This is a genomic window from Parvibaculum sp., assembly GCF_039973015.1.
In the GTDB taxonomy this organism is placed as follows: Bacteria; Pseudomonadota; Alphaproteobacteria; order Parvibaculales; family Parvibaculaceae; genus Parvibaculum.
The window spans coordinates 393,401-444,309 of the sequence record NZ_JBDWLT010000012.1 but is presented as its reverse complement, the minus strand read 5'-3'; the positions used below and the strand labels follow the sequence as shown (position 1 = coordinate 444,309).

48 protein-coding genes and 3 tRNA genes (1 of these 51 cut by a window edge) are annotated in these 50,909 nt (G+C 63.0%); 21 read left to right on the top strand and 30 right to left on the bottom strand.

Translation table 11 applies throughout. The annotated features are described in order from the left end of the window. From ABJO61_RS16625 to ABJO61_RS16615, 3 genes are all read right to left on the bottom strand, one after another. Positions 1-134 (bottom strand): GTP-binding protein (locus ABJO61_RS16625; protein WP_348329176.1); only part of this gene is annotated, 134 nt, incomplete at its 3' end. A gap of 132 nt (positions 135-266) precedes the next feature. Then, positions 267-340 (bottom strand) — tRNA-Gly (locus ABJO61_RS16620). A gap of 50 nt (positions 341-390) precedes the next feature. Further along, positions 391-475 (bottom strand) — tRNA-Tyr (locus tag ABJO61_RS16615). 230 nt (positions 476-705) lie between these two features. On the opposite strand from ABJO61_RS16615, the gene rlmB reads away from it, so the two are divergent. Next, positions 706-1,542: a 23S rRNA (guanosine(2251)-2'-O)-methyltransferase RlmB gene (rlmB, locus tag ABJO61_RS16610; RefSeq protein WP_348329164.1), complete on the top strand. Its 837-nt coding sequence runs from the start codon at positions 706-708 to the stop codon at positions 1,540-1,542. Here the strand turns inward: rlmB and ABJO61_RS16605 are convergent. Continuing rightward, positions 1,539-2,612 carry a hypothetical protein gene (locus ABJO61_RS16605; protein WP_348329161.1) on the bottom strand — a complete coding sequence of 358 codons (1,074 nt, stop codon included), beginning with the start codon at positions 2,610-2,612 and terminating at the stop codon, positions 1,539-1,541. The two genes, rlmB and ABJO61_RS16605, sit on opposite strands and share 4 nt — an antisense overlap. A gap of 258 nt (positions 2,613-2,870) precedes the next feature. Between ABJO61_RS16605 and ABJO61_RS16600 the strand changes: the two genes are divergently transcribed. The 4 genes from ABJO61_RS16600 (at position 2,871) to ABJO61_RS16585 (ending at position 5,853) form a co-directional block, all read left to right on the top strand. Next, positions 2,871-4,016 carry a PepSY domain-containing protein gene (locus tag ABJO61_RS16600; RefSeq protein ID WP_348329158.1) on the top strand — a complete coding sequence of 382 codons (1,146 nt, stop codon included), beginning with the start codon at positions 2,871-2,873 and terminating at the stop codon, positions 4,014-4,016. After that, positions 4,016-4,222 carry a hypothetical protein gene (locus ABJO61_RS16595; RefSeq protein WP_348329155.1) on the top strand — a complete coding sequence of 69 codons (207 nt, stop codon included), beginning with the start codon at positions 4,016-4,018 and terminating at the stop codon, positions 4,220-4,222. Before ABJO61_RS16600 ends, ABJO61_RS16595 begins: the two co-directional genes overlap by 1 nt. A 106-nt stretch (positions 4,223-4,328) precedes the next feature. Then, positions 4,329-4,401, top strand: a tRNA-Thr gene (locus ABJO61_RS16590). An 84-nt stretch (positions 4,402-4,485) separates the two neighbouring features. Beyond that, a complete protein-coding gene (locus tag ABJO61_RS16585; RefSeq protein WP_348329152.1) occupies positions 4,486-5,853 on the top strand; it encodes a glutamine synthetase family protein in 1,368 nt (455 codons plus the stop codon). Between the two features lie 3 nt (positions 5,854-5,856). Here ABJO61_RS16585 and ABJO61_RS16580 read toward each other — a convergent pair whose 3' ends face one another. From ABJO61_RS16580 to glpK, 7 genes are all read right to left on the bottom strand, one after another. Continuing rightward, positions 5,857-6,312, bottom strand: coding sequence for a Rap1a/Tai family immunity protein (locus ABJO61_RS16580; protein ID WP_348329149.1), 456 nt, complete (start codon positions 6,310-6,312; stop codon positions 5,857-5,859). Between the two features lie 67 nt (positions 6,313-6,379). Beyond that, positions 6,380-7,414, bottom strand: a complete 1,035-nt coding sequence (locus ABJO61_RS16575; RefSeq protein WP_348329146.1) for a hypothetical protein — start codon at positions 7,412-7,414, stop codon at positions 6,380-6,382. Between the two features lie 53 nt (positions 7,415-7,467). Further along, the gene (locus tag ABJO61_RS16570; protein ID WP_348329143.1) at positions 7,468-8,166 is read right to left on the bottom strand and encodes a TetR/AcrR family transcriptional regulator; all 699 of its coding nucleotides are present in this window, start codon (positions 8,164-8,166) and stop codon (positions 7,468-7,470) included. Positions 8,167-8,261: 95 nt separating this feature from the next. Beyond that, positions 8,262-10,601 carry a xanthine dehydrogenase family protein molybdopterin-binding subunit gene (locus tag ABJO61_RS16565; RefSeq protein ID WP_348329140.1) on the bottom strand — a complete coding sequence of 780 codons (2,340 nt, stop codon included), beginning with the start codon at positions 10,599-10,601 and terminating at the stop codon, positions 8,262-8,264. Positions 10,602-10,700: 99 nt separating this feature from the next. Continuing rightward, positions 10,701-11,477 (bottom strand): class II aldolase/adducin family protein, encoded by a 777-nt coding sequence (locus tag ABJO61_RS16560; protein WP_348329137.1) that lies wholly within the window; start codon positions 11,475-11,477, stop codon positions 10,701-10,703. A 244-nt stretch (positions 11,478-11,721) separates the two neighbouring features. Continuing rightward, positions 11,722-13,131, bottom strand: a complete 1,410-nt coding sequence (locus ABJO61_RS16555) for an FAD-binding oxidoreductase (protein WP_348329134.1) — start codon at positions 13,129-13,131, stop codon at positions 11,722-11,724. Positions 13,132-13,188: 57 nt separating this feature from the next. Further along, positions 13,189-14,679: a glycerol kinase GlpK gene (glpK, locus tag ABJO61_RS16550; RefSeq protein ID WP_348329131.1), complete on the bottom strand. Its 1,491-nt coding sequence runs from the start codon at positions 14,677-14,679 to the stop codon at positions 13,189-13,191. A 122-nt stretch (positions 14,680-14,801) separates the two neighbouring features. Between glpK and moaA the strand changes: the two genes are divergently transcribed. Continuing rightward, positions 14,802-15,827: a GTP 3',8-cyclase MoaA gene (gene moaA / locus ABJO61_RS16545; RefSeq protein WP_348329128.1), complete on the top strand. Its 1,026-nt coding sequence runs from the start codon at positions 14,802-14,804 to the stop codon at positions 15,825-15,827. Here the strand turns inward: moaA and cutA are convergent. Then, positions 15,824-16,171, bottom strand: a complete 348-nt coding sequence (gene cutA / locus ABJO61_RS16540; RefSeq protein WP_348329125.1) for a divalent-cation tolerance protein CutA — start codon at positions 16,169-16,171, stop codon at positions 15,824-15,826. The two genes, moaA and cutA, sit on opposite strands and share 4 nt — an antisense overlap. Before the next feature lie 62 nt (positions 16,172-16,233). Between cutA and ABJO61_RS16535 the strand changes: the two genes are divergently transcribed. After that, the gene (locus tag ABJO61_RS16535; RefSeq protein WP_348329122.1) at positions 16,234-17,001 is read left to right on the top strand and encodes an NAD kinase; all 768 of its coding nucleotides are present in this window, start codon (positions 16,234-16,236) and stop codon (positions 16,999-17,001) included. A 146-nt stretch (positions 17,002-17,147) separates the two neighbouring features. Here ABJO61_RS16535 and ABJO61_RS16530 read toward each other — a convergent pair whose 3' ends face one another. Beyond that, on the bottom strand, positions 17,148-17,768 hold the full coding sequence (locus ABJO61_RS16530) for a hypothetical protein (protein ID WP_348329119.1): 621 nt from the start codon (positions 17,766-17,768) through the stop codon (positions 17,148-17,150). A 4-nt stretch (positions 17,769-17,772) separates the two neighbouring features. After that, the gene (locus ABJO61_RS16525; protein ID WP_348329116.1) at positions 17,773-18,603 is read right to left on the bottom strand and encodes an NUDIX hydrolase; all 831 of its coding nucleotides are present in this window, start codon (positions 18,601-18,603) and stop codon (positions 17,773-17,775) included. 155 nt (positions 18,604-18,758) lie between these two features. Between ABJO61_RS16525 and ABJO61_RS16520 the strand changes: the two genes are divergently transcribed. Further along, positions 18,759-19,976, top strand: a complete 1,218-nt coding sequence (locus tag ABJO61_RS16520; RefSeq protein WP_348329113.1) for an EAL domain-containing protein — start codon at positions 18,759-18,761, stop codon at positions 19,974-19,976. A 3-nt stretch (positions 19,977-19,979) separates the two neighbouring features. Here the strand turns inward: ABJO61_RS16520 and pcaF are convergent, their stop codons facing one another. Both pcaF and ABJO61_RS16510 read right to left on the bottom strand, forming a co-directional pair. Then, complete coding sequence (pcaF, locus tag ABJO61_RS16515) at positions 19,980-21,194, bottom strand: 3-oxoadipyl-CoA thiolase (RefSeq protein ID WP_348329110.1); 1,215 nt, start codon at positions 21,192-21,194, stop codon at positions 19,980-19,982. Positions 21,195-21,273: 79 nt separating this feature from the next. Then, positions 21,274-22,410 (bottom strand): DUF2336 domain-containing protein, encoded by a 1,137-nt coding sequence (locus ABJO61_RS16510; protein ID WP_348329107.1) that lies wholly within the window; start codon positions 22,408-22,410, stop codon positions 21,274-21,276. A 303-nt stretch (positions 22,411-22,713) separates the two neighbouring features. On the opposite strand from ABJO61_RS16510, the gene ABJO61_RS16505 reads away from it, so the two are divergent. Further along, positions 22,714-23,910: a CaiB/BaiF CoA-transferase family protein gene (locus tag ABJO61_RS16505; protein ID WP_348329104.1), complete on the top strand. Its 1,197-nt coding sequence runs from the start codon at positions 22,714-22,716 to the stop codon at positions 23,908-23,910. Between the two features lie 4 nt (positions 23,911-23,914). Here ABJO61_RS16505 and ABJO61_RS16500 read toward each other — a convergent pair whose 3' ends face one another. The 3 genes from ABJO61_RS16500 to ABJO61_RS16490 form a co-directional block, all read right to left on the bottom strand. Then, positions 23,915-26,623, bottom strand: coding sequence for an HAD-IC family P-type ATPase (locus ABJO61_RS16500; RefSeq protein ID WP_348329102.1), 2,709 nt, complete (start codon positions 26,621-26,623; stop codon positions 23,915-23,917). A 75-nt stretch (positions 26,624-26,698) separates the two neighbouring features. Further along, positions 26,699-27,163: a group III truncated hemoglobin gene (locus tag ABJO61_RS16495; RefSeq protein WP_348329099.1), complete on the bottom strand. Its 465-nt coding sequence runs from the start codon at positions 27,161-27,163 to the stop codon at positions 26,699-26,701. Positions 27,164-27,268: 105 nt separating this feature from the next. Continuing rightward, the gene (locus ABJO61_RS16490) at positions 27,269-28,273 is read right to left on the bottom strand and encodes a lytic transglycosylase domain-containing protein (RefSeq protein ID WP_348329096.1); all 1,005 of its coding nucleotides are present in this window, start codon (positions 28,271-28,273) and stop codon (positions 27,269-27,271) included. A 163-nt stretch (positions 28,274-28,436) separates the two neighbouring features. On the opposite strand from ABJO61_RS16490, the gene ABJO61_RS16485 reads away from it, so the two are divergent. Continuing rightward, complete coding sequence (locus ABJO61_RS16485) at positions 28,437-29,855, top strand: MFS transporter (protein ID WP_348329093.1); 1,419 nt, start codon at positions 28,437-28,439, stop codon at positions 29,853-29,855. Positions 29,856-30,065: 210 nt separating this feature from the next. On the opposite strand, the gene ABJO61_RS16480 is transcribed toward ABJO61_RS16485, so the two are convergent. The 3 genes from ABJO61_RS16480 to ABJO61_RS16470 form a co-directional block, all read right to left on the bottom strand. Beyond that, the gene (locus ABJO61_RS16480) at positions 30,066-30,530 is read right to left on the bottom strand and encodes a response regulator (protein ID WP_348329090.1); all 465 of its coding nucleotides are present in this window, start codon (positions 30,528-30,530) and stop codon (positions 30,066-30,068) included. Positions 30,531-30,618: 88 nt separating this feature from the next. Then, positions 30,619-31,026 carry an HIT domain-containing protein gene (locus tag ABJO61_RS16475; RefSeq protein ID WP_348329087.1) on the bottom strand — a complete coding sequence of 136 codons (408 nt, stop codon included), beginning with the start codon at positions 31,024-31,026 and terminating at the stop codon, positions 30,619-30,621. Between the two features lie 9 nt (positions 31,027-31,035). After that, positions 31,036-32,205 carry an acyl-CoA dehydrogenase family protein gene (locus ABJO61_RS16470; RefSeq protein ID WP_348329084.1) on the bottom strand — a complete coding sequence of 390 codons (1,170 nt, stop codon included), beginning with the start codon at positions 32,203-32,205 and terminating at the stop codon, positions 31,036-31,038. 82 nt (positions 32,206-32,287) lie between these two features. On the opposite strand from ABJO61_RS16470, the gene ABJO61_RS16465 reads away from it, so the two are divergent. From ABJO61_RS16465 to ABJO61_RS16450, 4 genes are all read left to right on the top strand, one after another. Then, the gene (locus ABJO61_RS16465) at positions 32,288-32,773 is read left to right on the top strand and encodes a MaoC family dehydratase (RefSeq protein ID WP_348329173.1); all 486 of its coding nucleotides are present in this window, start codon (positions 32,288-32,290) and stop codon (positions 32,771-32,773) included. A gap of 2 nt (positions 32,774-32,775) precedes the next feature. Continuing rightward, positions 32,776-33,624: a CoA ester lyase gene (locus ABJO61_RS16460; protein ID WP_348329081.1), complete on the top strand. Its 849-nt coding sequence runs from the start codon at positions 32,776-32,778 to the stop codon at positions 33,622-33,624. 7 nt (positions 33,625-33,631) lie between these two features. After that, positions 33,632-34,549 carry a 2-hydroxyacid dehydrogenase gene (locus tag ABJO61_RS16455; RefSeq protein ID WP_348329078.1) on the top strand — a complete coding sequence of 306 codons (918 nt, stop codon included), beginning with the start codon at positions 33,632-33,634 and terminating at the stop codon, positions 34,547-34,549. 82 nt (positions 34,550-34,631) lie between these two features. Continuing rightward, positions 34,632-36,371, top strand: a complete 1,740-nt coding sequence (locus tag ABJO61_RS16450) for an amidohydrolase family protein (protein WP_348329075.1) — start codon at positions 34,632-34,634, stop codon at positions 36,369-36,371. A gap of 1 nt (position 36,372) precedes the next feature. On the opposite strand, the gene chrA is transcribed toward ABJO61_RS16450, so the two are convergent. Beyond that, on the bottom strand, positions 36,373-37,698 hold the full coding sequence (gene chrA, locus ABJO61_RS16445) for a chromate efflux transporter (RefSeq protein ID WP_348329170.1): 1,326 nt from the start codon (positions 37,696-37,698) through the stop codon (positions 36,373-36,375). A 173-nt stretch (positions 37,699-37,871) separates the two neighbouring features. On the opposite strand from chrA, the gene ABJO61_RS16440 reads away from it, so the two are divergent. Continuing rightward, positions 37,872-39,302 carry a tetratricopeptide repeat protein gene (locus tag ABJO61_RS16440; RefSeq protein WP_348329072.1) on the top strand — a complete coding sequence of 477 codons (1,431 nt, stop codon included), beginning with the start codon at positions 37,872-37,874 and terminating at the stop codon, positions 39,300-39,302. Here ABJO61_RS16440 and ABJO61_RS16435 read toward each other — a convergent pair. Beyond that, a complete protein-coding gene (locus ABJO61_RS16435) occupies positions 39,299-40,045 on the bottom strand; it encodes an HAD family hydrolase (protein ID WP_348329069.1) in 747 nt (248 codons plus the stop codon). The two genes, ABJO61_RS16440 and ABJO61_RS16435, sit on opposite strands and share 4 nt — an antisense overlap. A 73-nt stretch (positions 40,046-40,118) precedes the next feature. Here ABJO61_RS16435 and ABJO61_RS16430 point away from each other — a divergent pair, with 73 nt between their 5' ends. Next, on the top strand, positions 40,119-40,409 hold the full coding sequence (locus ABJO61_RS16430; RefSeq protein WP_348329066.1) for a hypothetical protein: 291 nt from the start codon (positions 40,119-40,121) through the stop codon (positions 40,407-40,409). Between the two features lie 12 nt (positions 40,410-40,421). Here the strand turns inward: ABJO61_RS16430 and ABJO61_RS16425 are convergent, their stop codons facing one another. Continuing rightward, a complete protein-coding gene (locus ABJO61_RS16425) occupies positions 40,422-41,006 on the bottom strand; it encodes a nitroreductase (RefSeq protein ID WP_348329063.1) in 585 nt (194 codons plus the stop codon). Positions 41,007-41,127: 121 nt separating this feature from the next. Here ABJO61_RS16425 and ABJO61_RS16420 point away from each other — a divergent pair, with 121 nt between their 5' ends. Continuing rightward, positions 41,128-41,961 carry a hypothetical protein gene (locus ABJO61_RS16420; protein WP_348329060.1) on the top strand — a complete coding sequence of 278 codons (834 nt, stop codon included), beginning with the start codon at positions 41,128-41,130 and terminating at the stop codon, positions 41,959-41,961. Between the two features lies 1 nt (position 41,962). Here ABJO61_RS16420 and ABJO61_RS16415 read toward each other — a convergent pair whose 3' ends face one another. Continuing rightward, positions 41,963-43,717 (bottom strand): hypothetical protein, encoded by a 1,755-nt coding sequence (locus ABJO61_RS16415; RefSeq protein WP_348329057.1) that lies wholly within the window; start codon positions 43,715-43,717, stop codon positions 41,963-41,965. 142 nt (positions 43,718-43,859) lie between these two features. On the opposite strand from ABJO61_RS16415, the gene ABJO61_RS16410 reads away from it, so the two are divergent. From ABJO61_RS16410 to ABJO61_RS16400, 3 genes are read left to right on the top strand one after another with little or no spacing between them, the layout of a single operon-like run. Next, on the top strand, positions 43,860-44,189 hold the full coding sequence (locus tag ABJO61_RS16410) for a metalloregulator ArsR/SmtB family transcription factor (protein WP_348329054.1): 330 nt from the start codon (positions 43,860-43,862) through the stop codon (positions 44,187-44,189). Continuing rightward, the gene (locus tag ABJO61_RS16405; protein ID WP_348329051.1) at positions 44,176-44,730 is read left to right on the top strand and encodes an SRPBCC family protein; all 555 of its coding nucleotides are present in this window, start codon (positions 44,176-44,178) and stop codon (positions 44,728-44,730) included. Before ABJO61_RS16410 ends, ABJO61_RS16405 begins: the two co-directional genes overlap by 14 nt. 22 nt (positions 44,731-44,752) lie before the next feature. Continuing rightward, positions 44,753-45,151: a VOC family protein gene (locus ABJO61_RS16400; protein ID WP_348329048.1), complete on the top strand. Its 399-nt coding sequence runs from the start codon at positions 44,753-44,755 to the stop codon at positions 45,149-45,151. A 248-nt stretch (positions 45,152-45,399) separates the two neighbouring features. Here the strand turns inward: ABJO61_RS16400 and thrS are convergent, their stop codons facing one another. The 4 genes from thrS to cysS form a co-directional block, all read right to left on the bottom strand. Then, on the bottom strand, positions 45,400-47,358 hold the full coding sequence (gene thrS, locus ABJO61_RS16395) for a threonine--tRNA ligase (RefSeq protein WP_348329045.1): 1,959 nt from the start codon (positions 47,356-47,358) through the stop codon (positions 45,400-45,402). 10 nt (positions 47,359-47,368) lie between these two features. Continuing rightward, positions 47,369-47,683 (bottom strand): membrane protein insertion efficiency factor YidD, encoded by a 315-nt coding sequence (gene yidD / locus ABJO61_RS16390; RefSeq protein ID WP_348329042.1) that lies wholly within the window; start codon positions 47,681-47,683, stop codon positions 47,369-47,371. A 154-nt stretch (positions 47,684-47,837) separates the two neighbouring features. Then, positions 47,838-48,344: an iron-sulfur cluster assembly scaffold protein gene (locus ABJO61_RS16385; RefSeq protein ID WP_348329039.1), complete on the bottom strand. Its 507-nt coding sequence runs from the start codon at positions 48,342-48,344 to the stop codon at positions 47,838-47,840. A gap of 12 nt (positions 48,345-48,356) precedes the next feature. Further along, positions 48,357-49,763: a cysteine--tRNA ligase gene (gene cysS, locus ABJO61_RS16380; RefSeq protein WP_348329036.1), complete on the bottom strand. Its 1,407-nt coding sequence runs from the start codon at positions 49,761-49,763 to the stop codon at positions 48,357-48,359. A gap of 584 nt (positions 49,764-50,347) precedes the next feature. Between cysS and folE the strand changes: the two genes are divergently transcribed. Continuing rightward, on the top strand, positions 50,348-50,909 hold the 5' portion of the coding sequence (gene folE, locus ABJO61_RS16375; RefSeq protein WP_348329167.1) for a GTP cyclohydrolase I FolE. The gene runs 68 nt beyond the window's last position; 562 of the gene's 630 nt are visible here — the first part of the coding sequence; its start codon is at positions 50,348-50,350; its stop codon lies beyond the right edge, outside the window.

Sequence of the window (50,909 nt, the reverse complement as noted above, 5' to 3'; positions counted from 1 at the left end):
GAAAACGTCGCGCCGCCCGTCTCGGCAAGCACCTTCGTGATCGCAGCCGTCAGAGACGTCTTGCCGTGGTCAACGTGACCAATCGTTCCGATGTTGCAGTGCGGCTTGTTCCGCTCAAACTTTTCTTTGGCCATGGGCGCTAGCTACCTTCAGTTGTCTCGTCTCGTTCACTTGGACCTGTCTGCCTGTGCCTTTCGGGCGGCGGCGACATTTGCCCTTCTTTCTTAGTCTCGGGCTTTCGCCCTGGTCGGCGGAGCGGCGAAGGCTGGAGCGGGTGAAGGGAATCGAACCCTCGTCATCAGCTTGGAAGGCTGTTGCTCTACCATTGAGCTACACCCGCCTGGGATCCGTTCCGGTCCTGCCTGCTCTCTTCGCGCTGCCTGCGCTGGATGGTGGAGGGGGTTGGATTCGAACCAACGTAGGCATAGCCAACGGATTTACAGTCCGTCCCCTTTAGCCACTCGGGCACCCCTCCGTGTCCGATGTCAAATCTTGTGAAATCCCAATAAGTTCGAGGATATTATCTCGTGCTGGCCTCTGACGGACACGCGCGGCTTTATTCAGGTTTGCCGCCCTTGTGTCAACTAAAATCCCGGCCCCATAAAGCGTGAACACCCCCGCAGCGTGCCTCCAGCCATTTTTGCGGCAAGGCATACTGTTCGGGGGCGTTTGCAAGAGCCCGGATGTCGCAATATAAGCGCGCGCATGAGCCGGCGCAAGCAACCGAAACAATTCCAGAATCGTGGCCCCCGTGAAGGCGAGCCGCGAGAGGCCAATTCCCGCCATAAGCAGGGAAAACGTGGGGGCCGAGGTAGCGGTCCGGCGGAAAATGACGCCTATCTATATGGGTTTCATGCGGTTTTGGCCGCTTTGGCCAATCCGCACCGGCTGGCCGAGCGCCTCATCCTGACCCGCAATGCGGAGGCCGATCTGGCGCGCCAAAGGGCTGACCTTGGCGGTCTTCGGCCCGAGATTCGGGAAGCAGACGAGATCGCCGCCCTGCTTCCCCCCGGCGCCGTGCACCAGGGAATCGCCCTGCGCACCTCCCCCCTTCCCGATCTCGACGTGACGGAGGCTTGCGAGGGCACGAACCGGGTGGTCGTGCTCGATCAGGTCACCGACCCGCACAATTTTGGAGCGATTCTCCGTTCCGCAGCCGTTTTCGGCGCTGGTGCTCTCGTCACCACCGACCGCAACAGCCCGCCCCTGGGCGGCGTCCTCGCCAAGGCGGCCTCCGGCGGGCTGGAGCAAGTCCGGATAGCAAAAGTCACGAATCTCGTCCGGGCCATCGAGGAACTGAAGGAGCTTGGCTTCGAGATCATCGGTCTGGACGGTGAAGGAGAGATATCCCTCCCCGAGATGAAGCTCTCGCCTCGCGTGGCGCTTGTGCTGGGTGCCGAGGGCGCGGGCCTCCGTCGCCTCACCCGCGAGCATTGCGACCTGCTGGCCCGGCTTCCCGCCGCAGGCGCAATGAAAAGCCTCAATGTCTCGAACGCGGCCGCCGTCGCCCTCTACGAGCTTTTCCGCCGCAACGGCAGCTAGACACCAAGGAAGTTAAGGTCGGCGTTGCAGACCGTGGCAACCTCGCTGGTCGACATGAAGCGGCTCAGCTCGTCGAAAAGCGCGGCGACCGTGCGCGCCTTGCCCGCCCGGTCGTAGAAGAGCCAGCGGTTGGCCGCCGCCGCCGAAGGCAGGATCGAGGCCGCCGACGTCGCCGACGCCGTCTCCCTTGTCTTGACCAGCTTCACCGCGCCCGCGGGGCCGAACACATGTGCGGCATAAAGTTCGCCGTGTGCGGGGGAGCGGTCAAGCAACCGCGCCAGCGTCGCCGAATTCTCCATCGTCAATTCGCCCGCCATCAATGCGGCAACATAAGGATCGCTCCTGAGTGCCAGCACCTCGGTGCGCGCTGCCGTCGAGACTGGCGTGTAACTGCTACCCCGCTTTTGCAGCAGGGCCGCCTCGGCTTTGAGTCCGTACTTCGCGCCGTACTTCCCAAGCATTTGATACCACGTGCTCTGGATGAACTGGAAAGGCCCCGTCGCCGACGAAGTCGGCGCCCGGGCACCGAGAACGAGGCCGCTCTCGCGAAGCGCGATATGAAGCAGATAGCCCGAATTGGCCCCGGTTTTCTTTGAAGCATCCACAATCGCGCCAAGGAGGTCGGGGCCAAGAGAAGCGACGGACTTCTCCACGGTTTCCTGCTTCGGTGCCGCGACAGGCTCCGGCGGCGCTGTCTTCGCCTCTGGCGGCAGCGGCTCCTCCGCTTCCTTGCGGTAGAGTTCGGTCACCGCTTCCGCGATCTTCTCGACATCTTCTGGCGCAAGGCGAAGTTCCGCGCGCCGCTTTTCCCGTTCCTCGCGCCGAACCTCGCGTTCCCTTTCGGCAAGACTTCGTGCAGCCATCACGCTCGCGGCATCGCTTGATACAGCCGCCGTCAACGACTTCACATCGTCCACGAGATCGTCTTCGGCATAGTTCACGATATCGCGCACGGGCTCGAAACTCATAAGCATCCGGCCACTTCTCTCGAGCGCCGAATACCCGTCTTCCGATGTCGCCATATCCCAGATCAGCAGGGCGGCGAGCACCAGTGAAATCCGCATCCACATTGTTCTGCTCCTTTCCGGCACCGGTGGCGCGCCATAGGAAGCAGGTGCGCTCACCAACGCCCCCAACGAGCAGAAGGCTAGATTATGATGCTTGAACCCATAATGAGACAGCCATTCATCTACGGTTCATCGTTAAATCCAGATTTGCCGCCGCAGCGCCTGCAGGTTCACAAAATTCAGGGCTTGCCATCTCCCTCACTATTTGCGACTTCTTCTCATTCTCACTCATATCTGTGCATCCGGGCGAGCGGGGAAGCAATGACCACCAAGACGATCAAGAACTGGTACCTGGTTCACAAATGGACGAGCCTCGTCTGCACGGTATTCATGCTCCTGCTCTGCCTCACGGGCCTGCCGCTGATCTTTCACGAAGAGATCGAGCATCTGACCGGCAGCCACCCGGAAGCCGCCGAGATGGCGGAAGGCGCCGCCCCCGCAACCCTCGACGAAATCTTTGCGACGGGAATGGCGCGCGTGCCGGGCGACGTACCCCAGTTCCTCGTCTTCGATGACCATGAGCCGGTCGTCTATCTGACAACGAGCGAGTCCGCGACCAACCGGGAAGATTCCCGCTTCAACGCCTATGACGCAGGCACCGGCGAGCATATTCCCACCCCGCCTTTCGACGAAGGCTTCATGTATGTGATGTTCAAGCTGCATGTCGATCTGTTCGCCGGTCTGCCGGGCACGCTCTTCCTCGGCGTGATGGGATTGCTTCTTGTCGTTGCCATCGTGTCGGGCGTGGCGGTCTATGGCCCCTTCATGCGCAAGCTCGATTTCGGAACCGTCCGCAAGGACAAGAACACCCGCGTCAAATGGCTCGACATGCACAACATGCTCGGCATCGTCACGCTTGCCTGGCTGTTCGTCGTCGGCTTCACCGGCGTCATCAACACACTTGCAACCCCTGTGTTCCAGTATTGGCAATTCGATCAGCTTGCGGAGATGGTGGCGCCCTACAAGGACGCCCCGCCCCTCGAATCCCTATCCTCGATCGATGAAGCCGTCGCAACGGCGCGACAAGCCGCTCCCGGCATGGAGCCCTCTTTCATCGCCTTCCCCGAAACCGATTTTTCGAGCAAGCATCACTACGCAGTATTCATGCGCGGAACGACGCCGCTCAGCTCGCGCACCCTGAAGCCCGTCCTTGTCGATGCACAGACCGGCGAATTCACCGCCAGCCGTGACCTGCCGTGGTACGCAACGGCCCTCCTCCTCTCGCAGCCGCTCCACTTCGGTGATTATGGCGGCCTGCCGCTCAAGATCATCTGGGCGCTGCTCGACATCGCCAGCATCGTGGTCCTCGGCAGCGGGCTCTATCTCTGGCTTGGCCGGCGGCGCTCATCGCTCGAAACCAGACTACGCGAGCTTGAACGCGGTGCCGATACGGCGGTGCCGGTCTGATGCAAATGAAGGATCGCAACATCCGCAAGGGTCCGCGCGGTGGCGTGTTCGGCATCCCCGCCCTCATCGCCGCCATCTCGCTGGTCGGCCTTGTCTCCGCGCTGGTCGGCGACGAAATGCTGGATGTCCTCTCCTGGATCACGCTCGGCATTCCGGTCGCCGTCATGCTATGGGCTTACGGGCGGGACTGGTCGAAGGTCCGATAGAAGGCCTAAGCCCGCAAGCCCGGCCTTGACGCATAAAAGACGCTATCAATCTCCCAAGCTTTGCTTGCCCGTCACGCCCGGCACAACTATCTTGCGCCGCACGGTCGCCCTTGTAGCTCAGTTGGTAGAGCACCTGATTTGTAATCAGGGGGTCACGGGTTCGAATCCTGTCGGGGGCACCGTTTGCAATCCATGATCGTCACGGCTACAGCCAGCCTCGCAGCGCGGCCCTCCGGGCGGTGCGGCGAAGACGGGATATGACGATGGCGCGGGCAACGGAAACGGAAGCGGCGGATTTTCTCGCCGCAAACCCCGAGACGATCCAGATACAGGCCTTCCTGACCGACCCCTCGGGCGTCGCCCGCGGCAAGGTGCTGCGTCCCGAGGAAGTCGCCACCGCATTCCGCGATGGCCGCCCGCTCCCCTGCTCCATTCAGTCTCTCGACATCCTCGGTGCGGATGTACTCGAAACCGGCCTCGTCGGAGAAGAAGGCGATAGCGACCGCCCCTGCTTCCCCGTCGCGGGCACACTCACCCATGCCCCCTGGCATGATGTGCCGACCGCACAAGTGATCCTCGAATCTTGTGAACATGATGGCTCGCCGACACCCGCCGACCCGCGTCATGCGCTGGCCCGCACCGTCGCCTCGCTGGATGCCATGGGGCTGACACCCGTCGTCGCCATCGAACTCGAATTCTATCTGGTCTCCCGCGACGCCGCCGCAAAAGCCCGCATCGCGCCGCCCGCCGCGCCCAACGGCTTCGCACCCGCGCATCTTCAGGCCTACCTCATGCAGGATCTGGAAGACTTCGCACCCTTCCTGAACGATGTCTTTGCCGGCGCGAAGAAGATGGGCCTCCCCGCCCGTACGCTCATTTCCGAATATGCCCCCGGTCAGTTCGAGATCGTGCTCGAACATCGCGCCGATGCGATGCGCGCCGCCGACGACGCGATCCTCTACAAGCGTCTCGTGAAGGGTGTCGCCGACCGGCACGGATATGTCGCGACCTTCATGGCCAAGCCCTATGCGGATGTCTCGGGAAGCGGCATGCACATGCATGTCTCGCTCGCGGGCGAGGAGAGCAGCAATCTTTTTGCCGGCGAAGGCGGCGAACTGACCCCCCATCTCGCCTGTGCCATCGGTGGGCTTCAACGGACAATGGCCGAGAGCATGGCGCTCTTCGCGCCCAATGCGAACTCTTATCGCCGCTTCCGCCTCAACACCTATGCGCCGCTGACGCCCGCCTGGGCGGTGGACAACCGTTCCGTGCCGCTGCGCGTAACGTCGGGCAAGCCCTCGACGCGCCACCTCGAACACCGCGTCTGCGGCGCCGATGCGAACCCCTATGTTGCGCTGGCGGCCGTATTGGCGGGAATAGCTGAAGGTATCGAGAAGAAGATCGAGCCAGGCGCGCCCGTCACCGGCGACGGATATCGTGACGCACAGAAATCGGCACTTCCGCTCAACTGGTGGAAGGCGCTCGAAACCGCGCGCGCCTCAACCTTTCTCAAGGATCGTCTGGGCGAAGGCTTCACAAACATCTTCCTCACCATCAAGGAAGTGGAGTGCGACCGCTTCTTCGCCTCGGTGAGCGATGTCGACGTGGAATGGTATCTGCGAAATGCCTGAGATTTACTCGGCAGGCAGATCCCGGCCTTCCATGTCTTTCAGATCGGCCGGATCGCAAGGATACTGCTTCTCGAGCGCGCGCACCGCGAGTTCATAGGCAGGCCGATCCGCAGCTTCGGGATTGCCACCCGCATAGCTCACGACATGCTGCGCAAAGTCGCGATAGCTGAGCTTGTCCGGCATCTCGAAGCAAGCCTTCTCATCCTGGTTTGGCCCAAGACGAAACGCACGAAAGGGCTCGCCCATGGTGAGCGTGTCCTGCTGGGCGAGAACCATGCTGGTCACGAAATTCTTGCACGCCTCGCCCTTGCTCCCCTCGGCGGAGCCGTTATCGAGCAGCGACTGACAGGCGGTAACAAGCGCCGCCCCTTCTTCGATATCCGTGGCGGCATGGGCGTTTGCCGCCATTCCCGCCGCGCCCAGCATGGCGCCGAAGGCCAGCGTCGCAAGCTTCCGCATTTTCATTCTCCTGGCTTGTTACCCGTCTCTATTTACATAAGCCGGAACGCTGTCCCTTCAAGCATCATCATGCTGCCTTCGCCATGTCGTCCATCGCGTCGAACTCGGCAAAGAGCTTCGCGCCATTGGGCATCGTTTCAAGCTGCGCGCGGATCGTCTCGCGCGTCTGTTCCTTCGAGAAATCGGCCTGCGTCACTGCATGCCAGTGCACCATGCCCTCCCAGATCGGGTCGATGAGATCTTTTCCCTTCACCGTGCCGCCATCGGCGGTCTTGAAGGTGAAGCTGCGCATCTCTGAAACAGCCGTCTGCAGATAGCCGACATGGATTGCCTCGTCGATGCGGATGCGTTCCACCATCGACGCCGCCTCCTCCGCCCGATCGCGCCGGTCGCCGAAAGAGTCCTTGTCGCGCATGATCTCGCAGCAGAACGCGAAGAAGCTTTCCGCCCGCACCTCGATCATCAGCACATTCATCAGCATCAGGATGAGCTGCTCGAAGCCCGCCGGGAGCTGCGGCATGAGCCTTCCCTGATCCGGGCGGCCGATGCTTTCCGGCAATTCCGGTATCGGATAGGCGTTCGCTCCGAAGAGAAGATCGCGCGCTGCGAACCACATCGCGTCATGCGCGCCATATTCGGGCAACTCGGGATCGCCGCCCTCATCCGCGCCATGCGCATAGAGAAGCCCCTTGTGGAGATGCCCGGTACAGGTCTGCGAAATATCATCCTCGATAATCTGCTGAAAATCCGGCGCCTCGATATCGCAAAGCACACGGCCGCGCGCTTCAATCACGCCTGTGATGGTCAGCGAGTTCCACAGCGTCTGCCCGATGCCGTGGCTCAGCAGAAACCGTTCCTGCGAAATGTTCGGATAATTGCCGCGCTTCAGAAGCTGCACCGTCGCATCGATCAGCGGCCAGCCTTTCGCTGTCAGTTCGCCCTGCCATGCCTTCACTGCGGGCCAGCGATGCAGCACACGCGGCGATTCATAGGTGCCGTCCGCTAGAAAGCCGCCATGCAGCTTGTATCCCGCACGTTCATGAGGGCGCGCATAGTCGTGGCTCGCCATGAGCTCGTCTCGCGTATAGGAGAGTTTCGCCATTTTCCCGTTCCTCCCTGGAGCCTGTTCCCGGCGTGTTTCGCCTGTTTCCGGCTTTATTTTTTTAGCGCACGCACAAAGAGTTGCGTCATGCCGTCGATCATCTTTGTCCGGTCGAGCTTGCGGCGATGGCCATAGGCCCCGCCCTGTTTGATCGCACCGACGATGAGATACCCGGCCATTCTCGCATCGAGGTCGGCGGCGGCCTCTCCGGCTTCCTTCCACTTTTCGAGAAGCTCCGTCCAGACCTGCGCCCATCGGTCGACCGGCATCCGGCGTCCTGTGTCGCCCGTCGAAAGCACACTGATGTCGGTCAGCGCCGCGGCGAGAACCCCGGGGTTCTGGTCGGAATATTCGAAGACCGCTATCAGAAGTTCGTGGATGCCCTCTTCAAGCGATCCCGCCACCGCATGGTGCGTTTCGACGAAAACATGCAGCTCGTCCGCCGCCTCTTCGGTAAAGGCGAGGAAACAATCGAGCTTGTCCTCGAAATGCAGATAGAAGGTGCCGTGACCGACGCCCGCTTCCTTGGAAATGTCCTGCGGGCGCGTCTCGTGATAACCGCGCTCGACGAAGAGCTTGCGCGCGGCAGCCATCAGCTTCCGCCTGCTCTCGCGCTTGCGCTTCGTCGCGCCGCTCATGGGGCTTGCCGCCGCCGCGCTCGCAGGCGCTGCAGCCTCATCCCTCTCCTTCTCGTCCAGAACGGCCGCTTCTGCGGTCCTTCGGGTTCTGGCGCCCGTTTCCTCCGTAGTCATGGAGTAAAGCGTCGGACCAAAATGACAAAATGTCAATGAACCTGGGTAAAATGTGAGGGTATTTTCTCGCCCCTCCACCTATCCCGAAGAACTCTTTATTCCGCCGCCTGACGGCCTTTCTGAAGGATATTCCAGAGTTTGAGCGGCGTCACCGGCATATCGATTTCCTCGACGCCGTAGGGCGCCAGCGCATCGATCATCGCATTGATAAAGGCTGCGGGCGCACCGACGGTTCCCGCCTCACCTGCCCCTTTGACGCCCAGCGCATTCGAGCGCGCGGGAATTTCATTGTAGCTCACATTGAAATCCGGGAAGTCGGCCGCGCGCGGCATCCAGTAGTCCATGAAGGAACCGGTCACGAGCTGCCCGTTCGCATCATAGACCGCATGTTCGCCCATTGCCTGCCCGAGCCCCTGCACGATGCCGCCATGCACCTGGCCTGCGACCAGCAGCGGATTCAGGATCTGTCCGAAATCATCCACCGCTGTGAAACGCGTGATGCGATAGACGCCTGTATCCGCTTCGATCTCGACCTCGCAGATATGTGCGCCATTCGGAAAGGTATTGCCCTTCTGCGTATATTCGCCGTCTCCCGCGAACTCGCCGAGATCGGCCTGTCCTTCCGCAATCTTCGCTACGGCAAAGAGGTCGATCACCTTGTCCGTACCGGCGACCGCGAAAACGGGTTCGCCGTCCGCGCCGCGATATTCGATATCGGCCTTCGCCGCTTCGAGTTCGTTGGCGGCGATTTCGCGCCCCTTCTCGATCAGCTTGTCGGAGGCATCCGAGATCGCGCCGCCAGCCATGTAAAGCGCCTTCGAGCCGCCCGTGCCCGCACCGCCCGGCAGCACTTCCGAGTCGCCGAGATGCACCTTGATCTTCTCCGCGTCGATGCCGAGCCGAGAGGAAACGAGCTGCGTCCAGGCCGTCTCGTGGCCCTGCCCGTTCGTCTGCTGGCCGGTCCAGACGTGAACCATGCCGTCCGCCCCGTCGACCGCGATGCGCGCATAATCGGCCATGCCCGCCGCCGTCCGCTCAACGTAATAGCTGTAGCCGAGACCGAGGATCTTGCCTTCCTTCTCTGCCGCGCTCTTGCGCACCGCGAAGCCTTCCACATCCGCCTTCTTCATGGCGTCGTTCAGGTTGCGCTCGAAATCGCCGGAGTCGAACGGCAGAGACGGCGCCGCGTTGAGCGGCATCGCGCTCGACGGCACAAAGTTCCGGCGGCGGATTTCGTCCGGGGTGAGGTTCATCTCCCGCGCCGCTTTCTCCATCAGCCGCTCGATCACATAGGACGCTTCCGGCCTGCCCGCGCCGCGATAGGCGTCCACCGGCACCGTATTCGTGTAGACCGCGCGTACCCGGTTGAACAGCGCAGGCACCATGTAAACGCCGACATGCATGCCGCGCGGCGCAAGCGAGGGAATGAACGGCCCGAACTGGCTCTGATAGGCGCCCAGATTGGCGATGGTGTCGACCTGCACACCGAGGATCTTGCCGTCCTTGTCGAGCGCCAGCGCCGCTTCCGTCACATGGTCGCGGCCCTGCGTGTCGCTGAGGAAACTTTCGGAGCGGTCCGCCGTCCATTTGACCGGACGCCCCAGCATCTTCGAGGCGAAAAGCACCAGCGGATATTCCTGATAGACGAAGGTCTTCATACCGAAGCCGCCGCCCACATCTTCCGTGATCACACGCAGCTTCTCGACGGGGATTTTCAGCGAGTGCTGCGCAATATTGTTGCGCAGGCCATGCACGCCCTGGCTGCCCGTATAGAGCGTGTAGTGGTCGCGCTCCGCTTCGTAATTGCCGAGCGCCGCGCGCGGCTCCATTGCGTTCACGACAATGCGGTTATTGACGAGCTTCACGCGCGTAACGTGATGCGCGTCCTTCAGCGCCGCATCGGTCTTCTCCGCATCGCCGATCGACCAGTCATAGGCGAGGTTCGAGCCGTTCTCCTCCCAGATGACCGGCGCATCCGGCAAAAGCGTGCCTGCCGTGTCCGATACGGCGGGCAGGTCGTCATAGTCGACCATCACGAGGTCGGCGGCGTCACGCGCCTGCGCGGGCGTCTCGGCAACCACCATCGCCACAAGGTCGCCCACATGGCGCACACGGTCTTTCGCAATCAGGTGCCGCACCGTCTTGTAGATCGGCGTACCGTCCTTGTTCTTCAGCATGTCGGCAGCGGGCGAATAAACCGTGCCGAGCCCCGCCTCCTCCGCATCCTTGCCCGTATAGATCGCGAGCACGCCCGGCGCCATCTTCGCGTCTTCCGCGTCGATGCCCGTAATCTTCGCGTGCGAATGCGGGCTCCGCACCATCACCGCATAGGCCTGCCCCGGCAGCGAGATGTCGTCCGTGTAGCGTCCCGTGCCCGTAACGAGCCGCATATCCTCGACGCGACGCGCCGGTTGTCCCACACCGAACTTCACCATGGACGAACCTCTTTCAATGCGTGAGGAATGCGAAGACAGGAACAGTCCCGCATCCATATTTGAATGTCGTTGGAGCGCAAGCTGCTCCGAAAGGCTTGATCAGTCCCGGTAGGACGGATCGATCCGGTCGAGCGTGCGCAGAAGCGCTGGCCAGGCAAGTTTGCCGATGCCGTGCTTCTTGTGGAACATGCCCTGATCCGCGGTCTTTTCCGGCACGCCCTGGTTCGGCATAGTCAGCTTCACGCCGCCCGAAAGCGCGCGCACCTGCATGGTGCAGGCCCGCTCCAGGAAATAGAGCCGGAGGAAAGCATCGGGGCAGCTCGCGCCCGCCGTCAGCAGCCCGTGATTGCGCAGGATCATGCAATGCTTGTTGCCGAGATCGCGCACCAGCCGCTCGCGCTCGTCATGTTCGAGCGCAATGCCCTCATAGTCGTGATAGGCGAGGTCTTCGAGAACGATCATCGCCGTCTGCGAAAGCGGCAGCAGGCCATCCGCCTGTGCCGACACAGCCACGCCATCATCCGAATGCGTGTGGATGACGCAATTCGCATCGTCGACGGACATATGAACCGCGCTGTGGATCGTGAAGCCCGCCGGGTTCACCGCATAGTCGGACGGCATGACGATATTGCCGTCGAGATCGATCTTCACAAGGCTCGACGCCGTGATCTCGTCGAAGCTCATGCCATAGGGATTGATGAGGAAGTGATGCTCCGGCCCCGGCACACGCGCCGAGATATGCGTGTAGATGAGGTCGCTCCAACCGTAATGCGCGACGAGCCGGTAGGTCGCGGCGAGGTCCACGCGCACCTGCCATTCGGCTTCCGAAACCTGGTCGCGCATCGAAGCGCCGCTGAAATCCTCCGCTACCGACATGGGAGCCGCCTTCCGTCCTGATTATGAAAACTGGATTCTCTGTTCCGGTCAGTCTGCCACGTCCCACCCCTCGGCTGCAAACGGCGCGGGCAGAGCCTCATCTTCAAAATTCAACAACTTCGTCATGACCCGGCTTGTCCGGGTCATCCACGTCTTCCTTTTGCTGACACCCAGCCAAGGCGTGGATGGCCCGCATAAAGCGGGCCATGACGATTTATGAGGAGCGGGCGCCCGTGTGGCCGATCTATTCCGCCGCCTTTGCCTGTGAAACCGGCTCCAGCACCTTGCCGGGATTGAGAATATTCTTCGGGTCGAGCGTCCGCTTCAGCAACTGCATCAGCGCCACTTCCTCGCCCGAGCGCGACCAGCCGAGATAGGGCCGCTTCTCAAGGCCGATCCCGTGCTCCGCCGAAACGGAACCCTGCCGCTCGCGAAGTTCGCCATAGACGATAGCTTCAACGCCGCGCCGCGTTGCCTGTTCCGCATCTGGAAAACGCCCGGGGATCACATGCAGGTTCCCGTCGCCCAGATGCCCGAACACCATCAGCGAACTGTCGGGCCATTTCGCAGCGAGCCCCTGTTTCACCTCCGCGATATAGCTTTCCATGTCGGCGATCTTGAGGCTCACATCGAAAGTGAACATCGGATAGGTATGCACCACCTGCCCCACATCGTCGCGCAGCGCCCACATCGCGTCGCGCTCCGCCTGGCTCTTCGCGATCACGGCGTCGGAAATCTCGCCCGCTTCCAGCGCCTCCATCATCGCCGCCTCGAAGCGCGCCGAGTCGGCCTCCTGGTCGCCGCCCATGGACTCGACCAGCACATAATAGGGGTGCCCATGCGCGATCACGGGCCTGCCCGTCGCGGGCTCCATCGTCACGAGCTTGTAGAAATCCTCCCACATCACCTCGAAGGCCGAGAGCGTGCCGCCCAGCGCGCGCTCCATGTGGCGCAGGAATGTCGGCAACTGCTCGAAACTCTCCACCGCCACAAATCCCGTATCCTGCGACTTCGGCTTCGGCCAGACGCGCAAGACCGCCCGCGTCACGACGCCAAGCGTGCCCTCCGAGCCGATGAACATCTGCTTCAGGTCGTAGCCCGCATTGTTCTTGATGAGCTTGTTCATGGAGGTCATCACCGTGCCGTCCGCCAGCACCGCCTCAAGCCCGAGCACCATGTCGCGCGTCATCCCATAGCGGATCACGCGATTGCCGCCCGCATTGGTCGAGATGTTGCCGCCGATGGTCGCCGATCCCCGCGCGCCGAGATCGAGCGGGAAGATGAGCCCCTTCTCCTCCGCCGCCTCGCAAACCGTCTGCAAAACGGCCCCGGCCTCGACGGTCATCGTGCCGCCCAGCGCGTCGATCTCCTCGATCCTGTTCATGCGTTCGAGCGACAGCGCGATATGCCCGTCCGCCTCGCCGCCTTCGACAAGCCCGGTCTTCCCGCCCCACGGCACCACCGCCTCGCCCGCAGCGTGGCAGAGCTTCAGCGCGGCGGACACCTCTTCCGTGCTCGCAGGTCGCAGCACCGCAGCGGGAATGCCGAGCTTGCTCCAGCCGCCAACCGCCTTCTCCTCGGCGTCCTTGCCGGTCAGCACACCGGCATCGCCGAGCGCCGCCTTCAGCTTCTTGATGAGATCGTCCGACGCCATGTCATCCTCCCGGGGATCGTTCTTTCAAAGACTATAGCGCGCCCGGCGGCAAATTCCCTACCCGATCACCCGCTTCACATATCCCTGCCAGCGACCGTAGCGCCCCGCCCGCTCGCTCTCCGCCATTTCCGGCTCGAACGCGCGCTCGCACCGCCAATGCGACGCGACATCGCTCATGTCGCCGTAAAAGCCCACATGCATCCCCGCAAGATAGGCCGCGCCCAGCGCCGTCGTCTCGGTGATTTCCGGCCGTTCCACCGGCCGCGCCAGAATGTCGGCGAGGTTCTGCGCGAACCAGTTATTCGCCACCATGCCGCCATCGACGCGGAGCGCCTGCGGGCTGACGAGCCTCGCCGCCTTCATGTCCGCCCCCATCGCGTCCATCAGGTCGCGCGTCTGGTAGGACACGCTTTCAAGCGCCGCCCGCACCACTTCCTTTGCGCCCGTATCCCGCGTCATGCCGAACAGCGCCGCCCGCGCATCCGGCTCCCAGTAAGGCGCGCCGAGCCCGGTAAAGGCCGGCACCAGCACGGCATGCGAATGCGGGTTTGCATCCCGCGCCATCGCCTCGCTCTCGGCGGAACTGTCGATCAGCTTCATCTCGTCGCGCAGCCACTGCACGATGGCCCCCGCCATGAAGATCGAGCCTTCAAGCGCGTAGGTCGTCTCGCCGCCGATCCGGTAGGCGATGGTGCCCAGCAGCCGGTTGCGGCTTTCCACGCGCTGCTTGCCCGTATTCACCACCGCGAAGCAGCCCGTACCATAGGTCGATTTCATCAGCCCCGGCTCGAAACACGCCTGCCCCACCGTGGCCGCCTGCTGGTCGCCCGCAACGCCCGCCACGGGGATCGCCGCACCGAGCAATTCCCTCTCCGCCGTGCCGAAATCCGCGCAGCAATCGAGCACCTCCGGCAGAACGCTGCGCGGCACATCGAGCAGCTTCAGCAGCTCGTCGTCCCACTCGTTCGTCTCGATGTTGAAGAGCAGCGTCCGCGAGGCATTGGTCGCATCGGTCACATGCCGCTTGCCGCCAGTCAGCTTGAAGATGAGCCACGAGTCGATCGTGCCGAAGCAAAGTTCGCCTTTCTCGGCTTTCGCCCGCGCACCCTCCACATTGTCGAGCAGCCAGCGGAGCTTCGTGCCCGAAAAATAAGGATCGAGCAGCAGCCCCGTCTTCGCCTGGAAGGTGGCTTCCTTGCCCTCCTCCTTCAGCTTCGCGCAGAACCCGGCCGTCCGCCGGTCCTGCCAGACGATGGCGTTATGCACCGGCTTCCCCGTGGCCCGGTCCCAGAGCACGGTCGTCTCGCGCTGGTTGGTGATGCCGATGGCGGCGATGTTCTGAGCCGTCGTGCCCGCCGTCAGCACGCCCCGGCAGACCTCCAGCGTCGCCGCCCAGATCTCCTCCGCGTCATGCTCGACCCAGCCGTCGCGCGGGAAAATCTGGTGGAGTTCCTTCTGCCGCACCCGCATCGGCGAGCCCGACCGGTCGAACAGCAGCGCCCTCGTGCTCGTCGTGCCCTGATCGATGGAAAGAATATAGTCCGCCATTGGCCTCCCCCGCTTTTTGTTGAGGCAGAGGCTACCCGGCCTGCGACACCCGCAAAAGCCCTCACGAAAACCTTATCGCCGGAAGGGGCGAAATTTCACTGACCAGTTGCTATATTCCGGTCATGGACATGGAAACGCCCCTTTCCCCGGCACCGCAGATGATCGACCCGCATGGCCGGGCCGTGACCTATCTGCGCGTCTCGGTGACGGACCGCTGCGACTTCCGCTGTGTCTATTGCATGTCCGAACACATGAATTTCCTGCCGAAACAGGAACTGCTCACGCTGGAAGAGCTGGACCGCGTCTGCTCCGCTTTCGTGGCGAAGGGCGTCCGCAAGCTCCGTCTCACCGGCGGCGAGCCGCTGGTGCGCCGCGATGTCATGACGCTGATCCGCTCGCTCGGCCGCCACCTCGAAACCGGTGCACTCGACGAGTTGACGCTCACCACCAATGGCAGCCAGCTCGCGCGCCACGCGGATGACCTCTTCGCCGCCGGTGTCCGCCGCGTGAACGTCTCCATCGACACGCTCGATGAAACTCTCTTCCAGCAGATCACGCGCTGGGGCCGCCTGCCGCAAGTGCTGGACGGCATCGCCGCCGCGAAGCGCGCCGGGCTCAAGGTCAAGATCAACACCGTCGCCCTCAAGGGCGTCAACGAGGATGAAATCCCCTCGCTCGTCGAATGGGCGCATGGCGAGGGTCACGACATCACGCTGATTGAAACCATGCCGCTCGGCGACATCGACGGCGACCGCACCGACCAGTATCTGCCGCTGTCCCAGGTCCGTCGCTCGCTCTCGGAGCACTGGACGCTGGACGAACTCGACGAACGCACCGGCGGCCCCGCCCGCTATGTGAAGGTGCAGGAAACAGGCGGCAAGCTCGGCTTCATCACGCCTCTCACACACAATTTCTGCGAAAGCTGCAACCGTGTCCGCCTCACCTGCACCGGCACGCTCTATATGTGCCTCGGTCAGGACGACGCGGCGGACCTCCGCGCGCCCGTCCGCGCCAGCGAAGCGGACGATCTGCTGAACGATGCCATCGACGAAGCCATTGGCCGCAAGCCCAAGGGCCACGACTTCATCATCGACCGCGAACACAACCGCCCCGCCGTCTCGCGCCACATGTCGCTTACCGGCGGCTAATCCTCCACCTGCCCCCTTGCCCACTCCAGATAATCCGCGTTCCCGCCCATGATCGGCAGCACCAGCATGGCCGGCACTTCGTAAGGATGCAGATCGCGAAGCCGCGCCATGACGTTCTCTTTCAGCGCCGCCCTCGTCTTGATGAAGGCAGCCGCTTCATCTTCTTTCTCCACCGCCCCCTTCCATTCGTAGACGGAGCGCATGCCCCCGTGAATGTTGACGCAAGCGGCAAGTTTCTCGCCTACAAGCGCCTCTGCGGCCCTCTCGGCATCCGCCACCGAGCCGAAGGTCGAATAGATGAAGATGAACTCGCCTTCATCCTTGGCTTGCGTATCTCCGCCCATATGCTTACCTCCTTGTCTTGCCGCATTTGCCGGCCATCGAGGAATCGCCCCGGGAAGAGACGATGAAATTCGAGAAGATCGCCTTCGTGGCGACGGATATGCCCGAGGCCCGGGCCGCGCGCGAAGCGCTCAGCCAGCGTTACGGCGACACCCCGCCCGAGGAGGCGGATGTCATCGTCGCGCTTGGCGGCGACGGTCTCATGCTCCAGACGCTCCATCAATACATGAAGCGCCGCATCCCTATCTACGGCATGAACCGGGGTTCCGTCGGCTTCCTGATGAACGAGTATCGCGACGATCATCTGGCCGAGCGTCTCGCCGCCGCCGAATGCGCGACCATCCACCCCTTGCGCATGCGCGCCTCCCTCGCGGACGGCACCCGCCACGAAGCGCTCGCGATCAACGAGGTAGCCCTCTTCCGCGAGACCTATCAGGCCGCGAAGATCCGCATCTCTATCGACGGCAAGACGCGCATGGAGGAACTCGTCTGCGATGGCGTCCTCGTCGCAACGCCCGCGGGCTCCACCGCCTACAACCTCTCGGCGCAAGGGCCCATCGTGCCAATCGATGCCGCGCTCCTCGCGCTCACACCGATCAGCGCCTTTCGTCCTCGCCGCTGGCGCGGCGCGCTGCTTTCGCATCGTGCGAAACTGCGCTTCGAGATTCTGGAAGCCGGGAAGCGTCCCGTCAGCGCCGTGGCCGACCACACCGAATTTCGTCAGGTGCGCGAAGTGGAAGTCGAGGAAGACGGCTCCATCGACATGCTCATGCTCTTCGATCCCGATCACGGCCTCGAAGAACGCATCATCACCGAGCAGTTCCTGTATTGAATTTCATCTTTCCAAGGCGTCTGCCGTCGGGATCACCCTCCCCCTGTGGGAGGGTCGAAAAACGCGAGCGAAGCGAAGTGTTTTTCGGGGAGGGGTGAGAGACGGCGCGCGTAAGCGAATAAGAAGGCCGGGTAGACCTCTTCAAGTCACACTCGATGAGGACGCGCCGCTCCCGGCAATCCCCAGGCAAAGGCCCCCGCCCATATCGCAATGCCGATATGGAAACTGTTGAGTGCCGCCGTATCCGTCGCTCCGAAGACGCCGAGCATCGCCAGCGCCGCGAATGCATAACCCGCCGCCGAAATCGCCAGCGCCGCGCCCGGCCATGTCCGGCCCTTGATCGCGGCCAGCACACCGGCGCCCACCAGCACACAAAGCATGGCAAGTCCTGCAATCTGCGCATAGGTCTCACCGAGCAGCGCCGTCTGCGGCAGGAAGGCGAGCGCCGTAATTGCTATCGGCACAATCCAGAGCACGCCGGTTCGCGCCTTGTCCTGCCCGCCCCGGAAAATGAAGATCGCCGCCGCAATGGCCCATGTCGGCGCAACGATGGCCGAGATCAGCGACAGCCCGTCATTGATCCCGGCAACGGCATCGAGCCCCGCATAGCGCAGCGTCCCGAAAGCGGCCGCGAGAAACACGCTGAAAAGCGCCGCCGCACCAAACAACATGCCGGGCCGCGCCCGCTCACCATAGAACCGCATTGCGCCCCACAGCGCGGCAAGCGCGAGAACCCCGTCGAAAAAAGGAGCGCTCCAGTTCTCCATCGCCTCAGCCTGCCTTCGGCTTCGCCACATTGGCGACGGCGGAAAGCGGTTCTTCCGTCACGCTGTATCCGGCTTCCTTGGGAATGCGCAGCACCGGCTCGCCCGCCTCGTTCTTCGTCACCTGCGGCTCCACCGTCACGACCGGCCTGTTGCGCGCCGCCTCGATGGCATGCGTGACATTCGGGCTCTCGCCGACCTTCTCCACATTCATCCGTGTCGGGAAAATGATCGTGCGCGTGCCCGCTTCCGCTTCTTTCAGCGCCTGCAACGGGCTGATCCACACGCTGTCGACCGATTCAGAACCGTCATGCACGGCGACATGGTCTTCCGGTGCATTCGCGAGATAGAACCGCGTGTCGAAACGCTTCGGCATCATGTTCGGCGTGATCCAGTGCGCGAAAGGCGTCAGCATGTCGCCCGCAAGCCGCAAGCCCTCTTTCGAGAGGAAATCGGCAATGCCGACCTCGCCCCTGTTCAGGGGATCACGGTAATGTTCGAGCGATTTCAGCCGCCCCGCATCGACAACGCCACCCGTCTGCTCGTTGCGCGCCAGCAGCACGCCTGATTCCTCGAAGGCCTCGCGGATTGCTGCGACACGCATCGAAAATTCCCAGTCGTCGAGACCTTCCATGCCGTCTGCGCGCTCGCGCACGCCCGGCGCCATGTCGAGCTTGTCCACCTTGCCGCCCGGAAAAACCAGCGCCCCGCTTGCAAAATCGATCTGGTGATGCCGCACCACCATGAAGATTTCCAGTCCCGCTGTGCCATCTCGCAACAGCAGGATCGTCGCCGCCGGTATCAGCTTGTCCGCGCTTTTTGTGCCCGCTTCGCTCATCTCACCCTCCCTTGCATCGAACTTGCTTCGAATTCGATGCATCTCGTTCACGCAATGGCGACGCTGTCCGCCGCTCTTCTCGTCCGGTTAAGCACTCGGAAAGAGACTCACGCCACGCTGGTCCCTCTCGGCGCAAATGCCGTTTGGAAAAAGAGATGTACAGCAGTTCCTTTCGCCTGACCAACCGCGACATTGACCTTGCCTTCGAGGCGGGGCACCTCTTCATCGTCTGTCAGCCGAAGCTTTCCCTAGCGGAAGACGGGGTTCTTGGCGCGGAAGCTTATGTCCGCTGGAACCACCCGGACTATGGTCTGCTGCCGCCCGGTCTTTTCCTGTCCTTCTTTGAACAGCGCGAGCGCGCCGGTGAACTGACGCGCTTCGTCGCACGCGCCGCCGCAGATCTGCTCGTGGACTGGGCAAGCGCAGATCGTCACTGGCCGCTCTCGATCAATCTCGGCGCGTCGGACCTCGCCGACATGGGTCTTCCCGGCGCGCTCGATGAAATCATGGGCGAGCGCGGCCTGGACCCGGCCCTGCTGATGCTCGAAGTGCCTGAAGGTGCTTTCGCCCGCCACGGTGAAGAAGCCGCCCGCGTACTCGCAACCTTGCGCCGCCTCGGCTTCCGCACGGCGCTCGATGGCGGCGGCGCCGTCATCGTGCCCGACGATCTGCTGACGCCCGATCATTTCGACGAGGTGAAGATCGGCGGCGCTTCGATCATTCAGTTCGCCCGCCGCCTGAAAGGGTCCGGCCTCGGTTTCGTCGGCAAGCGTGTGTCGCTCGCCGTCTCGCGCGGCCTCGGCGCAACCGCCGTCGGCGTCGAGGACGAAATCACACTGAATGCGCTCCCCGCCCTCGGCTTCACAGCCGCGCAGGGCGCGCTTCTCTGCCGTCCGCTCATGCCGGACGAATTCGCGCAATGGTCGCCGCTGCCGCTCAATCTCCCCCCCGAGGAAGAACTGGAGGAAGAACCGGAAGAGGAAGTTCTCCTTCTCCTCGATCCCTTGCCCGAAGACGACACCTCTGAGCAGGAAGAAACGTGCACGGAGGAAATCTCCGCCAGCGCCGCGCCCGCCCCCGAGTATCCAGTCGTCGAGTATTCATGGGAGGATATCGACCCGATGATCCCGGCGGAGGAAGTGCGCGGCGTCGCCTGGCGTCTCGACCGCACCTGCCTCTTCCCGGATCGTCACCTGCTTGCGCTGGTTCGCCGCCCCCGTGTCCTGCCTCACATGAGGAAGCCGAAGCCCGCGAGGAAGAAAGCGGCCGGGAAGGTTGCGACCGCTCCCCGCAGGCGCCCTCACAAACCGAAACATGCGCCCGCGGGCCTCGTCACCCGCCCGAGCCTCGTCCAGATCACACTTGGCTTTTGAGCCTCACACCCGCTCGATCACCATGGCAATGCCCTGCCCCACGCCGATGCACATGGTGCAGAGCGCGTAGCGGCCCTGCCGCCGTTCGAGTTCATACATCGCGGTCGTCACAAGCCGCGCACCGCTCATGCCGAGCGGATGGCCGAGCGCGATGGCGCCGCCATTCGGGTTCACATGTTCCGCGTCGTCCGGCAGGCCGAGATCGCGCATCACGGCAAGGCCCTGCGAAGCAAATGCCTCGTTCAGTTCGATCACGTCGATATCGCCGATATTGAGCCCGGTCTTCTCCAGCACCTTGCGCGTCGCGGGCGCAGGCCCGATCCCCATGATGCGCGGCGGCACGCCCGCCGTCGCCATCGCCACGATCCGCGCGCGGGGGCGAAGCCCGTTCGCCTCAGCCGCTTCCGCCGACGCGATGATGAGCCCGCAGGCGCCGTCATTCACGCCCGATGCATTGCCCGCCGTCACCGAGCCGCCCTCGCGGAACGGTGCCTTGAGTTTCGCCAGCGCTTCGAGCGTCGTCTCGGGCCGCGGATGTTCGTCCGCACTGACCACCGTCTCGCCCTTCCGGCTCGCAATCGTCACCGGCACGATCTCTTCGGCCAGGCGGCCCTCTGCCATCGCCGCGCCCGCCTTCTGCTGGCTCCGCCATGCGAAGGCGTCCTGATCCTCGCGCGAAATCTGGAAATCTTCCGCCACGTTCTCCGCCGTCTCCGGCATGGAGTCGACGCCATATTGCCGCTTCATCAAGGGGTTCACGAAACGCCATCCGATGGTCGTGTCGTAGATCTCGGCATCTCGCGAAAAGGCCGCCGTCGCCTTCCCCATCACGAAGGGCGCGCGCGACATGCTCTCGACGCCGCCCGCGATCATGAGCGAGGCCTCGCCCGCCTTGATCGCCCTCGCCGCCGTGCCGACAGCGTCCATGCCCGATCCGCAAAGCCGGTTCATCGTCGATCCGGGCACCGTCTCCGGCAGCCCCGCCAGCAGCGCCGACATCCGCGCCACGTTCCGGTTGTCCTCGCCCGCCTGATTGGCACAGCCGAAGATCACATCGTCCACACGGCTCCAGTTCACATCGGGGTTCCGCTCCATCAGCGCCATCAGCGGCACCGCGCCAAGGTCATCGGCGCGCATACTCGCCAGCGATCCGCCATAGCGCCCGATAGGGGTGCGCACGGCATCGCAGATAAAGGCTTCCTGATGGGTGTGGTTCATGGTCGGGGCCCTCTTCGCTTTTTGAGAGGGCGCAACCTAGATCATTTCTTCACGCAGGGGAAACCGGCTTCGTCACCGCTCAGGCTACGTTTTGCTTCCGGGGTCCGGGCCCCGCGGAAGCAAGCCGCGCCAGCTTGTCGATCATCGTTTCGAGGTCCGGCGCGTCGATTTCCTCAAAGGTCTCGCGCAACCCCTCAAGCACGTGGAAACGATAGAGTTCGAGATCGAGCGAGCCGTCCGAATTCCGCACCGCCTGATGAATATCGAGCACGCGGCGGAAGGCCGGATAAAGAGCCTCCGGCATCCCCGCCCGCGCATAGACCGCGCGAAAGCCGAGCGCACCGACATCGTGGATCAGCCGCCAGATGCGTTCATCGGGCACGGAGGTGAGTTCCGCGAAGGCCGCCTCCACGAAACGGACCTCCCCCGCACAGGCCGCCCGCAGGATAAGCGTCGCCGTCAGGCGCCCGTTCTCCGCCAGCTGCGCCACCAGTGCGCGCAGGTCGTCATTGCCCATCCGCGTAAGCGCGTCGGTGGTCGCGCGTTCGCGCGTCTGCTCTTCCAGCGTCGCCGCTACGCGATGATCCACTTCGTGATGCTCGACGAGATATTCGCGCAGCTCTTCGGACACCATCGCGATCAGCCGTTCGACGAGCAGCGCCGGCAGTTCGCGCTGCTGCATCAGCGGTGCCGCCACATCGGCGTCGTCGGCATAGCGTTTGACGAGGATCGTCGCCGCCGCTTCATTGATGACCGCGCCCGCATTGTGAACCAGCGTCAGCACCGCGCTGCGGTCGCCGCGATGGGCAATCGCTTCGGAAACGGGCTCGGGCACGGCGGCGCGCGCCGCAATGGCGCATTGCTTCGCCGGCGAGCCGTAGAAGACAAGCCCCACAAGATCTTCATCGGTGAGAACCGGCGAGCGCTCAAGCACAGGCATCGCCACCTGGTCGATATCCCGCGCAAGCCGCAGTACGACGTCGCGCGGCGCCGTCGGATTGTCGTCGAGGCAGCGCGCCAGCGCCTCGCGAACGGATATCGCAACGTCATGAACGAGAAAGCCGAGAATTTCATGCGCGAGTTCGCGCTCGCGTGGCGCCAGTTCCACATCGGTGAACTTACGGGCAACCTTTTCGGCAACCGCCGCACGCGCGTCTTCGGACGGATTCGAAAGAAGCCGTTCTACATCCGCAATCGTCAGTTGCTCCGCGTCCATTGCAGCCCCCCGGCTGGCCTTCACCGCGCCTCTTCAAACCCGGCGCATACGGGTAAAGCCTAGGCGAAAATCGCTTAAGGAAGCTTTACCCCCGCCCCTGAAAATAGGGCGGAATTTCGGGCTTTTTCATACCTGCGCACAAACACTGCAAGAAGGATCGGCAGCCCCCTCCGTCATCCCCGGGAAATAGCGGACGGGAAATAGCGGAGGAGAATGGCGCCAGCGGTGCAAGGCTTTGACTCCCCCGCCTTTTCATGGATGATCCCGCCCAACCAGAAAATCGGATAACGGGGAACGGACACCATGCTTGAGGGCATCAAGGTCATCGAAATGGCCACCTATATTGCCGCGCCGGGCGCGGGCGGCATTCTTGCGGACTGGGGCGCGGACGTGCTCAAGGTCGAGCCGCTTTCCGGCTGCCCCATGCGCTACACCATGAAGAATGTCGGCGCCGACCATCTCAAGGGTTCGCCCATCTTCGATCTCGACAATCGCGGCAAGAAGGGCCTCGCCATCGACACCTCGAAGCCCGAAGGCGTCGAGGCCGTGAAGCGCCTCGTGAAGGATGCCGACGTCTTCATCACCAATGTCCGTCCCGGCGGGCTGGAGCGTGCGGGCCTCGACTATGAAAGCCTGAAGGCGGTGAACCCCCGCCTCGTCTATGCAAGCGTCACCGGCTACGGCCTCGAAGGGCCGGACCGCGACCGTCCCGGCTTCGACATCGCCGCCTTCTATGCGCGCTCCGGCGTGGGCTGGCTGCAAACCGTCAAGGGCAAGGAGCCCGTCACGCTGCGCACCGGCATCGGCGATCACACCACCAGCATGGCGACCGTCGGCGGCATCCTCGCCGCCCTCGTCGAGCGCCAGACGACGGGCAAGGGCCGCCTTGTCGAGGCGTCGCTTCTTCGCGCGGGCATTTATGCGGCAGGTTCCGACACAGCGGTCCAGCTTCGCTATGGCAAGCTCGGCTCCACCAAGTCGCGCCACGAAGCCCTCATGCCGATCAGCAATTTCTTCCAGACAAAAGACACATGGATCGTCATCGTGCCCCGCCAGGGCTCGGTCGACTGGACGGCCGTCTGCCGCGCCATCGGCAAACCGGAACTCGAAACCGACGAGCGTTTCGACGACCCGAAAAAGCGCCGCAGGAATGCCGCCGAACTCGTGGATATTCTGGATGCCGCCTTCGCCGAGCAGGATGTCGAATACTGGCGCGAGAAGCTCGACGCTGAAGACATCATCTGGGCGCCCCTGATGCGTCCCGCGGATGTCTTCGCCGATCCGCAGGCCAGGGCCGCCGGTGCCTATGTCGAAGTGCCCGAAGAAGATGGCAGCGGAACCTATCTCGCGCCCGCCTCCCCCATCCGCTTTCCCGGCTATGACGATACGCCGAAATCCGCATCCCCCGCGCTCGGCCAGCACACACTGGAAACGCTGAAATCGGCGGGCTTTTCGGATGCGGAGATCGACGGGCTGCGCTCTTCCGGCGCGATAAAATAGCGCTTCAGAGAGCAAAGCCGAGCATACGCGCCACCCGCTTCTCGATCTCGACGACGAGAAGCAGCACGACGCCGGTCGCCACCACGGCAAGCCCCTCTTCAAGCGAAAGCGCGCGCGTCTCGAACACGGTCTGCATGAAAGGCAGATAGGTGAAGGCGAATTGCGCCGCCGTCACTATGGCAACCCCGATCAGCACCGCCCGCGTGCCAAGCACACCCTGCAGGGTAAGCGACGTTCCGTGCACATAGCGCACACTGAAAAGATAGAAGATCTCCATCACCACGATCGCGTTCACCACCATCGTGCGTGCCGCCTCCAGGGGAAGCCCGCGCATCGTTGCGAATGTGTAGATCCCGAGTGTGCCCGTCACCATGACGAACGACACGAAAACGATGCGCCAGAGCAGCCGTCCTGAAAGCAGCGGCGCCCCAGCCTGCCGCGGAGGACGCTTCATCACGCCCGGCTCTGCCGGCTCAAAGGCGAGCGTGAGTCCGAGAGCCACAGCGGTCACCAGATTGATCCAGAGAATCTGCACCGGCGTCACCGGTAATGTCAGCCCAAGGATGATTGCCAGAATGATGGTGAGCGCCTCGCCGCCATTCGTCGGCAGCGTCCACGCGATCACCTTGGTCAGATTGTCGTAGACCGTCCGCCCCTCGCGCACCGCCGCCACGATGGAGGCGAAATTATCGTCGGCAAGCACCATCTCGCTCGCCTCCTTCGCCGCCTCCGTCCCCTTGTTGCCCATCGCGACGCCCACATCGGCGCGCTTCAGGGCCGGTGCGTCGTTGACGCCGTCGCCCGTCATCGCGATCACGGAGCCGTCCGCCTGCAGCGCCTCTACAAGGCGAAGCTTGTGCTCCGGGCTGGTCCGCGCGAAGACGCTCGCCTCACGCGCCCGCCTCGCGAAGCGCCCGTCGTCCAGTGCATCCAGCTCCGCGCCCGTTGCGGTCGCCGCATCGGCGGAGAATCCGAGTTGCCGCGCAATCGCCTTTGCCGTTTCGGCATGATCGCCCGTGATCATCTTGACCGAGATCCCCGCCGCCCGGCATTCCTCGATGGCGGCGATGGCCTCCGGCCGTGGCGGGTCGATCAGCGCCACGAGGCCGAGCAGCGTCAGCCCCCCTTCCGCGTCCTCTTGCGTGATCGTCTCGCAGCCTTCCGGCATGACGCGCCTCGCCAGGCCGATCACGCGCTGTCCCGCCGCAGCCAGTTCGTCGATGTGCCGCTGCCAGAAGACAGGGTCGATTTCCGTCTCGCCATCGGGCGCCGCCACCCTTTCGCACATCTCGACGATGCGTTCCGGCGCCCCCTTCACATAGGCGACGGGCGGCCTGTCCTCTCGCGCGTGAAGCGTCGCCATATAGCGGTGCCGCGCATCGAAGGGCACTTCGTCGAACCGCGCGAACCGCGCCCGCGCCGCGCCGATGTCATGTCCGGCCTTCACCGCAAAGGAAAGCAGCGCCCCCTCCATGGGATCGCCATCGGCATGCCATTCGCCGTCCCGCTGCGTAAGCTGTGCGTCGTTGCACAGAAGCCCCGCCAAGGACAATTCCTCGATCACGGGATAGGCGGCGATGTCGATGGCCTCTCCGTCCGCCAGAAAGCGCCCCTCCGGCGCATAGCCCGCGCCTTCGACCTCGATCCGCGCCGACGCCGTCACGGCCGCGCTCACCGTCATCTCGTTCTTCGTCAGCGTTCCCGTCTTGTCGGTACAGATGATGGAAACCGCGCCGAGCGTTTCGACGGCGGGAAGCCGCCGGATGATCGCATTGCGCCGCGCCATGCGCTGCACGCCGGCGGCCAGCGTGATCGTCATCACCGCGGGCAGGCCTTCGGGGATAGCAGCAACCGCCAGTCCGATCACGATCATGAAGGCATAGGCCGCATCGTAATGAGCGGCATAGGTCGCATAGAGAAAGACCAGAACCGAGCCGGTCAGCACCGCGATTGTCACCTGCCGCGCGAAACCGTCCATCTGCCGCACCAGCGGCGTGGTGAGCTTCTCCACCGCGCCGATCATGCCGCTGATCCGGCCGAGTTCCGTCCGCCCGCCCGTTGCCACGGCGACGCCGATGCCCTGTCCCGCTGCAACGAAAGTGCCGGAGAAAGACATGGAGAAGCGGTCGCCAACAGGCGCCTCCTTCGCCACGGGCGCGAGCGCCTTGTCGGCGGGAACGGACTCGCCCGTCAGCGCCGCTTCGTCGATCCTCAGATTGTTTGCCTTGACGAGGCGAAGATCGGCGGGCACGCGGTCGCCCGCCTCCAGCAGCACGAGATCCCCCGGCACCACATCTCCGGCCGCTATCGTCGCGCGCCGTCCGTCGCGCAGCACGGAGGCATGAGGATCGATCATGGCGCGGACCGCACCGAGCGCCTCCTCCGCGCGGCCTTCCTGGATGAAGCCGACAATGGCGTTCACGACGACGACCAGCGCGATTACCGCTGCATCCGTCAGATGCCCGATCGCGGCGGCAAGCGCGCCCGCTCCGATCAGCACATAGATGAGAAGATTGTGGAACTGCAGCAGGAAGCGGATAAACGCGCTCCGCTCTTTCGCCTCCGGCAGGCGGTTCGGACCGTATTGCGCGAGGCGGCGTGCTGCCTCCTCCTCGCTCAGCCCGCCATGCGGGGTGCCCAGCGCAGCCAGCACCGCGTCCGTGTCGAGCGCATGCCAGTCACGCTCGCTCTCCGTCGCTTCCACCGATGTCACAGCAATACCCTCCGCCACATGATCGCCCACTGTAGCGGATTTTCAGCCTCTCTCGCGTGAGGTCTTGTCGCAGCCTCAACAGCAGGCGTGTTTTTTCTCTGGATCGTGAAGCTGCGGCTTGAAGAACATGCCGAGTTGCAGGCTCTCCGCGATCCGCGCCGCCTTCTCGATGAAGCGTTCCGCCGTTTCGGGTGCGCAAACCTCCTCGGCTGTCTCGCGAAAGAGGACCAGCCAGCGGTCGAAATGCTTGGGCGTCACGGTCTTGAGCTTCAGATGCGCGCGCATCGGCTGGCCCTTGTAGCGGCCCGTCGTCAGCATCACGCTCGACCAGAAGTTGAACATCTTCTGCAGATGCGGTTCCCAGTTGTCGCCGATCACCCGGTCGAAGATCGGCCCCAGTTCCGCGTCCGCCCGCACCTTCGTGTAGAAGGCGCGCACCAGCGTCTCGATCTCGGCTTCCGTCGTGATGCCATCTGCCGCATTCACGCTCCGGCGGACTTCATCGCCCCGCCCCGTTGCGTCGTCTTTATGGTCCATCATGACGCCCTCCAATAAGATACATTATATGTATATCTTATTGGGGATTCGGGTTTCCGCCATGCGGCATTTCGCCAACCTTCAAATCCTCGAAGCTGAAACCCCGTCCTACCCGAACGAGAAACCGGAATGGGGGCGTAGCCCCGCGCGCTCACGCTGCGCCTCGCGGCGTTCTTCCGCCGCCTCGCGTTGAGCCGCACTGCGGTCCGTCTTGTTCCCGCCCTTCAGCGTCTCGCGTCCTTCGGGAATGGGATCGAGCGAGGAGAGGATTTCCACAACCCCGGGACTGAGCGTCAGCGGCATACGGCCGAAACTTGTCCCCGAAACGCCGCCCGTGCTGCCGCCGCCTGAAACGGGGGACAACATCGCCGCCCCCCGTGTCGCATAGCCCCGGCGGTTATCTCCGCCCCCGGGGATTTCGGCGCGATTTATGACGTTATCGTGACGTTTCGATGACGTTCGGGTCTGCGAGGCCATTTCCGCGATGCGGCTTGCATCCGTTCCCTCATGCTTTGCGACGAGATTCGCATGAACCTCCGCCGCGCTCCTCGGGCTCCCGTTCTTGTCGTAGAAGATCGAGCGGTTCGCCGCCGCCGCGGCCGGGAAAAGCGTGTCGGCACGGGCGTTTGGCGTGTCTTCCGCGGCACCGATCAGTTTCGAGGCGCCCCCCGCCCCGAGGAAATGCGCGATATAGAGTTCGCCCTCGCTGGCCTCCCGGCCGATCCGGCCTTCAAGGATGTCCGCGCTTTCCTGCGTATAGGCCCCCGCCATCAGCGCAGACACATGCGGATCTTCACGCAGGGCAAGAATTTCCGTGCGTTCGGCAGCATTTGCCACTGTGTAGCGGCCATTGGCGGTCTGCGTGATCGCCTCCGCCCGGGCTCCGAGACCCAGCTCCGCCCCATATTTCTTCAGTGTGCCGAGCCAGCTCTGTTCGGTGAACTGGAACAAACCGCATGCGCTGGAAGTCTTTGATTTTGCTTCACAATCGAGGCTCGACTCGCGCATCGCCGTCTTCAGAAGATAGTCGAAATCCGCCCCCGTCGCGGCGCTTGCCGACTTCAGCGCGCTCGCGATTGTGGGTTGCACAGTAGAGATTTCGACAAGGCTCATGGGGCCGCTTCCTTCCTTTTCCTTGCCGAAGGTCGCAAGCCCCGTGCCAGCCGTCCGCTATTCCATCTGGCGGAAATCCGATGTTTTTCATGAGCAATTCCCTGCGTCCACGTTAAGCTCCGAAAAACGGCGGAGCAAAGCTCCGCATTCCTGGGGAGGAACCATGTCCGAAGTCGAAGTGGCCGCCGAGGTCGAGGAAGAACTGCATCATCCGCATGGCGGAAAACCGGAAAAGCCTTATCCCAACCAGTTTTACGCCTGGTACGTGGTCGGCATCCTTGTCCTTGCCTACACCTTCTCCTTCATCGACCGGCAGATCCTGAGCCTTCTCGTCGGCCCCATGAAGCGAGATCTGGGCATCTCGGACACCCAGATGAGCCTGCTGCAAGGCTTTGCTTTTGCTGTGTTTTATTGCCTGGCGGGCCTTCCCATCGGGCGCATGGTCGACCGCCGCAACCGCGTCAACATCATCTCGCTCGGCGTCTTCGTCTGGAGCGTGATGACGGCTCTATGCGGCACCGCCCACGCCTATTGGCAGCTCTTCTTCTACCGCATGGGCGTCGGTGTCGGAGAAGCGGCCCTCTCCCCCGCCGCCTACTCCATGATCGCCGACTACTTCCCGCCAAAACGCTTGGGTTTTGCCCTTGGCGTCTACGGCATGGGCGTCTATATCGGCGCCGGCCTCGCCCTCATTATCGGCGCGGCCGTCATCGGCCTCGTCTCCAATGGCGGCGACATCGTGCTTCCCCTTGTCGGCGAGGTCTATGCCTGGCAGCTCACCTTCATCATCGTCGGCCTGCCCGGCGTCCTGATCGCCATCTGGGTCTGGACCATTCGAGAGCCCGAACGCCGCGGCTACATGCGCAAGGAAGTCGCCGCCGACGGAACCGAAAAGGCCGTGGAACTGCCGGTTTCCGAAGTTCTGGCCTACATGAAGGCGAACTGGCGCACCATCGCGCCCCTGAACATCTGCTACGCCCTCTCGGCCATGATGGCTTATGGCATCGCCGCCTGGATACCGACCTTCTTCGTCCGCACCTATGACTGGACATACCCGCAAGCCGGCTGGTGGTATGGCTGGATCATTGTCGTCTTCGGCACCACGGGCGTGGTCGCGGGCGGCTGGATGGGCGACGTGCTGACGAGCCGGGGCATCCGCAATGGCCGCATGATGGTCTGCGCCTTCACCGGCCTTGCCGCCTTTCCCTTCACCGTCCTCTACCCGCTGATGGACAGCCCCTGGGTCGCCCTTGTCCTCATCTGCTTCTCGACCTTCTTCGCCACCTTCACCACGGGCGCCGGCCCGTCGGCCATGCAGGAACTGATGCCGAACCAGATGCGCGGCTTCGCTTCCGCTGCCCTCATCTTCGTCGTCAGCATTGTCGGCCTTGGCCTGGGGCCCACCTCCATCGCGCTCGCAACCGACTATATTTTCGGCGACGAGATGATGCTTCGCTACTCCCTGGTCTATGTCCCGGCCGTGATCCTGCTCCTCGCCGTCGTCGCGGGCCTTGTCGGCCTCAAACCCTACAAGGAGAGCCTCGACTACCTGAAGCGCTGGAGCGAAGAACACGAAAAGTAATATAAATCAGCAACTTGAAGGGTTAACCGGATTCAAATCGCGAAGACTGCCGCAGAGCAGCCCCGCGTGTTGATTCAAAAAACTGAACGAGCTGATTCAAAACCTGAAGGACATGAATCGGCATCTGAAGACGTTGAATCGGAATGTGAGAAGAAGCGGCCAAGCCCGTCAGGCTCGCTCCGTTGCGGACTTCTCCACAAGGCCCGGTTGTCAGACCGCCTTGCCGTAAAGCCCGAAGCGCCAGGACGTCGCGCCTGCGCTTGAATTGTTCTGCACGACGCGGAGCTTCGGGCGTCCGGCGTCGAGCCTGCCCCTGGTTCGCACCTGGGCAAGCTTGAAGCGCAGCAGCGCCTCGTCATAGGGCTTCACGAGATAATCGTCCGCCCCGGCTTCCATAGCCCGGCGGATGGAGGCCGGAGCCCCGTCCATCGTCACATGAAGGATGCAGGGCCCGGCACCGCCCGCCTGCTTGCGGATCGCCTCCAGAAGCGTGCCGCCTTCCGCTGTCTCCAGCCTCGCATCGGCCAGCACCAGATCCGGCGCCGTCCCGGCGATCAGGGCCAGCGCCTCCTCGGCGTCCGCCGCTCCCGCCACGCGAAAGCCCAGCCCTTCGAGCATGTGGCTCGCGGCACGGCGCGCTTCGGCGGAACGATCGGCAATAAGGGCGGTGACCAAGGGTCCATCTCCTGAGATTCGGGGCTAGCCCGTCCACAGGTGGGACACTAGTCGCTGAGTCTTAAACCAATCGTTAACCGAGGCGCCGTCAGCCGTGAAAACCGAGCCGCAGCTTTTCCACCAGCGCACGGCCCTCGTCTTCGCCATAAGGCTCGGCGGTCCCCACGCCCCACACCGGGCCCGGCCAGGCCGCATCCCCGGAAAACCGCGCAATCACATGGATATGAAGCTGGGGGACCATATTCCCCAGCGCCGCCACGTTCATTTTCTCTGCCCCCGCCGCCTCGCGGAGAACCTCCGAAGCAAGGTCTATCTCGGCGTGGAAATTTGGCTTCTCGACAGGCGCCACATCGTCGAAATCCCTCAAACCCTCGCGCCGCGGCACCAGAATAACCCACGGAAACCGTCTGTCATTCATCAGGAGCGCCCGGCAGAGCGGCAGGTCGGCGATGAGCAACGTGTCCGCCGCCAGCCTCTCATGAAGTTCAAACGCCATGATGTCCCCTCAGTAAGACTTCGGCAGGTCGAGCACGCGCTCGGCGATATAGCTCAAAACAAGCTCGCGGCTGACCGGGGCAATCCGCGCGATCATCACCTCGCGCATATAGCGTTCCACATGGAATTCCTTGGCATAGCCCATGCCGCCATGGGTCATGATCGCGGTTTCGCAGGCCCTGAAGCCTGCTTCGGCAGCGAGATATTTCCCCGCATTCGCCTCCGCGCCGCAATTCTCGCCCGCGTCATAGAGGGCGGCAGCCTTGAAAACCATCAGGTTGGCCGCCTCAAGCTCCGCCCAGCACTGCGCCAGCGGATGCTGGATCGCCTGGTTCTTGCCGATGGGCCGCCCGAAAACCTCACGGTCCCGCGCGTAATCGGTCGCCTTCTTCAGCGCGACCCGCCCGACACCCACCGCCTCGGCGCCGATCAGCACGCGCTCCGGGTTGAGCCCATGCAGGAGGTAATGGAAGCCCTTCCCCTCCTCACCGATCAGATCTTCCTTCGGCACCTTAAGCCCATCGAAGAAAACCGCGTTCGAATCCACCGCTTTCCGCCCCATTTTCTCGATCTCGCGCACTTCCGTCGCGCCGCCTCGATCGAGATTGGTATAGAAAAGCGACAATCCTTCCGTCGCCTTCGCACATTTCTCCTTCGGCGTCGTCCGCGCGAGGAGAAGGATCTTGTTCGCGGTCTGCGCCGTCGAGGTCCACATCTTGCGCCCGTGAACGACGTAATTATCCCCGTCCCGCTCCGCACGGGTGGAAATCGCGGTCGTATTGAGCCCGGCATCCGGCTCCGTCACGCCGAAGCAGCAGCGGTCCTCACCGCGGATGAGCGGCGGCAGGTTCCGCTCCTTCTGCTCGTCCGTCCCGAACACGACAAGCGGCATCGGCCCGAAGAGATTGATGTGGATGGCAGACGCGCCGGAAAGGCACGCGCCCGATTGCGCGATGGTCTGCGCCACGATGGCCGCTTCCGTCACGCCAAGCCCCGATCCGCCAAAAGCCTCCGGCATCGCAACGCCCAGCCAGCCGCCGCCCGCAATATCGCGCACGAAATCTTCCGGGAAGCCGCCATCTCGGTCATGCGCGAGCCAATAGGCGTCGTCATACTTGGCGCAGATGCGCTGCACGGCCTCGCCTATGGCCTGCTGATCCTCGCTGAACCGGAAATCCATTCTTGTCCTCCCCGCGCCGTTTCGTGTTCTGTTGCGCGAGGCTATAACCTAACCGACAGGCGCGAAGCGAGACAGCCTGCGGATAAAAAGGAACAGGGATCAGATGCCGGGACTTTATTTCGAGGAATTCGAAGAGGGGCACATCTTCAAGCACCCGATCAGGCGCACGGTAACGGAGACCGACAACGTCCTCTTCTCCACCATGACCATGAACCCCGCCGCCCTGCACCTCGATCACCACTACACGGAGACGGAAACGGAATTCGGCAAACCGCTGGTGAACAGCCTCTTCACGCTTGGCCTGATGATCGGCATCTCCGTGAATGACACCACCCACGGCACCACCATCGCCAATCTCGGCATGACGGATATTTCCTTCCCGAAGCCAGTCTTCCAGGGCGACACACTCCGCATCGAATCCCGTGTTGTCTCGAAGCGCCGCTCGAAGTCGCGGCCCCTCGCCGGCATCGTCACTTTCGAACACAAGGCCTACAACCAGCATGGGGTCGAGGTCGCCACCTGCACCCGGCAGGCCTTCATGCACGCCAAGGGTCCGGGGGAACACTGAAGATGCGTTCTTTCCTCTTCGTCCCCGCCGACAGCGAAAAGAAACTGGCGAAGGCATCAAGCTGCGGTGCAGATGCACTTATCCTCGACCTTGAGGATTCCGTCGCCCTTTCCGCCAAGGATACCGCCCGCAACGCCGCCGCCGCCTATCTGAAGACGGCGGACCGTTCGGGCCCGAAACTCGTGCTCCGCATCAACGCGCTCGACACGCCCTTTTGGGAAAAGGATCTCGAAGCGGTTATCCCCGCCAAGCCCGATCTGATCGTTGTGCCGAAGACACTTTCAGGCGGCTGCGTGACAAAGGTTGGCGACCGCATCGACCGCATGGGCGGTGCAGATGAAATCGGCATCGGCTGCGTCGCGACCGAAACCGCCGCCTCTCTGTTCACCCTCGGCACCTACGCCGGAAGTCACAAGCGTCTTTCCTTCCTCACATGGGGTGCCGAAGATTTGTCCGCCGCGCTCGGCGCGCGTGACAACAAGGATGAGAATGGTCTCTACACCGGCCCCTACCAGCTGGCCCGTACGCTGACATTGCTCGGCGCGGTTGCCGCAGGCGTTCAGCCCCTCGACAGCATCTGGAAGGATTTCCGCGACGAAAAAGGCCTGGAAGCAGAGGCCCGCGCCGCTGCCCGCGACGGCTTCACAGGCAAGATGGCGATCCACCCGGCACAGGTCGCGATCATCAACGAGGTCTTCACACCGGGCGAGACAGACCTCGCCCATGCCCGCGCCGTTGTCGCCGCCTTCGAAAAGGCAGGCGATGTCGGCGTTGTCGCCCTTGATGGCGTCATGCTCGATATCCCCCATTTGAAACAGGCCCGCGCCCTTCTCGCCCGGGCCGAAAACTGAGTACCGCATGAAACCCAATGTTCTGATTACCCTTCCGCTCGGAAAGGCCTTCGAGCAGAAGCTCGCCGAGCGCTACACCATCGCCTCCGACCAGAATGCGAAGAAAGGTGTCGATGCCGTCGTCACCGTCGGAACGATGATCGCGGACAAGGCATATTTCGACAGCATGCCGGACCTCAAACTCATCTGCTGCTTCGGGTCCGGTTACGAAGGGATCGACGTGAAGGCTGCGGAAGCTCACGGCGTCAGGGTAGCGAACACAGTTGGCGCAAATGCCTCGACTGTCGCGGACTTCGCTGTCGCGCTCCTCCTTGCTTCCATTCGCAAGGTCGTGACCGGAGACCAACTCACCCGCGCCGGAAAATGGCGTGGCGAAAATCCGGCCCCGCTCCTCTTCGCCCGCGGCCTCACCGGCCGCAAGATCGGTATTGTCGGCATGGGCGCCATCGGCCGGAAGATCGCCGAGCGCCTTTCCGCGTTTGAAGCCGAGATCGGCTATCACAATAGGAGCAAGAAGGATGTCGCGTACTCCTGTTTCGAGACGCCGCTCGAGCTTGCCACATGGGCCGACGTCCTCGTCCTTGCCCATCGTGCGGATGAAACCAACCGCCACATGATCAACGCCGAAGTTCTGGAAGCCCTCGGTCCCACCGGCCATGTCGTCAATATCTCGCGCGGCTCCGCCATCGATGAAGACGCGCTGATCGCCGCCCTGAAGAACGGCACCATCGCGGGCGCGGCGCTCGACGTCTTCGAAGACGAGCCAACCCCGCGCACCGACCTTACCAGCCTGCCGAACATCGTCGTGACGCCTCATATAGGCGGCGGCACCTCGGAAGCCATTGTCGCGATGGGCGATACCGTCATCGCAAATCTCGATGCTTTCTTTGCGGGAAAACCCCTGCCAAACCCCGTCACCGCCTAAATAGACCTAAGTCTATTTTTGACTGGCGTCTCCCCCGGACCCCGCGTAATCTCCCTGCAAAGACATTCAGGGAGGAATGGAAATGCACGATCTCGTCATTCGAGGCGGTCTGGTGGTCGACGGTACGGGCGCGGAACCGCGCAAGGCCGATGTCGCCATCGACAATGGGCTCATCACGGAAGTCGGCACCATCGCCGCAAGCGGCAAGCGCGAAATCGACGCGGCGGGCCATGTCGTCACCCCCGGCTGGGTCGACATCCACACCCATTATGATGGCCAGGTCACCTGGGATCCGCTCATCTCGCCTTCCTGCTGGCATGGCGTGACCACCGTCGTCATGGGCAATTGCGGTGTCGGCTTCGCTCCCGCGCGCCCCGACAAGCACGACTGGCTGATCGAGCTGATGGAAGGCGTCGAGGATATCCCGGGCGCCGCCCTTGCCGAAGGCATCGAGTGGAACTGGGAAACCTTCCCCGAATATATGGACAGCCTGGACCGGCAGACCCGCGTGCTCGATATCGCGACGCAGGTGCCGCATGGCTCGGTCCGTGCCTATGTCATGGGCGAGCGCGGCGCGCGCAACGAGGCGGCGACCGATGAAGACATCGAAAAGATGGCGGAGATCGTGCGCGAAGGCGTCGCTGCGGGCGCGCTTGGTTTCTCCACCTCGCGCACCATGCTCCATCTCTCGAAGAATGGTGAGCCCGTGCCCGGCACCTTTGCCAACAAGGCGGAGCTGATGGGCATTGGCCGCGCGCTCGGCGCAGCCGGTCACGGCGTCTTCGAAATGGCCTCCGACCTGACGCCAGCGGAAGAAGAGTTCAACTGGATGAAGGAGCTTTCGGCCGAGACGGGCCTGCCCGTAACATATGCCCTGCTCCAGTCGCCGGTCGAGCCCGACAAGTGGCGCGACATGCTTAACCTCACCGACGAGGCCCGCAAGCAGGGCGCGAACGTCACCGCCCAGATCGCCTGCCGTCCTACCGGCATGGTGCTCGGCTGGCAGAGCACGGTGCATCCCTTCATCGCGCATCCCGCCTATCATGAATATGCAGCTCTTCCCTTCGCAGAACGGATCGAGAAGCTGAAAGATCTGGAAGTCCGCGCGCGCATCGTGAACGACACCCCGCGTGAAATCGGCGTCCTCGGCAATATCCTGACCAAGGGCTTCGACCGCATGTTCCGTCTCGAAAACGGCGAAACCCTTGAATACGAACCCGCCGCCGACGACAGCGTTGCCGCACTGGCCGAACGCACGGGCAAAAACCCCGCCGAAATCGTCTACGACATGCTGATGGAGAAGGATGGCCGGGGATATGTCTACCTGCCGCTCCTCAACTACACGCTTTTCAACTTCGATCATATTCACGAGATGATGCGCCACCCGGCCACCGTTCTCAGCCTGTCGGATGGCGGCGCGCATTGCGGTGTCATCTGCGATGCGAGCTTTCCGACCTACATGCTGACGCATTGGGTGCGTGACAGGTCGCGCGGCGAGCGTCTTCCGCTTGCCGAGGTCGTGCGCATGCAGACGCATGACACCGCGCGTCTCTACGGCCTCAACGACCGCGGCGTTCTCGCGCCCGGCATGAAGGCGGACGTCAACGTGATCGACATGGACAAGCTGCGCATCCTGCCGCCGGAAATGGTCTTCGACCTGCCCGCCGAAGGCCGCCGCATGATCCAGCGCTCGGAAGGCTATCGCGCCACCATCGTCAGCGGCGCCGTCACCTTCGAACATGGCGAATCGACCGGCGAAATGCCGGGCCGCCTTATCCGCGGGCCGCAGCGTCAGGCCGCCTCTGTGCAGGCTGCCGAATAGGTCAGAGAAACCGGATCGCGAGCCCGAGCCCGGCGGCAACGCCGAGCACGGGCAGCATCCCCGCCTTGAACCTCAGCACGGCAACAAGCGCCGCCGCGCTGAGGCCAAGCGCGTAAAGATCGAGCGTTGCGATGTTCGGCGCATAAAGCCTGAATATCGAAACCCGCACCTCCTCGACCTCCCCAAACAGCACGTGAAGCCCGAACCACAAGGCAAGGTTCAGGATCACGCCGACCACTGCCGCCGTAATTGTCGTGAAGGCCGCGTTGAGGCTCGCCACGTTGCGCAGCCGCTCCAGATAAGGCGCACCGAGAAATATCCACAGGAAACAGGGTGCAAAGGTCACCCATGTCGTGATTGCGGCCCCCGCCACACCGGCCAGCACCGGGTCGAGCCCCGTCTCCGCGCGGAGCGCGCCGAGATAACCGACGAACTGCAACACCATGATGAGCGGCCCCGGCGTCGTCTCGGCCAGCCCCAGCCCGTCCAGCATCTCGCCCGCATTGAGCCAGCCGAAATTCTGCACCGCCTCCTGCGCGACATAGGCGAGCACGGCATAGGCCCCACCGAATGTCACCACCGCCATCTTGGAAAAGAAGACCGCTTCCTGCGTGAAGACATGGTTCGCACCGAAGGCAAGCAGCAGCGCGGCCACGGGACCGAGCCATACCGCCAGCCCGATTGCGAGTGTCGCCGCCGTCCTTAAAAGCGAGGCCCCGCCTCCACGTCCGGAACCTCTGCCGGTCTCGTCCGTCGTCTCAAGCGCCTCGCCGAAGATCGCGGGCGAAATACGCACCGCGACGAGCCCGAAAAGCGCCGCACCCAGCACAACCACAGGAAAAGGAATATCCAGAAAAAAGATCGCCGCAAAGGCCATCCCCGCGACACCGTAAAGAGCGCCCGTCTTCATCACCCGCTTCGATATGCGGATAAGTGCTTCGATAACGATGGCAAAGACCGCCGCCTTGATGCCGAAAAAAAGCGCCTCCACAAAGGCAAGCTCCGCATAGGCGCCGTACAGCATGGACAGGCCGAGCATCACCGCCACACCTGGCAGGATGAACATGAGCCCCGCCGCGAGCCCGCCTTTCACCCCATGCAGCAGCCAGCCCGAATAGGTCGCAAGCTGCTGCGCCTCCGGCCCCGGCAGCAGCATGCAGAAATTCAGCGCATGCAGGAATTGCGGCTCCGAGAGCCACTTCTTCTCTTCCACGAGAACACGGTGCATGAGCGCGATCTGACCCGCCGGGCCGCCAAAGCTCAGCAAACCGATTTTCACCCAGACGCGAAAGGCTTCGCCGAAGGAAACGCTCATCTTCTCGTTCATACCGTTAATTTGCACGCTGGCCGCCGATTCGCGGGCCAAAGCGTGGAAATATGACACCGGATTGTGACATTTGCCGCCACCCGCCTGTTCCGCGACGGTGACGAGCATTGACCTTCCGCCCGGCCCTGTGCAGTTTGAGCCCGAATTCGGCCGAATTCCGAAAGGGCATCGAGTTGACGACGGAATCCCCGGAAGCGCCCGCGCTTCCCGAGCATTATCGAGAAATCCTGGCGCTGATGAAGGAAGGCCGGCGCAAGGTCGCGGAGGAGCGTTGCCGCGCCCTCCTCGCCGAAGCGCCGACCGATGCCGACCTCATGGCCCTCCTCGCCTCCATCGTCGTGGAGCGCGGCGAGCTTCGCGAAGCCGAAATGCTTCTCGGCCGCGCCATCGCCCTTGCGCCGACGGAGCCCGCTCCCTGGATCAATCTTGGCCGCATCCTCCAGCAAGGCGGCCGCTGGGGCGAAGCCGTCACCCATTACGAACACGCGGTAAACCTCTTCCCGACACATCCTCAGCTCGCCGCGACCCTCGGCCAGCTTTACCAGCGCGCAAACCGCTTCGCCGAGGCCGAAACGCAATATCGCACTGCCATCGAAAATGGCGCCATGCCCGCCATCCATGTTCAACTCGGCATGGTGCTGCTGCGTCAGGACCGCGTGGACGAAGCCATCGATTCGTTCAATACGGCAATCGGGCTCAACCCCAATCTCGCCGCAGCCTATGGCAATCTCGGCAACGCCCTTCAGAAGAAGGACGACATGCCCGCCGCCGCCGCGGCCTATGAAAAAGCCGTCGCGCTCAACCCGAAGGACACGATCTCCTTTGTGAGCCTCGGCATGGCGCAGTTGAAGCTCGGTCAGGCCCGCGACGCCGCGGAAGTGTTCGAGCGCGCACTTGCCCTGCACGGGCCGGAGCGCCGCGCCGCTGCCTGGCTGCCTTATGCCCGCGCACAGGAATTCGGCGAAATGCCTGCGGGCTACCGCGCCGAAATCGCGGAACTCGTTTCCCGCCAGCCGCTCGAAGCGCCGGAAGGTTATGCCTCGATGGCAGAGCTCAATGCCGCGCTCGCCGCCGCGCTCGAAGACGATCCGACGACCGTCTGGGAACCCCTTGGCAAGGCGACGCGCAAGGGCGGCCAGACCGGCCTTCTCCTCGACGCCCCCCGCGAACCCTTCATTGCTTTCGAGAAGGCCCTGCGCAAAGCCATCGACGCGCATTTCGACGGGATCAAACCCCAGCCTCGCCATCCCTATCGCAGCATGGTCCCGAAGACCTATCACCTCGACCTCTGGGGGACGCTTCTATCGGAAGGCGGCCATCAGCATTCGCATATTCATGTCGGCGGCTGGATGAGCGGCGTCTATTACGTCTCGCTCCCCGCGACGCTCGGCAGCGGCGGTGAGAGCAAGGACGGCTGGATCGAGTTCGGCCACCCGCCGCCGGAATTCGAGGCAACATTCGAGCCGCAAACCGTCACCTATGAGCCGCGCGAGGGAGACGCCTTCTTCTTCCCGTCCTATCTCTTCCACCGGACACTGCCCTTCTCGGGCGAAGAACGCCGCATCAGCCTCGCCTTCGACGTGAAGCCGACAAGCTGGCGCTAGGCCTCCACGGCCAGACTTTCGAGCAGGGCGGGCAGCAGCGTGATATCCGCAATGACATGATGCGCGAGCGGCGCGAGATCGGCTTCCGCGCTCGCCCCCGTCAGCACACCGACGAGAAGCCCCGCTCCCGCACCCTGCCCCATTTCGAGGTCATGCCGGTTGTCGCCCACGACCGCGATCCCGGATGGCTCAATCCCCACCGCCTCGCAGAAGGCGAGCGCCATCCCCGGCCCCGGTTTCACGCCGTACCCGCTGTCATACCCCACCGAGAAATCGACATACTCGGAAAGCCCGAAGCGCAGGATCGTGCCTTCCGCCGATGCCGCAACGTCGTTCGTCGCAATGCCCAGCGTGAGACCACGCCCCTTCATTGCCTGGAAGAAAGCACGGAGATCGGTCACGGGGATGGAGCGCTCCGGCCCGAGCCTTGCGAAAAATCCGTCAAGCGTCTGGATGAGCTCGTCCCTGTCGGCTCGCCCGAGCAGGCCCAGCCATTGATCGGCAAGTTCGAAAGTGTCGCCCGCCGCAGCAATGCTTCCCGCCTCGAAGCGGCCGGTTTCCGCGCGGTAACCGATGGAGGCGAGCATATCCGGCACGAGCTTCCCCTGCCCGCCCGCAAGCTCCACCGCCACCTCCGTCAGGATCGGTCCCCAGGTGTCGTGATAATCGAAAAGCGTACCGTCCTTGTCGAACAGCACCCCCTTTATTCGGGTGATCCCCACATTTCCCTCGATTTCATGCATCCTGTTCCGTTCTGAAACGTTTCCGCTCTATAGTAACCCCGGATGCGCAACGCGAAAGCCCGAGGAGACCGCCATGCGGACCTTCAAGATTGTTGTTCTGTGGATACTCGTCGCTCTTTGCGTCGGCCTCACGGGCATAATCTATCTGCAGAGCGAAGGCGCGGCGCTTGCCGTCGGTTCATTGCTCCTCCTCGTGATCGTATCTTTTCTCTACGATCACCGCGCATCGATTTTCTCCAAGAGCGAAGCGGCCGCGATACGCCACGACGAAGCGGTCGGCGCTTCCGTTGGCCATGCCGTCGCCATGTCGCGTTTTGCGGATGGAGAGGTGCGCGGAGCGCCGAACTTCAAAGGCAATTCATGAAAGCGGATTTGTTCAGCTTCCGGGCTTCCATTCCGATGTGATATCGGAAAGCTCCGGGCGCGGACGTTCATCCTTCGCAACGCTTTCGCTGCCGAAATAGAGATAGCCGGCAATCTTCTCGTTCTCGCCGAGGCCAAGCACCTCGTTCACCCTGTCGTCGAACGCATACCACTCGGTAAGCCATTGCGCCCCGAAGCCGAGCGCTGTCGCCGCAATGAGCATGTTCTGGCAAACCGCGCCGGCGGAAAGAAGCTGCTCCCATTCCGGAATCTTGATGCCCGGCGTCACCCGCGACACCACGGCAATGACGAGCGGCGCACGGGCGAGGCGCGCCCGCTCGAACGCAACCTGTTCGTCCGTCGCGCGCGGTTCGGCCACCGCATAGACCTCCGCCAGCACCTCGCCAAACTGCTTGCGCGCATCGTCCTTGAAAAGAATAAAGCGCCACGGTGCAAGTTTGCCGTGATCCGGCACCCGGGCGCCCGCCCGCAGGATCGTCCCGATTTCGCTGTCGTTTGGCCCCGGCTCCACCATGGTGAGCGCCTTGGCAGAACGCCGCGTCAGCAACAGATCGATCGTTTCCTGGGATTTCGCCACGTCGGCTCCTTCATATCTCGTCCGGGCATATCTCGTCCGGGGTGCCGGTTTTACTTAGGTCGCCCGCTTTACTTAGGCAAGCCCGGACGCCACCATGTCCCCTTGGGCATGGGGGCTTTGAGTGCGGCAATTCATCTGGCGCGGGACGATCGTCCTGTTCTGCGCGTTCGTTTTGACATTCAATACGGGCAGCGCCCGCGCGGGCGGCTGGCCACGCGCGCCCGGCACGGGCGAGATCATCACCACCGTCACGCGCATGTACGCGAACGAAAGAACGGAAGACAAGGTCGACCTCACCACCGGCAAGGTCTCGCCCTATCGTTACCGCAAGACGGAAATCTCCTCTTATCTCGAACTCGGCCTCCTCGAGAATCTGACGGCGATAGGCGAGCTCGCGCATACGAAGGAAAGGTCGGAACTGACCGTCGGCACCTTCGAGAATAAGGGCATCTCCCGCCTCAAGGCCGGCTTTCGCTACTCGATTGGTACATGGGAAGACATCCTCTTCTCCGTGCAGCCGCTGGTGACGCTCCACCTCGAAGACATCAGCGAGAATCCCGTCGCCATTCACAATGGCGACATGGATGCTGAACTGGCACTCGTTCTCGCGCGTAGCGAAAGAATTTTCGGCCTCGATACCTTCTCGATTCAGGAAGTCGGCTGGAGCTTTCGCAACAGCGGCAGGCCGGACGAATTCCGCGCCGATGTCACTTTCGGTGCAAAGCCCTGGCCGGGCACCATGTTTCTGCTGAAAAGCCTGAATGCCGCAGCCATCGAGGCCGCGCCGAACGAGAAGGTCTATCGCGCGAACAAGGTCGCTTTCTCCGTGGTCCAGATGCTGCCCGAAGAGATTATGCCCGGCGCGTCCATTGAGGCCGGCGTCGAGAAACTGATCGACGGCGCGGGCACCATCGAGGAAACGGCATATCGCATCGGCCTCTGGTACCGCTTCTAGCTCAAGGCGCGTTGGAGCCCCGCGGCCGGGTGGCGGCAGGCTCCATTCCCTTGCCCTCTTCTATCGCGCTGAGCATATCCGTTTCCGGCGGTGCATCGCGCCCGCTTCCCGGCACCCCCGCGCGAAGATCGGCAAGAGAAAATCCCATCCGCACGTCATAGGTCCGGTCCATCTGGTTGCGGAGCCTTTGCTGCGCGTCGTACCAGGCGCGCTTGGTCTGCCCGTCCGGGCAGGTGCGAAGCTCGTTGGCATCGCTCGCCCCCCAGCGCAATTCAGGACAGTGATAGGGATCGAACGAGAAATCGAAAAGCCGCGCGCGCGCTTCCTCGAACGTAAGCCGCCGCGCCTCGCCATTGCTCGCTGTGTAGATCACCGTGCAGGCCTCCGCTTCCTCCCGGTAAGCGGCGGTGAGATCGCGCGGCAGGTCTTGCCCGTCATAAGCGAGCTTGGGGTCGTCCGCTTTCGCCATTTCGAGAAATTGCAGCGTCCGGTCGCGCAACTCCACGAAGGAAGTCTTCAGCCGCGCATCGCGCGATGGCGTGGAATAAGTCTCCCAGTCGCCGGACGTCCCGTAGATGTTATCCGGCAGCCGCGCGGGTTGCGCGCGGGTGTTGAGCCCGGCCTTCACCGCAATGTCGATGGATTGCGCTCGATAGTGAAGATCGTCGCAGAGCTCGCGCACCATCAGCCGCGTCTCCTTGATCGGGTCGTAGGCGACGTCGCCCTTCGCAACCGCCTGCCGCACATAGTCGTAATAGTCGAGCGCCTCGCCCTTGTAGACGAACCGCGCGCCCATCCACTGTTTCGCGCGCGGTCTTTCCGTGCCGAAGAATTGCTCGTCCGACCAGTCGGCCAGCGCACTGTCCGGCGCAAGCTCGATACGCCCGCCATGCCACGTACCGTCCGCGCCCTGCGCCGCCCCCACGAGTTTCGATGGCCGCCAGTTCTTGAAGCCCGCGCCCATCGGCGCGGAGGCGCGCACGAACCGCTTGCCATAGCTGCCGCGCGTCAGTGAATTGTCGGGATGGGAGTCGATGAAGAGAATGCGCCCGTCATCCTCCACCTTGTAGACGACGGCCACATGCCCGTTCGGATCGTAAATCACGGTGCCGGGGCGGATCGCTTCGCGCGAGATTTCCACCGGATAGAAATCGAAAAGCTTTCCCCGCGTCGCTCCCGGCGCAAAGCGGAACATCGCGCTCGATACCACATTGTTGATCGCGTTGAGCACGCTCCGCCCGTTTGGGTAGGCACCCTCCTGCCGCACCAGCACATCGGTGCGCGCATAGACATAGTTGCCATGGCGCGAATAGCGCAGGTCTCTGGAGCGGCCCACCGCGGCGACACCGCTCGCATAGGAGAAAGGCAATCCGTTCTTCCATGCGAAATAGGCGCGCAGCGCATAAGGCAGGTCCGCGCAATCGGCATAGAAGAACATGCCCCTCGGGTCGCTCGCCCGGTAGATATTGTGCGGCCCCTTCAGGCACTCATCGAATGTGCGGCAACGGCTCTCGCCAATCGCTTTCACGAAATCGCCGAAGGCGCGCTCGTCGCTCTGCGACCATGCCGTCTTGGTGATGCGCCAGCGAAAGCCCTCGGGCGTCTGGTAATAGGCGGGGTCGATGGTCTCGGCGCCGCTGGCGACCGGCGCCATGGCCGCCGTCCCCGCATCCGGCGTGTCCGCTTCGGCGGGCGTGAAAGCACAAGCCAGAGCGAGCGCGAAAGTCGCACCCTGCCATTTTCTCAAGCGCATCATGCGTGAAAGCCCCTCAACGGCGTTTTGCGGCTGTACCCCGGCACAAATTTAACCACAACCACACGCGAATTGTCCGTTTTCGGGGCGGTCTCGCCTTTATTTTTGTATTGACTTAATTAAGTAAGTACGTAATAAATGACACATGGAAACATTCGCAGCTCTCGCCGACCCCACCCGTCGGCAAATCGTCGAAATGCTCGCCGCTGGAGAACTTGCGGCGGGAGATATCGCAAGCCGCTTCAAAATGAGCGCGCCGGCGGTTTCTCAGCATCTGAAGACGCTCAAATCCGCGCGGCTCGTCCGCGTCCGTGTGGACGCTCAGCGCCGCATCTATTCACTAGACCCGGAAGGAATCGAAAGCGTGGAAGCCTGGCTCGCCAACATTCGCCGCTTCTGGGGTCCGAAACTCGATGCACTGGAAAGCGCATTGAAAGCAGCAGCCGAAAGGGACAAGGAAAATGACGGTAATTGACAAGGCCTGGGGCGAACTTATCGACAAGAACACCGTGCGCTTCGAACGGATTCTGCCCGGCCCTATCACCCGTGTCTGGGAATATCTGACCGACAAGGAATTGCGCGGACGATGGTTTGCGGGCGGCCCTATGGAGCCTCGCGTTGGCGGCAAGATGGATCTCGTTTTCGACAACAACAATCTCGGGCCGCATCCCGAGCAGCCGCCGAAGCGCTTCGAAAAATATGGCGGCACCTTCGACAGCAAGCATGTCGTGACGATCTGGGAACCGCCACATCGCCTCGGCTTCACATGGGGCGATGACCTCGATCCAAAGGGTTGCGTTGTCGAGATCGACCTCTCGGAAGAAGGCAGCAAGGTCCGCCTCGTCCTCACCCATCGCCGCCTCTCCGGCATCGACGGTGCGATCAATGTCTCTGGCGGCTGGCACACCCACCTGCAGATGCTCGCCGAGCAGCTTGAGGGCAATCCGAAGACGCCCTTCTGGACGGCTTTCGATGGCGTGGAGGAAGAATACCGCCAGCGCTATACCGGCAAATAAGGAGCGAAAAGGAGAAGAAACGATGGCCGAGGCGACGATACGCCCCTTCCTGATGTTCGAAGGGAAGGCCGAGGAAGCGATGAACCTCTATGTTTCACTCTTCCCCGGCAGCCGGGTCGACAGCATCAACAGATACGGGCCGGACGAACCCGGTCCCGAAGGCACGGTGCAGCTTGCGACGTTCACCCTCGCGGGCCAGACGGTCATGTGCATCGACAGTCCGGCGAAACACGCCTTCACCTTCACGCCGTCCTTCTCCTTCTTCGTCGATCTTTCATCTGAAGAAGAACTCGAAAGGATCGCGGCCATTCTCGGCAAGGACGGCGCGGTGATGATGCCGCTCGACAATTACGGCTTCAGCCAGCGCTTCACCTGGCTCAGCGACCGCTACGGCGTGTCATGGCAACTCAATTTGCCGTAGGTTTTCCCCTTACATTTCACCGTCATTGCGAGGGTGAGGAAACAGTTCGCGCAAGCGAACGAAAAGGTCCGGTGGACCTTTTCGAGTTCCGAACGCCCGGAGCGCAAGCGAAGGGCTGGAAGCCGCGACGCGGCAATCCAGAGCTGCAGGCATTGTGCTTGCCGCCCCTGGATTGCTTCGCGGAGCCTGTCCTCGGGATCGCCGAAGGCGATACCCGTGGGCTCGCAATGACGACGAAAGAGAAAACCCTACCTCAAATCCGGCGGCGTCGCCTCGTCCATCAGCGACTTCACCACATCGGCAAGCGCCATCGTCTTCTGGTCCTGCGAGCCGAGGCGGCGGACGGAAAGCGTGCCCTCTTCCGCCTCGCGCTTGCCCGCGACGAGGATCGCCGGCACCTTGCCCACCGAATGCTCACGCACCTTGTAGTTGATCTTCTCGTTGCGAAGATCGAGCTCCACGCGAAGTCCTGCCGCGCGCAACTCGGCGGCGACCTTCTCCGCATAGTCGTCCGCTTCCGACGTGATCGTCGCGACGACGGCCTGCACCGGCGCGAGCCAGAGCGGAAACTTGCCCTCGTAATGCTCGATCAGGATACCGATGAAGCGTTCGAGCGAACCGAGCACGGCGCGATGCAGCATCACCGGGCGATGCTTCCCCCCGTCCTCGCCGATATAGCTCGCATCGAGCCGCTCCGGCAGGTTGAAGTCGAGCTGCAGCGTACCGAGCTGCCATGAGCGCCCGATCGCATCTTTCAGGTGGAATTCGAGCTTCGGCCCGTAGAAGGCGCCCTCGCCCGGCGCCAGCGTAAACTCGCGGCCGAGATCGTTCAGCGCCTCTTCCAGCGCCTTCTCCGCCTTGTCCCAGCTCTCATCGGAACCGACGCGCTGTTCGGGGCGCAGCGCGAGCCGCACCTTCAGGTCCGTGAAGCCCATATCGTCATAGACGCTTTCAAGCAGCGTCACGAAGGCTTCCGTCTCGCCCTTGATCTGGTCTTCCGTGCAGAAGATATGCGCATCGTCCTGCGTCATCTGGCGCACGCGCATGAGACCATGCAGCGCGCCATGCGGCTCATTGCGGTGACAGCAGCCGAACTCCGCCATGCGCAGCGGCAGGTCGCGATAGGATTTCACGCCCTGCTTGAATATCTGCACATGCGCCGGGCAGTTCATCGGCTTGATCGCCATGAGCTTCGCCTTGCCGGAAAGCACGGGCGCATCCTCATCCGTCGACGGCACCTCGTCCGGCACCACGAACATGTTTTCGCGATACTTGCCCCAATGGCCGGACTGCTCCCAGAACTTCGCATCGAGAAGCTGCGGCGTACGCACTTCCACATAACCTGACGCATCGATCCGCCTGCGGACATATTGTTCCAGTGCCTGCCAGATGCGCCAGCCCTTCGGATGCCAGAAGACGGAGCCCTGCGCCTCTTCCTGCAAATGGAACAGGTCCATCTCGCGCGCGATCTTGCGGTGGTCGCGGCGTTCCGCCTCTTCCACCATCGTGAGATAGGCCTTGAGGTCGGCTTCCGTCGCCCAGCACGTCCCGTAGATGCGCTGGAGCATCTCGTTCCGGCTGTCGCCGCGCCAATAGGCACCGGCAAGCTTCGTCAGCTTGAAGGCCTTGCCGAGCTTCGCCGTGGAGGGCAGATGCGGCCCCCGGCAAAGGTCGAGCCAGTCGCCCTGCCGGTAGATGGAAACCTCCTCGCCCGCCGGAATGCTCTCGATGAGCTCGGCCTTGTAGTCCTCGCCGATCTTCTTGAAATAGGCGATGGCCTCGTCGCGGCTCCAGACTTCGCGCGTGATCGTCTCGTTGCGGTCCACGATCTCGCGCATCTTCGCCTCGATCTTTTCGAGATCTTCGGCCTTGAAGGGTTCGTCGCGTGCGAAGTCGTAGTAGAAACCGTTCTCGATCACCGGCCCGATCGTCACCTGCGTCCCGGGAAAGAGCTCCTGCACGGCTTCCGCCATCACATGCGCGCAGTCATGGCGCAGGATTTCGAGCCCGTCATCCGTCTGCGCCGTCACCACTTCCACGATGGCGTCGCGGTCGATCACCGTCGACAGGTCCATCATCTTGCCGTCGATCTTGATCGCCAGCGCCTTCTTGGCCAGCGACTTCGCAATGCTCTCGGCAAAGGCCAGCCCGTCGAGCGGCCCTTCCACTTCACGTACGGAACCGTCGGGCAGTTTCAGATTTATCATTTCACTTCTCTCATTGCGTTCCGTGCGTGTGGGGCGCGCCTTCCGGCATCCGCCACCGTCCATATCGCCACGGCGCCCAGAAAGGCTGCGTCTCCAGCCGCTCGGGCACGGGGTCGAAACCATGGCTCCCCCAGGGATTGCAGCGGACGATCCGCGACAGCCCCAGCCAGCCGCCGCGCCACGCCCCGTGCCGCTCGATGGCCTGCATGGTGTAGTCCGAGCAGGTCGGCAGATGGCGGCATTTCGGCCCGATCAGCGGCGATATGAACCACTGATAGAACCGGATCAGGCCGCGCATCGCGAGCGATAAGGGGTCGCGCCGCATGGGAAAACCCGTTTCAAGTCACACGCACTTGTTAGCTTCTAATTGGATGAGGCACAACTTGCAGGCGCCATCGGCACCCTCTGGCCTATCCGCTTGATTCGTCTTGGGAAAAAAGCCGCCCGGGCGGAAACGCGGGAGCGGCCGGGCCCGTCGCTCAGGCGGACGGGCCGGTGCTAGTGGCGGTCCCGGTCTGCGGGGCAGTACCACTCCCGTGCCGGGCCTTGTCGAGTGCGGCATCAACCGCCTCTTCCACCGCATCGAAAACGAGCAGCGTCGAGGCGTGGCGCGCCTTGTACTCGCGGACGGGCTCAAGCACTTCGAGGTCCGCCCACTTGCCGTCATGGAGGTCGCGCGGCGGTTCCGCGCCTTCCTTCAGCATGGCGCGCATCGCCGCGCCCACCTCGTGAAGTTCTTCCGCGCTCGCGCCGATCACATGCCGCGCCATGATGGAGCTGGACGCCTGACCCAGCGCGCAGGCCTTCACATCCGCGCCGTAATCCGCCACCCGGCCTTGTGCATCGAGTTTCACGTCCACCGTCACCTTCGAGCCGCAGAGCTTCGAGACCGCCGTCGCCGAGGCGTCGGGCGCGTCGAGCCGCTCGCCATGCGGAATATCCGCTGCGAGAGCCAGAATGCGCTTGTTGTAGATCTCGTTGAGCATTTCGTTTCCGGTCTAGCTCGCCACTCTCCAGCTTGTGCCTTGCGGCCCATCTTCGATCTGAACGCCTTTCGCGGCAAGCTCGTCGCGAATGCGGTCGGCCTCGGCGAAATCCTTGGCCTTGCGCGCGGCGTTGCGCGCCTCGATCAGCCGTTCGATCTCTTCCCCGTCTATATGGGAAGCCGCGCCGCCGCCTGCAAACCACGCCTCCGCGTCCATTTCCAGAATGCCGAGAAGCCGCCCCGCACCGATAAGCTCCGCCTTCAGCAGCGCCTTCGTGCCGGGGTCCGTCTCCGTATTCGCGCGCTTGGCGATGGCGAAAAGCTCCGCCAGCGCCTTCGGCGTGTTCAGGTCGTCGAGCAGCGCCTCCATGAAGACTTCGGGTACGGCATTGCTCGCCGCCTCGGCCCGCACATCGGCGAGATTGCGCAACGCGCCGTAAAGCCGGTCGAGCATCCGCTTGGCCTGCGCCAGCCCCTCGCCCGTCCAGTCCAGCGGCTGACGGTAATGGCCCGCAAGCAGCGCAAGGCGGATCGCCTCGCCCGGCGCCTGTTGAATGAGATCGTGCACCAGCAGCACATTGCCGATCGACTTCGACATCTTCTCGGATTCGATATTCACGAAGCCGTTATGCAGCCAGAAGCGCGCCAGCGGCGCCCCGTGATGCGAGCAGGCCGACTGCGCCACCTCGTTCTCGTGATGCGGGAACTGGAGGTCGATACCGCCGCCATGAATGTCGATGGTCTCGCCCAGATGCTTCTCGATCATCGCCGAACATTCGATGTGCCAGCCCGGCCGCCCGCGTCCCCAGGGGCTGTCCCAGCCCGGCTGGTCGTCGCCGGATGGCTTCCACAACACGAAGTCCGAAGCGTCCTTCTTGTATGGTGCCACTTCCACCCGCGCACCCGCCACCATCTCGTCGCGGTCGCGGCCAGAAAGCCGGCCATAATCGGGATAGCTCGGCACATTGAAGAGCACATGGCCCTCCGCCGCATAGGCATGGCCCGCTTCGATCAGCCGCTCCATCATCGCGATCATCTCGGGGATGGTTTCCGTCGCCTTCGGCTCGAGGTCCGGCACCAGCACGCCGAGCACGCCCATGTCGTGCCGGTAGATATCGGCATATTTCTCCGTCACCACCGAGATCTCGACGCCCTGCTCCTTCGCGGCGGCGATGATCTTGTCCTCGATATCGGTGATGTTGCGCGCATAGACGACATGCGGATAGAGCCGTTTCAGCACGCGCGCCAGCACGTCGAACACGACCGCCGGCCGTGCATTGCCGATATGCGCGTGGTTATAGACCGTCGGCCCGCACACATACATCGTGACGCGGTTCGGGTCCGCGGGCTCGAAGATTTCCTTCTTGCGCGTCAGCGTGTTGTGCAGCGTGAGCTTGTGGCGGTTCGGCTGGGTATGCATGGATCGGCCTTGATGTTCTGGGCGGTGGCGTTCGTGGAGCGGCCCGCCATCGGAACGGGCTTCAGGCGGCGCGACAGGTGAAAACACGGCAGACTGCGCTTCCGCCCCCAAAAACGAAGGAGGGGCAGAGCGAAGTTCGGCAGCATGTCGTTCGGCGCGTCATAACCATCGAAGCCTTCAAGACCATATCGGCGGCGAACCGCCTGTCTGAAATCGCCTGCTATCTGTTAGCGAAGCCCATGATCCGAGGCAAGGTTTAAGAATTAACCAAGGCGCTGATCCGGCGGGCCTGAAAGGCCGTAGGAAGCGCAACGTCAGGCCGGGTCCAGGGCCTTGCGGGACACGATTCAAGGCCTGATTTTGCGTGGGATCAAGGTTCCGCCACCCTTGATAGGCAGTTTCTGCAAGGTTATATGCATGGTTGAGACGATGTCACATCAACTACAGCATGGCATAAGACCCCGTGCTTGATGGGCAAAACAGGCTGGTTTTCTTGAATCGGCCTGTGACTTGAACCGGGCAAACCTCCTCTCAAGAAGGGCGGTATGGCCGGGAAACCCCTAAACGAGATTGGTCGAATGGACATGAATGCTGCAGTTGATGGGCTCCGCGCCCAGCCTGAAAACGAGCGCCTTGCCGAGGTGAAGAAGCCAAGCCGCGAGGAAGCCGAAGCCGCCGTGCGTACGCTGATCGCATGGGCTGGCGACAACCCGGACCGCGAAGGCCTCATCGACACGCCCGGCCGCGTGACGCGCGCCTATGAAGAATTCTTCGAAGGCTATCAGGCGGACCCCTTCAAGGAACTTGCGCGCACCTTCGAGGAAGTCGAGGGCTACCAGGACATGGTGATGCTCCGCGACATCAACATCGAGTCGCATTGCGAACACCACATGGTCCCCATTCTCGGCCGCGCCCATATCGCCTATGTGCCGACCAAGAAAGTCGTGGGCATTTCCAAGCTCGCCCGCGTGATCGAGATTTATGGCAAGCGCCTCCAGACGCAGGAAACGATGACGGCCCAGATCGCCGACACGATCAACGCCGCCCTCCAGCCGCAGGGCGTCGCCATCCTCATCGAGGCGAAGCATCAATGCATGACGACACGCGGCATCAAGAAGCCGGATGTCGCCACCATCACCACGCAGT

Excerpts from the sequence above, each read along its gene's own strand:
- rlmB (WP_348329164.1), top strand. The coding sequence starts at position 706 with ATGAGCCGGCGCAAGCAACCGAAACAATTCCAGAATCGTGGCCCCCGT.
- ABJO61_RS16605 (WP_348329161.1), bottom strand. The coding sequence starts at position 2,612 with ATGTGGATGCGGATTTCACTGGTGCTCGCCGCCCTGCTGATCTGGGAT.
- ABJO61_RS16600 (WP_348329158.1), top strand. The coding sequence starts at position 2,871 with ATGACCACCAAGACGATCAAGAACTGGTACCTGGTTCACAAATGGACG.
- ABJO61_RS16595 (WP_348329155.1), top strand. The coding sequence starts at position 4,016 with ATGCAAATGAAGGATCGCAACATCCGCAAGGGTCCGCGCGGTGGCGTG.
- ABJO61_RS16585 (WP_348329152.1), top strand. The coding sequence starts at position 4,486 with ATGGCGCGGGCAACGGAAACGGAAGCGGCGGATTTTCTCGCCGCAAAC.
- ABJO61_RS16580 (WP_348329149.1), bottom strand. The coding sequence starts at position 6,312 with ATGCGGAAGCTTGCGACGCTGGCCTTCGGCGCCATGCTGGGCGCGGCG.
- ABJO61_RS16575 (WP_348329146.1), bottom strand. The coding sequence starts at position 7,414 with ATGGCGAAACTCTCCTATACGCGAGACGAGCTCATGGCGAGCCACGAC.
- ABJO61_RS16570 (WP_348329143.1), bottom strand. The coding sequence starts at position 8,166 with ATGACTACGGAGGAAACGGGCGCCAGAACCCGAAGGACCGCAGAAGCG.
- ABJO61_RS16565 (WP_348329140.1), bottom strand. The coding sequence starts at position 10,601 with ATGGTGAAGTTCGGTGTGGGACAACCGGCGCGTCGCGTCGAGGATATG.
- ABJO61_RS16560 (WP_348329137.1), bottom strand. The coding sequence starts at position 11,477 with ATGTCGGTAGCGGAGGATTTCAGCGGCGCTTCGATGCGCGACCAGGTT.
- ABJO61_RS16555 (WP_348329134.1), bottom strand. The coding sequence starts at position 13,131 with ATGGCGTCGGACGATCTCATCAAGAAGCTGAAGGCGGCGCTCGGCGAT.
- glpK (WP_348329131.1), bottom strand. The coding sequence starts at position 14,679 with ATGGCGGACTATATTCTTTCCATCGATCAGGGCACGACGAGCACGAGG.
- moaA (WP_348329128.1), top strand. The coding sequence starts at position 14,802 with ATGGACATGGAAACGCCCCTTTCCCCGGCACCGCAGATGATCGACCCG.
- cutA (WP_348329125.1), bottom strand. The coding sequence starts at position 16,171 with ATGGGCGGAGATACGCAAGCCAAGGATGAAGGCGAGTTCATCTTCATC.
- ABJO61_RS16535 (WP_348329122.1), top strand. The coding sequence starts at position 16,234 with ATGAAATTCGAGAAGATCGCCTTCGTGGCGACGGATATGCCCGAGGCC.
- ABJO61_RS16530 (WP_348329119.1), bottom strand. The coding sequence starts at position 17,768 with ATGGAGAACTGGAGCGCTCCTTTTTTCGACGGGGTTCTCGCGCTTGCC.
- ABJO61_RS16525 (WP_348329116.1), bottom strand. The coding sequence starts at position 18,603 with ATGAGCGAAGCGGGCACAAAAAGCGCGGACAAGCTGATACCGGCGGCG.
- ABJO61_RS16520 (WP_348329113.1), top strand. The coding sequence starts at position 18,759 with ATGTACAGCAGTTCCTTTCGCCTGACCAACCGCGACATTGACCTTGCC.
- pcaF (WP_348329110.1), bottom strand. The coding sequence starts at position 21,194 with ATGAACCACACCCATCAGGAAGCCTTTATCTGCGATGCCGTGCGCACC.
- ABJO61_RS16510 (WP_348329107.1), bottom strand. The coding sequence starts at position 22,410 with ATGGACGCGGAGCAACTGACGATTGCGGATGTAGAACGGCTTCTTTCG.
- ABJO61_RS16505 (WP_348329104.1), top strand. The coding sequence starts at position 22,714 with ATGCTTGAGGGCATCAAGGTCATCGAAATGGCCACCTATATTGCCGCG.
- ABJO61_RS16495 (WP_348329099.1), bottom strand. The coding sequence starts at position 27,163 with ATGATGGACCATAAAGACGACGCAACGGGGCGGGGCGATGAAGTCCGC.
- ABJO61_RS16490 (WP_348329096.1), bottom strand. The coding sequence starts at position 28,273 with ATGAGCCTTGTCGAAATCTCTACTGTGCAACCCACAATCGCGAGCGCG.
- ABJO61_RS16485 (WP_348329093.1), top strand. The coding sequence starts at position 28,437 with ATGTCCGAAGTCGAAGTGGCCGCCGAGGTCGAGGAAGAACTGCATCAT.
- ABJO61_RS16475 (WP_348329087.1), bottom strand. The coding sequence starts at position 31,026 with ATGGCGTTTGAACTTCATGAGAGGCTGGCGGCGGACACGTTGCTCATC.
- ABJO61_RS16470 (WP_348329084.1), bottom strand. The coding sequence starts at position 32,205 with ATGGATTTCCGGTTCAGCGAGGATCAGCAGGCCATAGGCGAGGCCGTG.
- ABJO61_RS16460 (WP_348329081.1), top strand. The coding sequence starts at position 32,776 with ATGCGTTCTTTCCTCTTCGTCCCCGCCGACAGCGAAAAGAAACTGGCG.
- ABJO61_RS16455 (WP_348329078.1), top strand. The coding sequence starts at position 33,632 with ATGAAACCCAATGTTCTGATTACCCTTCCGCTCGGAAAGGCCTTCGAG.
- ABJO61_RS16450 (WP_348329075.1), top strand. The coding sequence starts at position 34,632 with ATGCACGATCTCGTCATTCGAGGCGGTCTGGTGGTCGACGGTACGGGC.
- chrA (WP_348329170.1), bottom strand. The coding sequence starts at position 37,698 with ATGAACGAGAAGATGAGCGTTTCCTTCGGCGAAGCCTTTCGCGTCTGG.
- ABJO61_RS16435 (WP_348329069.1), bottom strand. The coding sequence starts at position 40,045 with ATGCATGAAATCGAGGGAAATGTGGGGATCACCCGAATAAAGGGGGTG.
- ABJO61_RS16430 (WP_348329066.1), top strand. The coding sequence starts at position 40,119 with ATGCGGACCTTCAAGATTGTTGTTCTGTGGATACTCGTCGCTCTTTGC.
- ABJO61_RS16415 (WP_348329057.1), bottom strand. The coding sequence starts at position 43,717 with ATGATGCGCTTGAGAAAATGGCAGGGTGCGACTTTCGCGCTCGCTCTG.
- ABJO61_RS16410 (WP_348329054.1), top strand. The coding sequence starts at position 43,860 with ATGGAAACATTCGCAGCTCTCGCCGACCCCACCCGTCGGCAAATCGTC.
- ABJO61_RS16405 (WP_348329051.1), top strand. The coding sequence starts at position 44,176 with ATGACGGTAATTGACAAGGCCTGGGGCGAACTTATCGACAAGAACACC.
- ABJO61_RS16400 (WP_348329048.1), top strand. The coding sequence starts at position 44,753 with ATGGCCGAGGCGACGATACGCCCCTTCCTGATGTTCGAAGGGAAGGCC.
- thrS (WP_348329045.1), bottom strand. The coding sequence starts at position 47,358 with ATGATAAATCTGAAACTGCCCGACGGTTCCGTACGTGAAGTGGAAGGG.
- yidD (WP_348329042.1), bottom strand. The coding sequence starts at position 47,683 with ATGCGGCGCGACCCCTTATCGCTCGCGATGCGCGGCCTGATCCGGTTC.
- ABJO61_RS16385 (WP_348329039.1), bottom strand. The coding sequence starts at position 48,344 with ATGCTCAACGAGATCTACAACAAGCGCATTCTGGCTCTCGCAGCGGAT.
- cysS (WP_348329036.1), bottom strand. The coding sequence starts at position 49,763 with ATGCATACCCAGCCGAACCGCCACAAGCTCACGCTGCACAACACGCTG.